Annotated in this window: 49 protein-coding genes (1 of these 49 only partly in view); 14 read left to right on the top strand and 35 right to left on the bottom strand. The window is 63.1% G+C overall.

The features are described from left to right. The first annotated feature begins 37 nt into the window (after positions 1–37). From KI811_RS10805 to KI811_RS10835, 7 genes are read left to right on the top strand one after another with little or no spacing between them, the layout of a single operon-like run. Entirely contained in the window at positions 38–2,047 is a 2,010-nt protein-coding gene (locus KI811_RS10805) for a proton-conducting transporter transmembrane domain-containing protein (RefSeq protein ID WP_214186480.1), read from the top strand. 16 nt (positions 2,048–2,063) lie between these two features. Then, positions 2,064–2,972, top strand: a complete 909-nt coding sequence (locus KI811_RS10810) for a respiratory chain complex I subunit 1 family protein (protein ID WP_214186481.1) — start codon at positions 2,064–2,066, stop codon at positions 2,970–2,972. A gap of 3 nt (positions 2,973–2,975) precedes the next feature. Next, positions 2,976–3,614: a hydrogenase gene (locus tag KI811_RS10815; RefSeq protein ID WP_214186482.1), complete on the top strand. Its 639-nt coding sequence runs from the start codon at positions 2,976–2,978 to the stop codon at positions 3,612–3,614. A gap of 3 nt (positions 3,615–3,617) precedes the next feature. Further along, the gene (locus KI811_RS10820) at positions 3,618–5,051 is read left to right on the top strand and encodes a proton-conducting transporter transmembrane domain-containing protein (protein WP_214186483.1); all 1,434 of its coding nucleotides are present in this window, start codon (positions 3,618–3,620) and stop codon (positions 5,049–5,051) included. Continuing rightward, complete coding sequence (locus KI811_RS10825) at positions 5,048–6,553, top strand: hydrogenase large subunit (RefSeq protein ID WP_214186484.1); 1,506 nt, start codon at positions 5,048–5,050, stop codon at positions 6,551–6,553. Before KI811_RS10820 ends, KI811_RS10825 begins: the two co-directional genes overlap by 4 nt. A 47-nt stretch (positions 6,554–6,600) precedes the next feature. Beyond that, entirely contained in the window at positions 6,601–7,398 is a 798-nt protein-coding gene (locus tag KI811_RS10830; RefSeq protein WP_214186485.1) for an IclR family transcriptional regulator, read from the top strand. A gap of 22 nt (positions 7,399–7,420) precedes the next feature. Continuing rightward, the gene (locus tag KI811_RS10835) at positions 7,421–8,209 is read left to right on the top strand and encodes an NADH-quinone oxidoreductase subunit B family protein (RefSeq protein WP_214186486.1); all 789 of its coding nucleotides are present in this window, start codon (positions 7,421–7,423) and stop codon (positions 8,207–8,209) included. Positions 8,210–8,299: 90 nt separating this feature from the next. Here the strand turns inward: KI811_RS10835 and KI811_RS10840 are convergent, their stop codons facing one another. From KI811_RS10840 to KI811_RS10865, 6 genes are read right to left on the bottom strand one after another with little or no spacing between them, the layout of a single operon-like run. Then, complete coding sequence (locus tag KI811_RS10840; protein ID WP_214186487.1) at positions 8,300–8,599, bottom strand: MATE family efflux transporter; 300 nt, start codon at positions 8,597–8,599, stop codon at positions 8,300–8,302. A gap of 6 nt (positions 8,600–8,605) precedes the next feature. Beyond that, a complete protein-coding gene (locus tag KI811_RS10845) occupies positions 8,606–10,888 on the bottom strand; it encodes a DNA translocase FtsK (RefSeq protein WP_214186488.1) in 2,283 nt (760 codons plus the stop codon). 2 nt (positions 10,889–10,890) lie between these two features. Next, entirely contained in the window at positions 10,891–12,567 is a 1,677-nt protein-coding gene (locus tag KI811_RS10850; RefSeq protein WP_214186489.1) for a ribonuclease J, read from the bottom strand. 5 nt (positions 12,568–12,572) lie between these two features. Continuing rightward, positions 12,573–12,989, bottom strand: a complete 417-nt coding sequence (locus KI811_RS10855; protein ID WP_214186490.1) for a tetratricopeptide repeat protein — start codon at positions 12,987–12,989, stop codon at positions 12,573–12,575. 6 nt (positions 12,990–12,995) lie between these two features. Continuing rightward, entirely contained in the window at positions 12,996–13,175 is a 180-nt protein-coding gene (locus tag KI811_RS10860; protein ID WP_214186491.1) for a hypothetical protein, read from the bottom strand. A gap of 1 nt (position 13,176) precedes the next feature. Further along, the gene (locus KI811_RS10865) at positions 13,177–13,881 is read right to left on the bottom strand and encodes a lysophospholipid acyltransferase family protein (RefSeq protein WP_214186492.1); all 705 of its coding nucleotides are present in this window, start codon (positions 13,879–13,881) and stop codon (positions 13,177–13,179) included. Between the two features lie 142 nt (positions 13,882–14,023). On the opposite strand from KI811_RS10865, the gene KI811_RS10870 reads away from it, so the two are divergent. Continuing rightward, complete coding sequence (locus KI811_RS10870) at positions 14,024–14,467, top strand: single-stranded DNA-binding protein (protein WP_214186493.1); 444 nt, start codon at positions 14,024–14,026, stop codon at positions 14,465–14,467. 98 nt (positions 14,468–14,565) lie between these two features. Here the strand turns inward: KI811_RS10870 and KI811_RS10875 are convergent, their stop codons facing one another. The 3 genes from KI811_RS10875 to KI811_RS10885 form a co-directional block, all read right to left on the bottom strand. Next, complete coding sequence (locus KI811_RS10875; RefSeq protein WP_214186494.1) at positions 14,566–15,300, bottom strand: SDR family oxidoreductase; 735 nt, start codon at positions 15,298–15,300, stop codon at positions 14,566–14,568. Positions 15,301–15,350: 50 nt separating this feature from the next. Next, positions 15,351–15,683: a DUF1904 family protein gene (locus KI811_RS10880; RefSeq protein ID WP_214186495.1), complete on the bottom strand. Its 333-nt coding sequence runs from the start codon at positions 15,681–15,683 to the stop codon at positions 15,351–15,353. A 67-nt stretch (positions 15,684–15,750) separates the two neighbouring features. Then, positions 15,751–16,215, bottom strand: a complete 465-nt coding sequence (locus KI811_RS10885) for a MarR family winged helix-turn-helix transcriptional regulator (protein WP_214186496.1) — start codon at positions 16,213–16,215, stop codon at positions 15,751–15,753. A 265-nt stretch (positions 16,216–16,480) separates the two neighbouring features. Here KI811_RS10885 and KI811_RS10890 point away from each other — a divergent pair, with 265 nt between their 5' ends. Continuing rightward, on the top strand, positions 16,481–17,839 hold the full coding sequence (locus KI811_RS10890; protein WP_214186497.1) for an MATE family efflux transporter: 1,359 nt from the start codon (positions 16,481–16,483) through the stop codon (positions 17,837–17,839). Between the two features lie 59 nt (positions 17,840–17,898). Here KI811_RS10890 and KI811_RS10895 read toward each other — a convergent pair whose 3' ends face one another. From KI811_RS10895 to KI811_RS10910, 4 genes are all read right to left on the bottom strand, one after another. Further along, positions 17,899–18,564, bottom strand: a complete 666-nt coding sequence (locus KI811_RS10895; protein WP_214186498.1) for a DUF1318 domain-containing protein — start codon at positions 18,562–18,564, stop codon at positions 17,899–17,901. A gap of 78 nt (positions 18,565–18,642) precedes the next feature. Further along, the gene (locus tag KI811_RS10900) at positions 18,643–22,194 is read right to left on the bottom strand and encodes an AsmA family protein (protein WP_214186499.1); all 3,552 of its coding nucleotides are present in this window, start codon (positions 22,192–22,194) and stop codon (positions 18,643–18,645) included. Positions 22,195–22,395: 201 nt separating this feature from the next. Beyond that, positions 22,396–22,680: an HU family DNA-binding protein gene (locus KI811_RS10905; RefSeq protein ID WP_004512326.1), complete on the bottom strand. Its 285-nt coding sequence runs from the start codon at positions 22,678–22,680 to the stop codon at positions 22,396–22,398. 122 nt (positions 22,681–22,802) lie between these two features. Further along, positions 22,803–25,328: a penicillin-binding protein 1A gene (locus tag KI811_RS10910; RefSeq protein WP_214186500.1), complete on the bottom strand. Its 2,526-nt coding sequence runs from the start codon at positions 25,326–25,328 to the stop codon at positions 22,803–22,805. A 145-nt stretch (positions 25,329–25,473) separates the two neighbouring features. On the opposite strand from KI811_RS10910, the gene KI811_RS10915 reads away from it, so the two are divergent. Then, on the top strand, positions 25,474–26,514 hold the full coding sequence (locus KI811_RS10915) for a DUF3187 family protein (protein WP_246551657.1): 1,041 nt from the start codon (positions 25,474–25,476) through the stop codon (positions 26,512–26,514). Here KI811_RS10915 and lspA read toward each other — a convergent pair. Beyond that, positions 26,511–26,999 (bottom strand): signal peptidase II, encoded by a 489-nt coding sequence (gene lspA / locus KI811_RS10920; protein WP_214186501.1) that lies wholly within the window; start codon positions 26,997–26,999, stop codon positions 26,511–26,513. The genes KI811_RS10915 and lspA overlap by 4 nt on opposite strands. Positions 27,000–27,003: 4 nt before the next feature. Continuing rightward, on the bottom strand, positions 27,004–29,775 hold the full coding sequence (gene ileS / locus KI811_RS10925) for an isoleucine--tRNA ligase (protein WP_214186502.1): 2,772 nt from the start codon (positions 29,773–29,775) through the stop codon (positions 27,004–27,006). 216 nt (positions 29,776–29,991) lie between these two features. Here ileS and KI811_RS10930 point away from each other — a divergent pair, with 216 nt between their 5' ends. Next, the gene (locus KI811_RS10930) at positions 29,992–31,440 is read left to right on the top strand and encodes an ATP-binding protein (RefSeq protein ID WP_214186503.1); all 1,449 of its coding nucleotides are present in this window, start codon (positions 29,992–29,994) and stop codon (positions 31,438–31,440) included. Positions 31,441–31,444: 4 nt separating this feature from the next. Here KI811_RS10930 and KI811_RS10935 read toward each other — a convergent pair whose 3' ends face one another. The 4 genes from KI811_RS10935 to aroF all read right to left on the bottom strand — a co-directional run bounded on the left by KI811_RS10935 (position 31,445) and on the right by aroF (position 36,023). Next, the gene (locus KI811_RS10935) at positions 31,445–32,293 is read right to left on the bottom strand and encodes a ChaN family lipoprotein (protein WP_214186504.1); all 849 of its coding nucleotides are present in this window, start codon (positions 32,291–32,293) and stop codon (positions 31,445–31,447) included. Positions 32,294–32,324: 31 nt separating this feature from the next. Further along, positions 32,325–34,397 carry a M1 family metallopeptidase gene (locus KI811_RS10940; RefSeq protein WP_214186505.1) on the bottom strand — a complete coding sequence of 691 codons (2,073 nt, stop codon included), beginning with the start codon at positions 34,395–34,397 and terminating at the stop codon, positions 32,325–32,327. A gap of 53 nt (positions 34,398–34,450) precedes the next feature. Then, complete coding sequence (locus KI811_RS10945) at positions 34,451–34,903, bottom strand: hypothetical protein (protein ID WP_214186506.1); 453 nt, start codon at positions 34,901–34,903, stop codon at positions 34,451–34,453. 100 nt (positions 34,904–35,003) lie between these two features. After that, positions 35,004–36,023, bottom strand: a complete 1,020-nt coding sequence (gene aroF / locus KI811_RS10950; RefSeq protein WP_214186507.1) for a 3-deoxy-7-phosphoheptulonate synthase — start codon at positions 36,021–36,023, stop codon at positions 35,004–35,006. A 350-nt stretch (positions 36,024–36,373) separates the two neighbouring features. Between aroF and KI811_RS10955 the strand changes: the two genes are divergently transcribed. From KI811_RS10955 to KI811_RS10965, 3 genes are read left to right on the top strand one after another with little or no spacing between them, the layout of a single operon-like run. Then, the gene (locus tag KI811_RS10955; RefSeq protein WP_214186508.1) at positions 36,374–36,817 is read left to right on the top strand and encodes a YqaA family protein; all 444 of its coding nucleotides are present in this window, start codon (positions 36,374–36,376) and stop codon (positions 36,815–36,817) included. Beyond that, on the top strand, positions 36,817–37,986 hold the full coding sequence (locus KI811_RS10960) for a vWA domain-containing protein (RefSeq protein WP_214186509.1): 1,170 nt from the start codon (positions 36,817–36,819) through the stop codon (positions 37,984–37,986). Before KI811_RS10955 ends, KI811_RS10960 begins: the two co-directional genes overlap by 1 nt. A 3-nt stretch (positions 37,987–37,989) precedes the next feature. Then, positions 37,990–38,394: a hypothetical protein gene (locus tag KI811_RS10965; protein ID WP_214186510.1), complete on the top strand. Its 405-nt coding sequence runs from the start codon at positions 37,990–37,992 to the stop codon at positions 38,392–38,394. Positions 38,395–38,491: 97 nt separating this feature from the next. Here the strand turns inward: KI811_RS10965 and KI811_RS10970 are convergent, their stop codons facing one another. From KI811_RS10970 to KI811_RS11045, 16 genes are all read right to left on the bottom strand, one after another. Beyond that, the gene (locus tag KI811_RS10970) at positions 38,492–39,835 is read right to left on the bottom strand and encodes an OmpA family protein (protein WP_214186511.1); all 1,344 of its coding nucleotides are present in this window, start codon (positions 39,833–39,835) and stop codon (positions 38,492–38,494) included. An 831-nt stretch (positions 39,836–40,666) separates the two neighbouring features. Further along, the gene (locus tag KI811_RS10975) at positions 40,667–40,867 is read right to left on the bottom strand and encodes a cold-shock protein (RefSeq protein ID WP_004512312.1); all 201 of its coding nucleotides are present in this window, start codon (positions 40,865–40,867) and stop codon (positions 40,667–40,669) included. A gap of 162 nt (positions 40,868–41,029) precedes the next feature. Then, complete coding sequence (locus tag KI811_RS10980) at positions 41,030–42,409, bottom strand: sigma-54 interaction domain-containing protein (protein WP_214186512.1); 1,380 nt, start codon at positions 42,407–42,409, stop codon at positions 41,030–41,032. Between the two features lie 70 nt (positions 42,410–42,479). Then, a complete protein-coding gene (locus tag KI811_RS10985; protein WP_214186513.1) occupies positions 42,480–43,382 on the bottom strand; it encodes a protoglobin domain-containing protein in 903 nt (300 codons plus the stop codon). 254 nt (positions 43,383–43,636) lie between these two features. Beyond that, complete coding sequence (moaA, locus tag KI811_RS10990; RefSeq protein WP_214186514.1) at positions 43,637–44,617, bottom strand: GTP 3',8-cyclase MoaA; 981 nt, start codon at positions 44,615–44,617, stop codon at positions 43,637–43,639. 1 nt (position 44,618) lies between these two features. After that, complete coding sequence (locus tag KI811_RS10995; protein ID WP_214186515.1) at positions 44,619–45,827, bottom strand: molybdopterin molybdotransferase MoeA; 1,209 nt, start codon at positions 45,825–45,827, stop codon at positions 44,619–44,621. 19 nt (positions 45,828–45,846) lie between these two features. Continuing rightward, positions 45,847–46,125: a cytochrome c7 gene (locus tag KI811_RS11000; protein WP_214186516.1), complete on the bottom strand. Its 279-nt coding sequence runs from the start codon at positions 46,123–46,125 to the stop codon at positions 45,847–45,849. Positions 46,126–46,168: 43 nt separating this feature from the next. Further along, positions 46,169–47,596: a NarK family nitrate/nitrite MFS transporter gene (locus tag KI811_RS11005; protein ID WP_281415162.1), complete on the bottom strand. Its 1,428-nt coding sequence runs from the start codon at positions 47,594–47,596 to the stop codon at positions 46,169–46,171. Between the two features lie 30 nt (positions 47,597–47,626). Next, entirely contained in the window at positions 47,627–48,946 is a 1,320-nt protein-coding gene (locus tag KI811_RS11010; protein WP_214186517.1) for an MFS transporter, read from the bottom strand. Between the two features lie 21 nt (positions 48,947–48,967). Then, complete coding sequence (gene narI / locus KI811_RS11015) at positions 48,968–49,663, bottom strand: respiratory nitrate reductase subunit gamma (protein WP_214186518.1); 696 nt, start codon at positions 49,661–49,663, stop codon at positions 48,968–48,970. Further along, the gene (gene narJ / locus KI811_RS11020) at positions 49,657–50,274 is read right to left on the bottom strand and encodes a nitrate reductase molybdenum cofactor assembly chaperone (protein WP_214186519.1); all 618 of its coding nucleotides are present in this window, start codon (positions 50,272–50,274) and stop codon (positions 49,657–49,659) included. Before narJ ends, narI begins: the two co-directional genes overlap by 7 nt. Continuing rightward, positions 50,271–51,725, bottom strand: coding sequence for a nitrate reductase subunit beta (gene narH, locus KI811_RS11025; RefSeq protein ID WP_214186520.1), 1,455 nt, complete (start codon positions 51,723–51,725; stop codon positions 50,271–50,273). Before narH ends, narJ begins: the two co-directional genes overlap by 4 nt. A gap of 4 nt (positions 51,726–51,729) precedes the next feature. Continuing rightward, positions 51,730–55,335, bottom strand: a complete 3,606-nt coding sequence (locus KI811_RS11030) for a nitrate reductase subunit alpha (RefSeq protein ID WP_214186521.1) — start codon at positions 55,333–55,335, stop codon at positions 51,730–51,732. After that, positions 55,336–56,127: a c-type cytochrome gene (locus KI811_RS11035; RefSeq protein WP_214186522.1), complete on the bottom strand. Its 792-nt coding sequence runs from the start codon at positions 56,125–56,127 to the stop codon at positions 55,336–55,338. 146 nt (positions 56,128–56,273) lie between these two features. Continuing rightward, positions 56,274–57,527, bottom strand: coding sequence for an NrfD/PsrC family molybdoenzyme membrane anchor subunit (gene nrfD / locus KI811_RS11040; RefSeq protein ID WP_214186523.1), 1,254 nt, complete (start codon positions 57,525–57,527; stop codon positions 56,274–56,276). 2 nt (positions 57,528–57,529) lie between these two features. After that, positions 57,530–57,671: the final stretch of a 4Fe-4S dicluster domain-containing protein gene (locus KI811_RS11045; RefSeq protein ID WP_214186524.1), read on the bottom strand. Its footprint extends 641 nt past the window's final position; 142 of the gene's 783 nt are visible here — the last part of the coding sequence; its start codon lies off the right edge, out of view — the gene reads right to left on this strand; the stop codon is at positions 57,530–57,532.

A 57,671-nucleotide genomic window follows, 5' to 3' on the forward strand; every position in this document is an offset into this window, starting at 1 on the left:
CCACACACAGCGCTTCCGCCTCTCCCGGAGACCATCCATGGAAGCATCAACGGCAGGGCCTGACAATCCTGTCAGCCTGGTCATAGCCGGCGCGCTCCTGATCGGCGCGTCGGGCATTCCGGGCCTTTTCCTCCCCAAGAAGCTGGACTGGGGGCAGAAATGTGCCTCCCTCACCGTCGTTCTCGGCTCCATCCTGGGAATCATCGGTGCCCTGGCAACACTCTTCACCGAACGGACCGCCTCCTACACCCTCGTAAGCTCGCTCCCCTTCGGGCCCCTTGAGGCCGGCATCGACCCGCTCTCCGCCTTCTTCCTTCTTCCGGTCTTCATTGTTAGCGCGTGCTGCGCCGTGTACGGCACAGGCTACTGGCCCGCCAGCCACCACCCCCGCACGGCACCGCGGCTCACCTTCTTTTTCGGCATGCTCGCCTCTTCGCTGACACTCATCCCCCTAGCCCGGAACGGAGTCCTTTTCCTCATCTTCTGGGAGATCATGGCCCTTTCCGCCTACTTTGCCCTCGCCACCGACGACCTGGAACAGGAGGTTCGCGACGCGTCCCTCATTTATCTCGTGGCAACCCACGCAAGCACCCTCACCCTCTTCGCCTGCTTCTCCCTGCTGAAAGCGACTGCCGGTTCCTTTTCATTTCCCGCAGCAACGGCACTGGACGGAACAACTCCCCTTGGGGCCGCCATTTTCGTGACCGCTCTCCTGGGCTTTGGCCTCAAGGCGGGGGTGATGCCGCTTCACGTCTGGCTCCCGGGCGCCCATGCCAGCGCACCGAGCCACGTGTCGGCCCTCATGTCGGGGGTCCTCATCAAGATGGGAATCTACGGCATAGTCCGCATCCTCTCCTTCTTCGGGATGGTCCCGCCCTGGTGGGGAATGGTTCTTCTTATGGCGGGGATTGTGTCGGGAATCCTCGGGGTTGCCTTTGCCGTGGGACAGCACGACCTGAAGCGGCTTCTTGCCTACCACAGCATCGAAAACATCGGCATCATCGTCATGGGGCTCGGCGTTGCCCTCATCGGCAGGGGAGCGGGACTGCCGCTCCTGGTGGTCCTCGGGTTCGGGGGGGCGCTCCTCCATGTCCTGAATCACGCCCTTTTCAAGTCCCTCCTCTTCCTCGGGGCCGGTGCCGTGATTCACGAGGCCGGGACCCGGGAGATCGACCGCCTCGGAGGGTTGGGCCGACGGATGCCCTGGACCGCAGCCCTCTTTCTCACCGGCGCCGTGGCCATTTGCGGACTTCCCCCCCTGAACGGCTTTGTGAGTGAGCTTCTCGTCTATCTCGGCTTCTTCTCCGGCCTCGTGCAGGAAAAAGGGGCCGCGGCCCCCCTGCTGGGGTTGGCGGCGCCGGCCCTGGCCATGGTGGGGGGGATGGCGGTCCTCTGCTTCGTGAAGGTATTCGGCACGGTCTTCCTGGGACAGCCCCGGTCGGCCGACGCGGCCGGATGCCACGAGCCGGGGTGGGCCATGCGGGGGCCCATGCTGCTCCTTGCCATACTCTGCGCAGCCATTGGCCTCCTCCCCGTGGCACTCCCGCGCCTTCTGGAGCCGGCTCTCTTTGCCTGGAGCCCCCAGCTTCCCTTTGCCGGCATCCGGCTGGCGGAAGCAGCGCCGTTCGGCTGGATCACCCTCATGGGGCTCGTCCTTCTTCTGGCGATTCTCGGCATCGGCGCCTGGCTCTGGAAGCGGGTAACGGATCAGCCTCGGGGGAGAGCCGGCACCTGGGACTGCGGCTTTGCCCGTCCCACTGCCCGGATGCAGTACACCGCCTCTTCCTTTGCCGAGATGTTCGTGAACCTCTTCGCCGCAGTGCTCCGTCCCCGGGTTCACCCGCCCCAGGTTCAGGGCCTCTTCCCGGGGAAGAGCGCCTTTTCGAGCCATGTTCCCGAAGCGGTGCTGGAACTGGTCATGGCGCCGCTCCTCGCCGCCATGGACCGACGGTTCTCCCTGGCCCGCAAGCTCCAGCACGGCCGGCTCCACCTCTACATCCTCTACATCTTCGTGACGCTGGCGCTCTTGCTGGCATGGGCCTATTAAAAGGAGCGGGAAGGGAATGGTCAACGCCGTTATCCATATCCTGATTACCCTGCTCATGCCGCCGCTGCTGCTCGGGGTGATCAACCGGACCAAGGCCATCTTCGCAGGCCGCACCGGTCCACCGCTTTTTCAAGCGTACTATGACCTGGCAAAGCTCGTGCGCAAGGGGTCGGTCTTCAGCGACACCACGAGCTGGGTCTTCCGGGCGGGACCAGTGGTGGGCCTGGCGGCAACGCTTGCAGCCTCGCTCCTGATCCCCCTCGGGGAGCACCGCCCCCCTCTCTCTTTCAGCGGCGACATGATACTCTTCGCCTACCTTTTCGGGCTGGCCCGCTTCTGCACCACGGCGGCGGCCCTGGATACCGGTTCCAGCTTCGAGGGGATGGGTGCGGCCCGGGAGGCCACCTTCGCCTGCCTGGCCGAGCCAGCCCTTTTCTTCTCCCTGGCGGTGCTGGCGCGGCTCTCCGGCTCCCTCTCCCTGACCCCCATGCTGACCGGGACTGCCGCCACCTCCTGGCTTTCGGCCGGCGCATCGCTCCTCCTCCTGGTGGGAAGCCTTTTCATCGTGCTCCTGGCCGAGAACTGCCGGGTCCCCTTCGACGATCCCAATACCCACCTGGAACTGACCATGATCCACGAGGTGATGGTGCTCGACCACAGTGGCCCCCTCTTCGGCGCCATCCTCTACGGGGCGGCCCTGAAGCTCTTCGTACTGGGTGCCCTGTTCACCGACATCGCCCTCCCCTACGCCACCGGCATCCCCCTGGTGGACTGGGTCCTCTTCGTGATCGCCATGCTGATGCTGGCCGTGGGGATCGGCATGGTGGAATCGGTCATGGCGCGGCTTCGGCTCCCCAAGGTCCCCCAGATGCTGGCGGCGGCCTGTATCCTGGCGGCGTTCTCGCTACTCCTGGTGCTGAGGTAGACCATGACTTCCCTGGTGGACCAGCTCATAGTCCTTGTGATGCTCATCAACTTCGCTGCCCTCGGCTCGGGGCGCCTGGCCGTGGCGATCCGCGCCGTGGCCCTCCAAGGGGTCATCCTCGGCATCCTCCCGGTCCTCATCCACTCGTTCTCCTGGCACCTGGTGGTCATTACCGGCGGCCTCATCCTGGCAAAGGGGATCATCATCCCGTGGCTTCTGACCGGCGCCATTGTCCGGGCACGGATATCCCGAGAGATGGAACCCTACCTGGGGTATGTGCCGACGCTCCTCATCGGCGCCATCACGACGGGGCTCTCCTTTGTCTTCGCCGCCCGCCTCCCCCTGGCTCCGGAGCACCAGGGACTCCTCTTCGTGCCGGCGGCCATAGCCACGCTCCTGACCGGCTTCATCGTGCTGGTGACCCGACGCAAGGCCATCTCCCAGGTGATCGGCTACCTGATGCTGGAAAACGGCATTTTCCTCTTCGGGCTGCTGCTGACCGAGGCGATGCCGGTCATGGTGGAGGCAGGGGTCCTGCTGGACCTCATCGTCGGCATCTTCGTCATGGGAATCATCATCAACCAGATCAGTCGCGAGTTCTCGTCCATCGACACGTCGCGGCTCACCACGCTCAGGGATTAGGACATGGTCGCCGGCCTGCTGCTCATACCGCTTCTGGGAGCCCTCACCGCATGGTTCATCCCCTCGGACAGGGGCCGCCCCTGGACCCTCCCCATCACCGGGGCGCTCCACCTGGCCCTGACCCTGGAGACAGTACTCTCCCCCGCGGCCCCCTCGCCGGGGGGATGGCTCCACCTGGACGCCATCGGGAAGCTCGTGCTCCTCTCCGTGAGCATCCTTTTTTTCGCGTCCGGCCTCTATGCCGTGGAGTATCTCGCCTACCGGCGGGAGCGGCCAAACCGCCTCCTCTGCGCCATGCTGCCGGTCTGCCTTTCAGCCATGACCCTGGTGGCCTTCGCCCACCACCTGGGGCTCCTCTGGGTGGCTATCGAGACGACCACCCTCACCATGACACCCCTCCTCTACTTCAACCGCAACGCCCGCTCCATCGAGGCCACCTGGAAGTACATGCTCATCTGCTCCGTGGGGATCGCCCTGGCGCTCCTGGGGCTCCTCTTCCTGGCCTATTCCACCGTGGTGGCCCGCATCGAGCCGACGCTCCTCCTGGAGCCCCTGGTGGCCAATGCGCGGCTTCTCTCCCCCGCCTGGCTCAAGGCGGCCTTCGTGTTTCTCCTCGTGGGCTACGGAACCAAGATGGGGCTCGCGCCGCTCCACACCTGGAAGCCCGATGCCTACGGCGAAGCGCCGGGACTCGTGGGGGGGCTCCTGGCCGGAGGGCTCGTGACCTGCTCCTTTGTGGGGCTCCTGCGGGCCTACCAGGTCTGCATGGCGGCCAACGGGACCACCTTCCACCGGGACGCCCTCGTTCTCATGGGCCTCCTCTCCATGGCCACGGCCGCCGTCTTCATGGCACGCCAGGCCGACTTCAAGCGGATGCTCGCCTACTCCAGCGTTGAGCACGTGGGAATCCTGGCCGTGGCCCTGGGGCTCGGCAAAGGGGCCCTGGCCGGGGCACTCCTCCATCTGGTGAACAACAGCCTCACGAAGGGAGTCCTCTTCCTGGCCGCCGCCAATATCCACCGTTCTTACAACAGCAAGCGGTGCGAGCAGGTGCGGGGGGCACTGCGGCGCCTCCCCTGGTCGGGAGGGCTCTTCCTGGCCGGGTTCTTCGCCGTCACCGGCTCTCCCCCCTTCGGCCTCTTCGTGAGCGAATTTTCCATCATCTCCAGCGCCATGACCCAAGGAGGAGAGTGGATTGGCGGCCTCATCCTCTTCTTTCTGGCCGCGATCTTCCTTGGCATGGCGCGCACGGTTCTGCCGGTGGTGATGGGGGAATCGAGCCGCATCGAACATACCGGTTACCGGGACCGCTTCCTCACGGTGGTGCCGCCGCTCATTCTCATGGGAGTCGTCCTCATGCTCGGCCTCTGGATACCGGAACCACTCAGCCGACTCATCACGGAAGGAGCGGCCCTTCTCGGAGGAAACGTGCCATGACCCGCACCTTCTCCCTCATCTGCCTGCGCAACGGAGAGGCGGTGCCGGTGGCCTCGGTGCCGCTCCTCCCCCTCGAACAGTTCCTCCAGGATATTATCGACGCCACCGACCGGGGATGGCGGGTCGCCTCCTGTTTCGGGGTCCCCACCGATGCCGGCGCCACCCTCTGGTGCCTCATGGCCGCCCCCAACGACGGGCTTCTGGGGCTCATGCGAACCGAGGCGGGAATGGCCTTTCCCTCCATCTGCCGTCTCGTCCCCCAACTCCACCTCTTCGAGCGGGAGATCGCCGAACAGTGCGGCATCACCCCCGAGGCCCACCCCTGGCCCAAACCGGTCCGGTTCCACCACCCCTTCATGCCGTCACGGAAAGGGAGAGAAAACGTGGTGGGTGACTCAGACTACTACCGCGTGGGGGGGGAGGAGATCCACGAGGTGGCGGTGGGGCCGGTCCACGCCGGGATCATCGAGCCGGGGCATTTCCGCTTCCAGTGTCACGGCGAAGAGGTCTTCAGCCTGGAGATTGCCCTCGGCTACCAGCACCGGGGGGTGGAGGAGGGTTTCCTGAAGGGCCCCCATCCGAAAACCCTCTTCCAGATGGAGACCATCGCCGGAGACACCACCATCGGCCACGCCCTGGCCTATGCCATGGTCATGGAAGCCCTCGGGGGAACGGTTCCGTCGGCCCGGGCCGAGATCATCAGGGCCATCGCCCTGGAACTGGAACGGCTCGCCAACCACGCCGGCGACCTGGGAGCCTTGGCCGGGGATGTGGCCTATCTTCCCACCGCCTCCTTCTGCGGCCGCATCAGGGGGGATTTCCTCAACATGACGGCTCACCTTTGCGGGAGCCGCTTCGGCAGGGGGATCGTGCGCCCCGGCGGCATCGGTTTCGACGTGAGCGAGCGGCAGGCGGGTGAAATCCTTGATCGGCTCACCGCCGCAAGCGACGATCTGGAAAATGCGGTGGGGCTCCTCTGGGATACCCAGTCGGTCATGGCCCGCTTCGAGGGAACGGGAAAGGTGAGTCAGGAGACGGCCCGGGAGATCGGCCTCGTGGGCCCGGCGGCCCGGGCATGCGGTATCGACCGGGATGTGCGGCGGGATACCCCCTTCGGCATCTACGGCGTGAGCCCGGTAACCGTGGCCGTCGAGGAAAGCGGCGATGTCTTTGCCCGGGCCCACGTCCGCTGGCGCGAGGCAGAGGCTTCCCTCCATTTCGTGGCGGAGCAGCTCCGCCAATTGCCGGGCGGTGCATCCGTAAAAAATACCGCCACCCCTGCGCCGGACAGTGTGGCCGTGGCCCTCACCGAGGGGTGGCGGGGTGAGATCTGCCACGTTGCCATCACCGACGGCACCGGCCGTTTTGCCCGCTACAAGGTGGTCGACCCGTCGTTCCACAACTGGACCGGACTCGCCCTGGCCCTGCGGAATCAGCAGATTTCCGACTTCCCCCTCTGCAACAAGAGTTTTAATCTCTCCTACTGCGGGTTTGATTTGTGATATAAGAGATGGGTTTGCTTTTTCACTCCACCCTACAGAGGCAACCCGTGCAGAAAAAAGACAAGTCCGACTACATGATCCTCGCCGTTTCACACGCACTCGATCTCCTGGAACAGTTCCACGGAGAAGGGGTGTCCGAGCTCGGCGTAACCGAACTGGCAAAGCGGCTCAGGCTCCACAAGAACAACGTCTTCCGGCTCCTGGCTACCCTGGAGGCCCGGGAGTACGTGGAACAGAATCGGGTCACCGGCAACTACCGGCTCGGACTCAAGACCCTCGAGATCCGCCAGACCATGATCCGCCAGATGGCGCTCCTTCCCTATGCAAAACCGGTTCTCGAGGAATTGGTCAGGGAGTGCGATGAAACCGCTTACGTTTCCATTCTTAAGGAAAACCTGAGCATCTATCTCTACGGGGTCGAAAGCCGCGCCACGGTCCGGGTCGTCTCCCGGCTCGGTTCCCGGCTTCCCGCTTACTGCACCGCCGCCGGGAAGGTGATGCTCGCCTCCCTCTCCGAACCGAAGCTTGAGCGCTACCTGGCCCGCAAGGAACTGGTCCCTTTCACTCCCAACACCATCACCGACGCCACCCGGCTCCGGGAGCACCTGAAAGAAATCGCCGCCGCCGGCTACGCCATCGACAACGAGGAGCTTGAAATCGGAGTCCGGGGGGTGGCTGCCCCCATCCGCGACTACCGGACTGAAACGGTCGGGGCGGTCATCATCTCAGGGCCGACCATGAGGTTCTCCGACGAACGCGTCGCCACGGAACTGGTCCCCCTGGCCCAGAAAGCCGCCGAAACCATCTCCGTCAAACTCGGCTACAGCGGGGCCGCAACGGAATAGGTCCCCACAGGGGAGGCGTACCATGCTCAAGGCATTATTCGCCAGACGTCACCAGGGACACCGAACCATCGCCTACCCCGCCGGGCCGGCGCAACTGCCGGAACTCTTCCGGGGGGCCCCCCTCCTGGATCCGGAAAAGTGTCCCGTCGGGTGCGCCGACTGCGCCAACGCCTGCCCCCACGGAGCCATAGAGGCCGGAACCGGGGATCAGGGACCGGGGGCCGGGACACGACTCTCCCTCGACATGGGGAAGTGCCTCTTCTGTCCTGAATGCGCCGGCGCCTGCCCCCACGGAGCCATTTCTTTCACGAACGACCATCGCCTGGCCGTGAACCGGCGGGAAGACCTCATCGTCCGGTCCGGAGAGATCCGCAGGCTCGCCGCCCCCCTGGACGAGGCGAGGCGTTCCCTTTTCGAGCGTTCCCTCAAGCTCCGGGAGGTCTCGGCAGGGGGGTGCAACGCCTGCGAGGCCGACACCAACGTCCTCTCCACCGTCGGCTTCGACCTGGGGCGCTTCGGCATCCAGTTCGTTGCCTCACCGCGCCATGCCGACGGCATCTTCATCACCGGACCGGTGACCGAGAACATGCGCCTCGCCCTCCTCAAAACCTGGGAAGCGATCCCCGAGCCGAAAATCGCCATCGCCGCCGGGGCCTGCGCCATCAACGGCGGCCCCTTCATCGACTCCCCCGATGTGCACAACGGCGCCGACGGTCTCATCCCCATTGACCTCTACATCCCCGGCTGTCCACCCCACCCCCTCACCATCCTCGACGGTCTCCTGCGGCTCCTGGGGAGGCTTGAGGAGTAGGAACATCCGGCTGCCTGCATAAAAAAACGCGGCGGGAAATCCCGTCGCGTTCAAAGTATTCAAGTCTTTCCCAGTAGTTTCGCCCCTACCCTACCCCTTCCCGATCCTCCGCCGCACCACCAACTGCGCCACCATATCCACCACCACGACGACAGTCACTACCACGACCATGACGCCGTTCTGCCGGAAGTAGCCGAGACAGTTGAAGAACATGTAGAGGGCCACCACCCCCCCGAGCATGGTCCGCATCCCCCGGACCGACAGCTCCGCCGTTTCCGGATCGGGAGTGAACCGTCGCATCAACGCCGGGGCCACGTGGTAGCCGATGGCGGCGTCGGCAAGGGTGAGGATGAGATTGAGGATGAAAAGGGGAAGAAGGTAGTCGTTCATGACGGCTCAGATCTTGTTGATGAAGACTTCCCGGGGCTTGCTGGTCCCGTCGGACGGCCCGACGATCCCCTCCTGCTCCATCCGCTCGATGATTCTCGCGGCGCGGTTGTAGCCGATCCGCAGGCGCCGCTGGACCATGGAGATGGAGGCCTGGCGCGTCTCGGCCACCAGGGCGACAGCATCGTCGTACCGCTCGTCCACCATGTCCTCGTCGTCGCCGCTGCCGGAGCCGCTCTCCTCCTTCATCTCCAGGATTGACTTGTCGTAGACCGGCTTCCCCTGCTTCTTGAGGAAGTCCACCACCCGTTGCACCTCGGCGTCGGAGACGAAGGCCCCGTGGACCCGCTGCATCTTGGCGGTGCCGGGGGGAAGAAAGAGCATGTCGCCGGCCCCCAGGAGGGACTCGGCGCCGTTGGTGTCGAGGATGGTCCGGGAGTCGATCTTGGAGGAGACCTGGAAGGAGATCCGGGCCGGGAAGTTGGCCTTGATGAGGCCGGTGATGACGTCCACCGACGGCCGCTGCGTGGCGAGGATCAGGTGGATGCCCGCGGCCCGGGCCATCTGGGCCAGACGCGCGATGGACTCCTCGATCTCCCGGCCGGCCACCATCATGAGGTCGGCCAGTTCGTCCACAATGACGACGATGTACGGCAGGTGGCCATGCTCAAGCTCCTCCTGCTTGGCCAGGAACTGCTGGATCGCCTCCTCGTCGTCCGCGGGCTCGTCCACCACCTCGTCCAGCACCACGGTCCCCTGGGCCTTGAGCTCTTCGGCCTCCTTCTCCTCCTTTTCGAGGCACTGGTTGTAGGAGCCGATGTTCCGCACCCCCTTGTCGGCCATGAGGCGGTAGCGGCGTCCCATCTCCTCCACGGCCCACTTGAGGGCCAGGGAAGCCTTCTTGGGATTGGTGACAACAGGAAGGAGGAGGTGGGGAATCCCCTCGTAGATGGAGAGCTCCAGCATCTTCGGGTCAACCATGATGACCCGCACGTCCCTGGGGGTGGCGGTGTAAAGGAGCGACAGGATCATGGTGTTGATGGAAACCGACTTGCCCGAGCCGGTGGCGCCGGCCACCAGGAGGTGGGGCATCTTGGCCAGATCGGTCACCACCGGGGCGCCGGCGATGTCTTTTCCCAGGGCCAGGGGGAGCTTCATCTTGCTGCCGTGGAACTCCTCGCCGTTGAAGATCTCCTTGAGGAAAACCGTCTCCCGCTCCCGATTCGGGATCTCGATGCCGACCACCCCCTTGCCGGGAATGGGGGCCACGATCCGGATCGACATGGACTGGAGCGCCATGGAGAGGTCGTCGGAGAGCGAAGCGATCCGGCTCACCTTGATGCCGGGGCCCGGGGCGAACTCGAACATGGTGATGACCGGGCCGGGACAGATCTCCACCACCTCGCCGTCGATGCCGAAATCCTTGAACTTCTTCTCCAGGAGCCGGGCGTTCATGGTGAGGATGTCGCGGTCGAGGCGCTTCTCTGTCTGGGGAGGGGTGTCGAGGAGCGACAGCGGCGGAGTGCGGTGGTCCCCTTCCGCCTTGATGAAGTCAAAGGCCTCCTGGAGTGGGGCGGTCTTGGCCTTTTCCTTCTTCTCCTCTTTCTTCTGGACCGGCGGCGAGGGGGGAACCGCCACGTGGACCGGCTTGATTTCCGGCGATTTTTTCTTCTCGGGCTTCTCCCCCGTATCGAGGAGCTGACGGTTCAGCTCCTGCCGCTCCCGACGTCGGGCCCAGCGCTCCTTCAGGTTCGCAAACCACCAGTCGGCGAAGAGGACAAAGGAGAAGCGCGACAGGACCATGGCCGACGCGGCCAGGAGGGGGAGAATGATGAGGATGGCCCCGGGGATGCCGAAGTAGGTCTTGAGGAACGATGCCGTCTTAGTACCTACGGCACCGCCGGTGAGGACTTTTTGACCAAGAAAGACCGTGTCGGGCTTAAAAAATCCGAACAATGCCGACAATGAGATCAACAGCGTAATAAAGGCAACCGCCTTATAATTTTTCCAACGCAATTCCTTAAAGCGCAGAAGCTTGTACGAAAGATAGAGCATACCCGTTGGGACGGCATAAGAAGCAAGCCCAACGATTTGGATGAGAAGGTCGGAAAGCTCCGCTCCCAATCTACCGCCGAAATTGTGAACCCCTGTTTCAGAATTGTACGTATTTGACGAGGGGTCGCCGGCATTGAACGACACAAGGGCAATGAGGATGAAGAGCCCCAGCGCGCCGAGGGCCATCCCCTGGATCTCCTTCTTCAGTTTTTCTTTCTTGTCGATCTGTTCGTCCATTCCTACATCTCTATAATCAGCGGCAGGATCACCGGCCGCCGCTCAATGGTCTTGTTGAAGAAACGTCTCAGGATGCGCCGCACTTCCTGCTTCACCTCGTTCCAGTCCCTGAGGACTTCCGGCGACATCCCGGCCAGGAGATCCAGAACTATCTTCTTCGTTTCGTCCAGGTACTCCTGGCTCTCGTCCTCGAAAACGAACCCGCGGGAGACAATGTCGGGACCGTAGAGAATCTCCCCCGTCTGGGGGTTGATGGAGATGATGACCACCACCATCCCGTCCTCGGAGAGGTGCTTGCGGTCCTTGAGGACCACCTCCCCCACGTCGCCGATCCCCTTGCCGTCGATGAAGACCCGGCCGTTCGCGACGCTGCCGGCCACCTCGGCCGCTCCGTCGGCGAAGCGGATCACCGCGCCGTTCTCAACCACGAGGCAGCGCTCCTCCGGGACCCCCACCCGCTGGGCCAGCCGGGCATGCTTCACCAGGTGCCGGTACTCGCCGTGGACCGGCACGAAGAATTTGGGCCGCACCAGGTTGATCATCAGCTTCAGCTCTTCCCGGGAGGCGTGGCCCGACACGTGCACCTCGGACACCTTCTCGTGAAAGACCTCGGCCCCCCGCCGGTACAGGTGGTTGATGAGGTCCGAGATGGTTTTTTCGTTACCCGGGATGAAGCGGGAGGAGAGGATAACCGTGTCCCCCGGCTCCAGCTTGATCTGCTTGTGGTCGTCCATGGCGATGCGGGTCAGGGCGCTCATGGGCTCCCCCTGGGAGCCGGTGGTGATCATGCAGACCTGCTCCGGCGGAAGGCGCGGCATCTCCCGGAGGTCGATCAGCACATCGTCGGGGATCCGCAGGTACCCCAGCTGCCGGGCAATGGCCACGTTGGCGATCATGGAGCGGCCGTTCAGGAGCACCTTGCGGCCGCAGCGGGCCGCGGACTCCACTGCCTGCTGCACCCGGTGGATGTTGCTGGAAAAGGCCGCCACGATGATCCGTCCCGGACAGCGGGGAAATATCTCGTCAAAGGCCTCCCCCACCAGCCGCTCCGACAGGGTGTACCCCTGCCGTTCCACGTTGGTGGAGTCGGAGAAGAGCGCCAGGACCCCCTCGGAGCCGTAGCGGGCAAAGGAGGCCAGGTCGGTCAGCTCGCCGTCAACGGGGGTCTGGTCGATCTTGAAGTCGCCGGTATGGATCACCACTCCCTCGGGGGTACGGATCGCCAGGGCGCAGCCGTCGACGATGGAGTGGGAGACCCGGATGAACTCCACCTTGAAGGGGCCGACGGTTACCGACTCGCGAGGCTTCACCACGCTCAGGTCCGCGGAACTGTCGAGGTCAAACTCCTTCAGTTTCTCCCGCACAAAGCCGAGAGTGAGGGCGGTGCCGAAAATGGGGACAGAAAGCTCGGGAAGGACGTAGGGAAGGGCTCCGATGTGGTCTTCATGGCCATGGGTCAGGAAGATCCCCCGCACCCGGTCGGCCCGCTCCCGCAGGTAGGTGATGTCGGGGATGACGATATCGATGCCGAGCATGTGGGGCTCGGGGAACATGAGGCCGCAGTCGGCCACGATGATGTCGTCGCCATACTCGTAGACCATCATGTTGAGGCCGATCTCACCCACCCCTCCCAAGGGGATGACGCGCAGACCGGTAGGCTGATTCTGCTCAGTTTCCATGGCACCTACCTCGGGGCGGGCGGGGGATACCCCTGCCGGCCGAGAATCTCCGCAATCTTTCGGTCGCACCCCTCGATCCACTCCCGGCCTGGCTGCGCAAGCCACTTGGCCGCGTAGAAGGAGCTCCGGAGGGACCGGTAGGCGATGAGGGCATGATCCAGGTCCCCGACCCGCTCGAATTCCCCACCCATATCCCAAAGACGCCGTGCCGACCGCTCCACGAGGGAGCTTCCCGGCGTGTACATGTGGATTGCCGCCTCGTAACCGGCGATGGCGGCCAGATAGTCCCGGCCGGCCAGGGCCGCCTCGCCCCGCTGGAACTGGGTACGCTGCCGCCACCAGGTATTCCCCCCGATGAGGATGAGGGAAATGACAGCGATTACCGTCACGTTGGCAATGATGTTCTTGGTCCGTTCGATCACAGGTCTCTATCCGAAAAATCCCGGCACAACGGCAAGGAGGGTGCCAAGCAGGAGGGCAACCAGACCGCAGAGCGCGGCAAAGGCGGTCAGAATATCCCACGGCGTTGCCAGCCGGTGAGCAGCCGGCATCCCCCAGGCCAGAGCCACAAACCCCACGGCGATGAGTGCAATGGAGAATAGTTGCATCCTAAAGCTCCAGCCCGTCCTGGATGGAGTCCCGCACCTGGTCCATAAGGGGCTGTCCCTTGAGGGCTCCGCTGCCGGAAGTCGGTATCGGTGCGCCGAACCGGACGGAGATCTCCGCGCCGCGGACAAGTTTACAGGTATTGCGGGGGTTTACCCGCATGCTGCCGTTGATGGTGAAGGGGACGATCGGGACGCCGGCCCGCTCGGCCAGGATGAAGCCCCCCTTCTTGAAGGGGAGGAGCGATCCGTCGACGGTCCGGGTCCCCTCGGGAAAGACGATGACGCTGGCCCCGGCCCTGATCCTCTTTGCCGCAGCATCGAGGCTCCGCAGGGCCTTCCGCCCGTCGCTCCGGTCGATGGGAATGTAGCCGGCCCGCCGCATGGCGGTCCCGAAAAGCGGGATGCGGAAGAGCTCCTCCTTGGCCAGCCACGAAAAACGGCGCGGGATGGCCCGGGAAAGGACGAGGATGTCGAAATTCCCCTGGTGGTTCCCCATAAAAATCACCGGCTCCCCGGCCGGCACCTGCTCCGCGCCGCTCACCCGAAGGCGGACCCCGGCCATCATAAGGCCGGCACGGCCCCAGGCAAGGGCGCACCGGTGGGCCAATCCCCCCTTGGAATCGACAAGCCCGCCGAGCATGGCGAGCACGCTGAAAAAGGCGGTGAGCGGCACAAAAAATGCCAAATAAATCAAACCGTTAAGCATCAACAACTCCAGAAGCAAATCCGGTTAACCTTACGACTTTTTCCCCACTTCGTCAAACCAAATATAACTTGCCAGAGCCCCCTCTATTCCTATACACTGCAGCGGTTTTCGGCATACATCAACGCCCCGAAGGAGGGCTCCTATGGCAAGTCTCAACAAGGTAATGCTCATCGGCAATCTCGGCAAGGATCCCGAGGTCCGCTACACCCCCGGTGGCACGGCAGTCGCCAGCTTCTCCATCGCCACCAGCGAGAAATTCAAGAACAGGAACGGCGAGTTCGAAGAGAAGACCGAATGGCACAACGTGGTCCTCTGGGGCCGCCAGGCGGAAATCGCCGGCGAGTACCTGGCCAAGGGGCGCACCGTTTTTATCGAGGGGCGCCTCCAGACCCGCAAGTGGCAGGACAAGGACGGCCGCGACCGCTGGAGCACGGAGGTGGTCGGTGAGCGGATGCAGATGCTCGGCGGCAAGGGGGAGGGGGGCGGCGGACGCTCCGGCGGACGCGGCGGCCAGGAAGGCGGCTTTGGCGGCGGTCCCGCCTACGACGAGCCGGCGTTCAACCCGGATGACGATATTCCTTTCTAGTCGGACCCTTTTAACTTAAGCTATACAGCACAAACGCAAGAAAGCCGCAGTTCCACGGAATTGCGGCTTTCTTGCGTTTAGATGGCATTTCAGAACTGTCAGCCGGCCATCGCCCCGAAATCCCTCTCCACCTGCCGGGAGTCCTTTTCAAGCATGGTATGGACATGCTGAGACATGGGGTCGGGGAAGATGTACTCATCCCCCTTCTCTATCCCTGCCAGGATCGCGGCGGCAACCTGGTCCGGCGTTGCCTTGGGCATCTCCTGCCCCGCCGTCATCTTCGTGTCCACCGGTCCGGGATAGACGCCGATCACCCGGATTGCTTCGGGTGCCAGTTCGGCACGGAGCCCCTGCAACAGGGAGTGCCCCGCGGCCTTGGATGCGCTGTAGGTCCCGTTGACGGGGAGATTGACCAGCCCGATGATGGAGCAAACGTTCACGATGGCCCCGCCGCCGCGGGAAGCCAACACCGGCGCGAAGGCCCGGCACATGGCCAGGGTGCCGAAGTAGTTGACCTCCATCTCCAACCGGGCGTCCTCAAGGGCGCTGGGGCCCATGAACCCCGTGCAGCGGTTGACGCCGGCGTTGTTGATGAGCAGGTCCACGTCCCGGCACTGCTCCGCCGTACCGGCCACGCTTGCTGCTTGGGTCACGTCAAGGCGGAGCGCGACAACCCTGTCGTCACCACCGTGGGCCAATTCAGCCACGGCGTCGGTACTCCGAGCGGCGGCGTAGACCTTGGCAACGCCCTTGTCCAGCAGTGCCCTGACAAGGGCTCCGCCGATGCCACCGTTGGCACCGGTAACCAAAACGGTTTTACCTTCGAGATTCATAATGACTCCTTTCGCGGTAAGCAGTGAAAAGCCTCCACGGCATGCGTTCATCAGGGAAGCCAGCTGACGTTATTGAGCGGGATCCCTTCCTTGTAGTAGAGGGACGGGGAGAGAAGGACAAAGAAGATATGCACATCGTCGTAGCCGTACCGGCCAAGGATGCCGGCGAGGGTTGCCGCGATGGCATCATGTTTTTTTTGTTCCCGCGGGAAGATGAATATCTCCAGCGAGCGGGGAGTGGCCGTTATCTGCACGATGTTCAGCAGCTCGATCTTGACCACTTCCTGCGGAACGGCCGCCACGCGGGAGAACTCCTCCACGACCAGGGGACCCAGCTTCCGGAGAAAGCCCTCGTCGAATCCCTTGAATCTCAGATAGGGCATGGGGCTCCCCTGGAGTCCCGCCACGGCGCGAGGCTCGGCCACAGGATCGGCAGGACTGCGCGGCGCATCATCTCTTTCCCCTCCGCCGGGCCCCGTTCACGGTGGATTCAAGCCGCTCGATGAATTCCGCCACCCGGGCAATCTCGTCGTCGCTGAAGGGGCTAAGGAGATCGTTTTCCAAAGCCGTCACCGTTTCCTGGATCCGAGCCACGATCACACGTCCCTCGGGAGTCAGGTTGAGCAGCTTCGCCCGGCGGTCCGTGACATCTTCCGAACGCTCTATCAGCCCTTTGGCGATGAGGGTATCGAGGAGACGGACGAGGGAGGGCCCCTCGATGCCGATCGACGCCGCCAAATCCTTCTGCCGAGTCCCATCCCCGAGGAGATGGAGGTGCAGGAGGGGGCGCCAGGTGGCGTCGGTCAGGCCGGCGAACTGGAACTCGGTATCCAGGACCTGGCGCCAGTGCCGTGTCAGGAGGCCGAGCCGATAAAAGAGGTTACTGCGACCGATGGTTTCGTCAGACAGGTTCATTCAATATAAATAGCATACTATTTATTTGTTCACAATTTATTTTCCTGCTGATACACTCTTGTTCCGCGTCAGCCTAGCCTGCGCGACACCATTTTGTTGGGGCAACCAGCCCGGGCCCCGCGCAAAAAGCGCTTGCAAATCGTAGGGGAGAACCGCATAGTCCCAGGCGAAGGCATGACGTTCACGGAAAGAGACGATGGTCTGATGATATGGGCCGCGAGACAAGAGCACCGTGACTGACAGAGGGGGGGGTAGGGAATACGGGATGAAGGGAAGAGGATTTACGGCACGACACTTCAGGGAGCGGAAAAAGCGGATCTCCATCCGCCGCAATGTCATGAACCTGTCGCTCCCGGTCCTCCTCTCGTCGCTTTTCCAGCGGCTGGTGGCCATCGTCGACATCTTCCTCGTGGGGGGGCTCGGGGCCGCGGCCATTGCGGCCACGGGGCTCGGCCAACTCCTCGTCTTCGTAACCATGACGGTCTTCTGGGGGCTTGCCACCGGCACCACGGTGGTGATCGCCCACCTCTGGGGAGCGGGACAGCGCCGGGAAGCCCGCCGGGCCGCCTTTGCCGCCTGCCTCGCCTGCGCCGCCATGACGGCGGTTGCCTCGACCCTGGGGTGGTTCTTCAGCGGCGATCTGGCCGCCTTTCTCGGCGCGAAGGATGACGTCCTCCACCTGGCCGCCGGCTACACCCGGCTGGTCTTCCTCTATCTGGCCTTTACCACGGGGCTCAACATCCTCTCGGCAGTCATGCACGGCACCGGCAACACCCGGACCCCCATGACCGCCATTCTCCTCGTGAATGTCCTCCACGTGCTCATGGCCTGGCCCCTCATCTACGGCAAGCTGGGTCTCCCCGCCATGGGGGTGACCGGCGCGGCCATCGCCATCAACGCCTCCGAGGCCATCGGCTTTTTCTACCTCCTGATCCAGGCCATGAGGCTCCGCTATATCCGGGTGGGACGCCCCGACACGGGGCTCTTCCAGCGCATCTGGCGGGTGGGGTGGCCCGTGGCCCTGGAGCGGGTCGCCCAGCAGGGAGGGCAGCTCTTTTACTCGAAATTCATCATCAGCTACGGCACCGCCGCCTACGCGGCCCACCAGATCGGGCTCTCCATCGAGTCCCTCTCCTTCATGCCCGGGGCCGGCATGGGGATCGCCGCGGCCACCCTCATGGGACAGGCCCTCGGGGCAAAAAAATACCGCCGGGCGCGGATCAGTCACCGTGAGGCGCTGCGCCTGGCGGTCATGGTCATGGGAGCCATGGCGGTCATGTTTCTGGCGGTGCCCGGGCCCCTTATCGGGCTCTTCACCCACGACCCGGCGGTCATCGAGAAGGGGGTCGTCTTCCTGCGGCTGGTGGCCTTCGCCCAGGTCCCCCTGGCCCTCTCCTTCGTCTACGCCGGGAGCCTGCGGGGAACCGGCGACACCTTCTACGTCTTCCTGGTGACCCTCGGCACCATGTGGGGAGTGCGGGTCTTCCTCTCATGGGTGGCAGCCGACTGGCTCCACCTCTCCCTCTACGCCGTCTGGGGGGTCTTCGTCATCGACTGGTACGCGAGGGCCGTCGCCTTCTGGTGGCGGTACCGGCAGCGCGACCTCCATACGGTTGTCATCTGACACAAAAAAGGCGGGGATATCTTCCCCGCCCTCCTCGTCCGACGCATATCGATCTCTTCCTATTTCTGGACCCATCTCCCGTTGGCAAGTTGAGTCCACCACCCCGGCTTTGCCGCCTCCCGCTTGGCATCGGCATAGGTGGCAGCCGCCTTGGGGAGCACCTGGCCGATGGCTGCCTTGGACTCGGGCTGCTTGTTGAGCTTCAGGATCGCCCGCGCCATGGCGGTGATGACCGTCTTGCGGTTCCCATTCTCCACCTTGACCAGGGCCTCGTCCTGGGGTGTGGCCTTCCCCTTGTCGCGGACCGTCACGAGCCCCTGGTTGGTCTCCCCAACCACGCCCCGGTCCCGCAGGAGGTCCAACTGCGGAAGCCGCGCCTTCATCTCGTCATAGGCCTTCAGCACCTCAGGCATGCCGGAAATCTCGATGGCCAGCTGATCCGCGTAGTTATCGGCGGCAAAGGCCTCCCCAACCAGGGCAAAGGAGGAGAACCCCTTCAGAAGTTTGCTCTGGGGCCCTGGCACTGGCGCCGGTTTTTCTTCGGCTGGCTTCTGCCCGTCTGGGGCAGGCTTCTCTTCCCCCGGCTTCAGGAGCATCTCGTCAAGGGATTTATAGGCCTCCTTCACCGCCTTTTCGGGAAAATAGACATTGACGGTGATGATGGCGCAGGCGGCAAGCATGCCGAAAAGTCCTGCCAGCAGAGCTTTCATGATGGTTCGTTTCATGGATTCCTCCTCGTTTCGCAAGGTACTGCCGGTACTATACCACATCTGCCCGGAGATGGGAGCGCAAGTGCGTGTTCCTCAGTCACGCCACTGGAAGTCGGTCTGGACGGGGGGTTCGGCCGCAGGGGCCTCGTCTCCCCGCGAGACCGCCTTCCCCCTGGTCGCCGCCTCTTTCAAGGCGCTGAAGAGGTGGTCAATGGCGATCCGGTTCTGAACCGGCGCCACGGTGACGCTCAGATCCCGCATTCCGAGCAGGTTCGTATGGGAAATGTCCAGAATCGTGAAGGTGAGATAGCCATCCTCCAGGTAGGCGCTCACTTCGCCGCGGTCGAACGGGCGGTCGTCCCGGAAGAAAAAGCCCTTCAGTTTCTTGCCGGCGAGCCGCTGGAGAAACTCCTTGGAGAGGAGCATCGTCTCTCCCTTCGTATTCCGTGCCCAGAGATCGGTAACGCCATCAAGTCCCGCCAGCTCTTTCCCCGCGCCCTGGAGACTCACGATTCCGTCCAGGCGGCCCGAGACATATCCCTTGATTTTCGGGATGGCATCGCAGAAACGTCGCAGGCTCAGGTCGTACACCAGGATATCGCAGCCGTAGGCAAGCCCCCCCTTCATGGCAACGAACCCCCTGCCGAGCACTTCCCCTCCCGAAAGGCCCGAACGCAGGGAGGTCAGCTCCACGACTCCATTGGCGCTCCGCAGGAATGCCGTCGTCTCTCCCAGTTCCAGGGGACCGAAACGGAGCTTGCCGATCGTCAGGGTCTGATCAGCCGTCGGTGTCTGACGGAACCGCTCCAGAAGTCGCGTAAAATTCTCCTTGGTGAATTTCACGTCGTCCCGGGCTCGCCGGTACGTGCCAGGGGAGGACTCAAGGGAGAAGGGGACGGTGCCGCGCACATCGCTCACCAGAAGCTTCTGGGACGGGACGTCGAGGCTCACCCCAGTGAGGGTGAGAGTACCGTCGACGCTTCCCTCCTTCCCTTTCAGCACGGCGGTCCCCTCGGCTGCCGCGTTCCCCGCGACGGTCGCCTCCTGGATGAAACGGGGAAGTGCGTTCACTACCGGATCGATGAGGCGGTCAACGGGAGTCGTGGGGAGGGAGAAGGCGAGACGCCCGGCCCGCTGGGGCGAGAGAACCCGCTCCATCTCCCCCCGCAGCCGGAGGGTGGCCCCCTCTCCGAAGGTGGCGGAACTCTCCTGCAATACGACCCGCTCCCCCTCCACCCGACCGGTGAGACGTGCTCCCCCGCCCGAGAGAAGGCGTTTCCCCCCCTCCCCCGCCAGGGCGACGCCGTCGGCGCTGAACTCGACCCGGGCCGACAGCCCGCCGGCGCGGGCAAATGAACCGGCGACGATTCCGGATACCAAACCATCGGCCAAGGCTACCGGCTGCTTTCCGGGAAGAAGCGTCCTCGCGAGCGCCAGCTTCCCATCCTTCAACCCCAGGGAAAAGGAGGCGCCCGTTGCAGGCGAGCGGGGATCGAAGGATGCCCGACCGCTCAGTGCTCCTTCCAGGAGTTTTCCAGCAAGTTCCACCTCCCCTGCGCTCCGCGACAGGGTGATCCGAAGCGACGGCGCCCCCACCGGGGCCCCCCGGAGGGCTAGCCGTTCGGCGGAAACGGCTCCTTCCCCCTCGAACCAGCGGCCCTTGGGATCGGCATGGAGACTGCCCCGAAGCGAGGCCGAAAGGCCCGTTGCCTCGACATCGCCCCGGCGGACTGCTCCGCCCGTCAACTGGAGGAAGAGGGGGCGAGGCTCCGGAGCAGCTCCCGCCTTCACGGCCGGAAGCGTCAGGGTCGCGCGGCCGGCGGAGATACTTGTTGCGGCGAGACTCCCCCTGACGTCTTCCAGGGTAAGGGCCCGGTCTGCAAAGGAGAAGGTGGTGCTGATTCGTCCTCCGTTCCCGTTGAATTCCGCCCCGTCGAACCGAGCCGTACCCGTGGCAGACAGATGCTCTCCGCTTCGTTTGAAGCGGGAGTGTACCTCCCCTGTGCCGAGGATGGCCCGCTTCCCCTGCACGTCAGCCGCCAGGGAATCGACCCGGATGGCGGCTTCACCATCGAAATCCGCCGCCCCCTTCCCCTGGAGGTCGAGAGTCAGAGAGGTTGTGCCGCTGGTGGGGTGAAGACCGTAGCGCGACAGATGGGGCGAAAGGAGCACGAGGGACGTGGATGGAACCCGGAGCGACGCAAGCAAGGGGCGCTGCGCAGCAGGCCTGAAACTGAGATGCCCGGTGAGCGGCACCCCCATGATGCGGGCCGCCAGTGACGGCACCTGGACATCCAGGGGCTTGAACCGGGGTGTCAGGAGCAGGGCGAAGGGAAGCTCAATCTTCTCGACGAGGGCATCTTCCGTATTTCGCGGGGTGGAGAACGTTCCCTTGGCAAGGATCCCCCCGGGGGCCGTCGCCAGGGAAGCTATCCCTTCCACCCCCTTGACAAGGAGGCGACCGCCAAGGGAAACCGCCGCGTCCCGGACAACGACGCCCCCCTCAATGGCAGTCATCCCCCGGGCACCGTCGCCGGCAATACGGAGATTCCGGCTTCCCACCTCCCCGGCCAGGGAAAGAGGGCGCCCTGTCATGGCGGCGACCATGGGGGAAAGGCGCTTCAGATCCATCTCGTCCAGGCTGACATCGGCGGAAAAAGCCCGCTCCTTCCGCACCCCGCTCACAATAGCGGCAACCCGGGCCGTTGCGAGATCAGCAAGGGTTATGGCGAGGCTTGCAACGTGGGCCTCGTCCCGCCGGAGATCATAGTCCCCCTGAAGGCCCACGCGACCGGCAAGGGGGAGAGTCCCTTTTCTACCCCTGACAGCGATCTTGACAAAGTCCATGGTCCCGTCCGCCCTGAGAACTCCCCCCTCAAGCGCCACCCTGAGCCGCAGGGCGCCGGTCCCCTGCTCAAGGGACAGTTCAGGGCGCTTGATCACATCAGCAAGGGGCGCAAGGGTCAGGGAAGGGGCCGTGAGCACCAGGTCGAAGGCGGACGTCGGACCGGGACGGGCGCTCCCCTCAATCCGGTAGCGGTTGCCGGCACCGTCTGCGAAGGCCAGATCCAGTCGTGAATCGGTCGCCCCCCGCGTGGCGAGATCCCTGATCCGGAATGCAATGCCCGCAACGCTCCGTCCCTCCACGGTCACCGACCAGGAGCTGAGTATCAGTTCGTCGATTCGCGTCTCCCCAGCGGGAGCTTTCTTTTTCGGCAACCGACGCTGCAGTTCCGCCACGTTCCAAACCCCGCCCCTGTTTTTTTCCGCGACAACCCTCGCTCCGCGGATTTCGATGCGCCTGAACCTGCGGTCACCCCAGAGGAGCCCAAACCAGCGGGGAGTAATGGCAAGGGTGTCGACGACAGCCAGAGGGGCGGCGGAGAAGCCAGGGGGATTGGCCACTGAAAGGCCCCGAATAACGACCGTACCGCCGCGGGTCTCCAGGGCGGCAACGGTGACTGGGGAGCGCAGGGAGTCCGTGAGAAGGCGGGAGAGATGGCTGGCCGCCTGGGGCGAGGTCAGATAGAGCTTGAAGGCGACGGGAACGAAGAGGATGAAGAGCGCAACGCCTGCCAGAATGCACGCAAGGGTACGGCGTCGTACCGGTTGAGGCATCGGTGGTGGCTCCAGGGCAGGGGTCATCGCGGCATCTTCCTCCTGAGACGAGACTGTAACCGGGATAGGGGCCGTTGACAAGGGCACCTGGTCGTTCGGCCTGAAATGAGAGACCCTCCGGAGCTTTCCCCCAAGGGTTCAAAAATGAAAAAACCCCGCACCGGCGGGGTTTCCTATCACATGTATGATTGTATCAGCAACGTCTCCCCTTGGGGGGACGCGCGGAAATTATTTTTTCTTGGCGGCAACGGCGTCCTTGAGAGCCTTGCCCGGGCGGAACTTGGGAACCTTGGCAGCAGCGATCTTGATCTCTTTGCCGGTCTGGGGGTTACGGCCGGTGCGGGCCTTGCGGGTGGACACCTCGAAGCTCCCGAATCCAACCAGGGTCACTTTGTCGCCCTTCTTGAGGGCATCGCTCACGGCACTGATTACGGCGCCCACCGCCTTGTCGGCGGCAGCCTTGGTGAGGTTGGCAGATTTCGCTACGGCATCCACAAGTTCAGCTTTGGTCATGATCAACCCTCCTTGTTAAGGTAATTCTGGCGAATACTATAGACAGAATTTTCCACATTGCAAGGGATTATTTGGAGAAAAATAATTTTTTCATGGACCGTAAACCGTTGCCCCGCAAGGGATTAGCGACTTTCGGACCGCCGCGGCAGACGCCCGGCGCGCACCCATTCCGGCAACCCATCGGAATCACTGGCATTTTCTTCGGCGGCGGGTATATCCTGCTCGCCATCGTACGCCGTGGGCTCGGTACCGGCGACAAAGCACTCCTGGATCGCCCCCGGGCTCCCCTCCCGGGCCAGGCGGCCGGTGCGAACATTAATGGTGGCAAACGTGATGTCCGCAGGTTGGGTAAAGTTCTTCACGGGGATACCCGCCAGGGCCCGCTGCATGAACTCGGTCCAGATGGGTGCAGCCGCCTGGCCACCTGACCCTCCGGCTCCGAGGGAGCGCTCCTGATCATACCCCACCCAGACCCCTGCCACCAGCTGCGGCACATAGCCCACGAACCAGGCGTCCTTCATGTCGTTGGTGGTGCCGGTCTTTCCGGCCACGGGGCGGCCCAGTGCCCGGGCCCGCTGGCCGGTACCGCTCGTGACGACGCTCTCCATGAGATTGGTGATGATGTAGGCGGTTTCAGGCGCAATGGCCGGCACCGCTCCCCCCCCGGGAACGGCACCCGTTGCGGGTGGGAGGTCGGCGTTGGTGAGGGTGGCCGTGCTCTGGTTGGTGAAGGTCGGAATGACCGGCGGCGCCGTCTCCTCCAAAATCTTGCCGTCGGCATCCTCCACTTTAGTGATGAAGTAAGGCGTCGTCCGGTACCCTCCCGAGGCGAATACGGCGTAGGCAGAGGTCAATTCAAGGGGAGTCACGCTGGACGAACCGAGGGCCAGGGTGAGGTTCGCGGCCAGGGGGGAGGTGATGCCGAGCTTTTTGGCGTAGTCGATGGCGGCGCCGACGCCGATCTGCTCCAGGATCTTGACGCTCACCACGTTGATGGAATTGGTGAGTGCTTCGCGCATGGTCACGATGCCCCGATAGATGTTGTCGTAGTTTTTCGGTTTCCAGGCCTTGTCCCCGCCCCCCTCGTATTCGACGGGAGAGTCGTCGAAGGTTGTTGCGGCCGTGAGCCCCTTGTCGAGGGCGGCGGCGTAGATGATCGGCTTGAAGGCGGAGCCGGGATTCCGCTTCGCCTGGACGGCCCGGTTGAACTGGCTCCTGCGGAAATCATACCCGCCGACCATGGCCTTCACGGCACCGGTCAGGGGATCGAGGGCCACCACCGCCGCCTGGGCCTCGGGCTCCTGGTCCAGGGCAAAGATGGCCCCCTGCTTGTTCACATCAGGGGTGAGCACCGAAACGAAAACTACGCTCCCGAGCGGCAGAGTTTTCCCTTTCCCTTCCTGCTTGCCCCAGGCATTCACGAGCTGCACCTTGCCGGCCCAGGCCATGTTCTTGCGGGAGATGGTGCCGGTACGGTCTCCGACCCGCACGGTCGCATCACCCTTTGCCGGGTCCACAGCGGTGACGACCCCCTGGTAGGTGCTCCCCTGCTTGAGGGAAGCGGTATCGATCCCGTCTTCCACTTTCTTGCTGAAGTTGTCCACCTCAGTTTCCCCGAGGTACTTGACCGCTCCCCGGAACCCCTGGCGCTTGTCCACGTTTTTCAGGCCGTTCACCACCGCGTCAAAGGCACCCTTCTGCATCTCGGCATTCATGGTGGTGTAGATCTTCAGCCCTTCCTTGTAGAGCCGGTCCATCCCATAGGTCTCCTCCAGTTTGATCCGGATGTGCTCAAGGAAATAGGCCGACTGCTCGCTGTTTACCTTCTTCATGGACCTGACCACGATGGGGGTCGCCCGGGCGTGGTCCGCCTCGGCCTGGGTCACGTACCCCTCCCTCACCATCCGCTCAAGGACGTAGGCCTGCCGTTCCCGGGCCCGGTCCAGGTGCTTGATGGGAGAGTAGGAGTTGGGGGCCTTCGGAAGCCCGGCGAGCATGGCCATCTCGGCCAGGCTCAGCTGCTCCACGTTCTTGCCGAAGTAGGTCTCGGCAGCCACCTGGACCCCGTAGGCGCCTCCCCCCAGATAGATCTGGTTCAGGTAGATGTAGAGGATGTCGTCCTTGGAGAGCATCTTCTCCATGCGGGTGGCGAGAATCGCCTCCTTGAACTTGCGGGCAAAACTCTTCTCGGAGGTGAGAAGCATCGACTTCGCCACCTGCTGGGTGATGGTGGACGCCCCCTCCTTCTTCCGCATAGAGAGGAGGTTTTTCACCGCGGCCCGGGCGATCCCCAGGTAATCGAGCCCCTTGTGCTGGTAGAAGTTGGAATCCTCGGCCGCCACGAAGGCCTGGATCAGCTTCCGGGGAATCTTCTCCACCGGCACGACGATGCGCCGCTCCAGGTAAAACTCCCCAACAAGGCTGCCATCATCGCCAAAGACCTGGGAAACGATGGGAGGCCGGTAGTCGGCAAGGCGGTCAACCTTCGGCAGGGAGGCGTAGAGATAGGTGACATAGCCGAACACGGCGAGAAGGGCCACAACACCGAGGGTAACGAGCGTTATGACGACAACTTTCCATGGATTTTTGTCTCTGCGCCGGTTTGCATTCCGGGGGTCAATGTTCTGTCTGCCGCTGGCAGGCGTCATGAGTGTCTCCAAATCTGGTATACTACGATGGCGATAACGTTTCACCTTAGCGCAGATGCGCATTCCAGTTCAAGATAGTTATTGAATCTCAGGGACGGGGCAGCCGTTGATATTACGTTGTTCCGCAGGGGGGCCAGGTATGGCAATGAACGGCAGATCGGAGAAACGGAAAGGAACGTGGCGGGCATGGGCAGGCGCGGCCATGGCAGGGCTGGCACTGCTGCTCACGGGTACGGTTGCCCGCGGCATGGAAGTCAGGCCCTTCCGGACAGGGAACATGGCGCCACTCGTACAGATCCACGGTCTGCCGGTGCCGGACAACGCCAGGATCCTGGCGTCGAGGGAAGGCGAGGTTTCCGCCGTGGCCGATCTGGCCAACAATTACGCCGTGGATGCAAAAGGAACTGAGCGAGTCGTCCTCGACGGTGAGACCTACCGGTTCGCCCTCGACCTCCGCTACGGCCTTGTTCCCGGCGTCGAGGCAGGCATCGAGATCCCCTTCATCGCCCACTCGGGAGGATTCCTCGACGGGTTCATCGAATGGTTTCACAAAGCCTTCGGGTTCACGAACGGCGGGAGGGAATACGCTCCCCGGGACCGGCTCATCTACCGGTACGAGACGAACGGTGCCGATCGGTTCAGGATCGACGACAGCAATGCAGGTATCGGCGATATCCGCCTGACAGGGGGAATCCAGCTCTACGATGACGGGGCTGCGGCCCCCCGCCGCGTTGCCCTGCGGGGAGCGCTGAAACTCCCCACCGGCGACAGCGGCAAACTGCGGGGGAGCGGGAGCGTCGACTTCGCCCTCTGGCTCGCCGCCAGCGACGATTATAGGCTCGGCGACTGGGGGCACCTGACCCTCTTCGCCAACGCCGGCGGGACGGTGATGGGGGATGGCGACGTGCTCGGCGACCAGCAGCGGAACCTGGCGGCCATGGGGACGTTCGGCTTCGGCTGGAGCCCCCTCGACTGGATGGCCCTGACGGTGCAGACCACCTGGCATTCCTCCCTCTACAAGGGGAGCGAGCTGAGGGAAATCAACAATGACTCGCTTCTCATGACGGGAGGGTTTTCCTTCGCCTTCACGGAGCGGACCTTCTTCGATATCGCCCTCTCCGAGGATCTGAACGTGAAAACCGCGCCGGACGTGACCTTCCACCTGGCACTGCGGCAGCGGTTCTAATTATCTTTGGACTGGCGCCGCTCGTCCCGGATCATGTCGAGGGCGAGGAGCGCCACGCCGACGCAGATGGCGGAGTCGGCCACGTTGAAGGCGGGCCAGTGGTGGGTTTTCCAGTAGACGTCGAGGAAGTCGATCACCTCGCCGAGCCGCACCCGGTCGATGAGGTTGCCGACGGCACCGGAAAAGATGAGGGAAAGGGAAACTGCTGCCAGGCGCTGCTCGTCCCGGAGCTTGCGGAAGGTGATGGCGATGGCCACCATGGCCACCAGCGTGACCACAATAAAGAAGGGGCGGCGATAGTCGAAATTCGAGAGAAAGCTGAACGCCGCCCCCTTGTTCCGCATGTAGGTGATACTGAAGAGCCCGGGGACCACCGGAATGGACTGGTAGAGCTCCATGGTCCGGTCCACGAGGATCTTGGTCGCCTGGTCGATCACGAGGGACGTTGCCGTGACAACCGAGAAGATGCGGTAGTTGGGCCTCATGGTTCTATCTGACCGCCGCAACGCACTTGGGGCAAAGGGTCGGATGCTCGGCATCGCCGCCGATCTCCTCGTCATAGTGCCAGCACCGCTCGCACTTCTCGCCCGGGGCGCCGGCAACGCCGATCTTCAGCCCCTTCACCCCGTCGGCCTCCACGAACCCGCCGGCAATCTCCTCCACCAGATTAACCCGCGAGACAATGAAGACCGTCGCCAATTCACCGGCATACTCCTTCAGGAACGCAAGGAGTTCGGGCTCGGCCGCCAGGGTCACGGCCGCGTCGAGGGAGTGGCCGATGGTCTTCTGCACCCGGGCCTGCTCCAAGGCCTTGGAGACCTCCCCCCGCACCGCCATGATCCTCGCCCAGCGCTCCACCAGAGCCTCGTCCTTGCGCTCGGGGCAGGGCTCCGGGAAGGATGTCAGGTGAATGCTCGCCTCGGCCCGCTTCGGCATGTACCCCCAGACCTCGTCGGCGGTAAAGGAGAGGACCGGTGCCATGAGCCGCACCAGGGATTCGAGCACGAGATACATGACCGTCTGGGCGCTGCGACGCTCCGGGGCATCCTTCCTGCTCGTGTAGCGCTCCTTGATGATATCGAGGTAGAAGGAGCTCATCTCCACGGTGCAGAAGCCGTTCACGGCGTGGTAGAGGATGTGGAACTCGTACTCGTTGTAGGCGGTGAAAACCTTCTCCTTCAGCACCTCCAGCTGGTGCAGGGCCCAGCGGTCCAGCTCGGTCATCTCCCCGAAGGGGACCATGTCGGTGGCCGGGTCGAAGTCGTAGAGGTTCCCCAAGAGATACCGGCAGGTGTTGCGGATCCGCCGGTAGGCCTCGGCCAGGCGGGTCAGGATCTCCTGGGAGATCCGGACGTCGTCCCGGTAATCCTGGGCCGCCACCCAGAGGCGGAGGATCTCGGCGCCGTACTTCTTGATGACCTCTTCTGGAGCCACCACATTCCCCACGGACTTGCTCATCTTGCGGCCGGAGCCGTCCACCACGAAGCCGTGGGTGAGGACCTCCTTGTACGGCGCGGTGCCGCGGGTGCCGACGGAGGCCAGGAGCGACGAGTGGAACCACCCCCGGTGCTGGTCGCTCCCCTCAAGGTACATGTTGGCCGGCGAGCCCAGCTCGGGGCGGTTTTCCAGGACCGCAGCGTGGGAAACCCCGGAATCGAACCAGACATCCAGGATATCCATCTCCTTCTCGAAGGCGCTCTTGCCGCACTGCGGGCAGACGGTCCCCGGCGGCAGAAGCTCGGCAGCATCCTTCTCGTACCAGAGGTCGGCTCCCCCTTCCATGAAGAGATCGGCCACGTGGTGCATGGTCTTGCCGTCGGCCAGGATCTCGCCGCACTCGGTGCAGTAGAAGGCGGTGATGGGGACCCCCCAGGAGCGCTGGCGAGAGATGCACCAGTCGGGGCGGTTCTCGATCATGCCGTGGATCCGCTCGCGCCCCCATTTCGGCACCCAGGAGACCCGATCGATCTCCTCCAGGGCCTTTTTCCGCAGGTCGTTCTTCTCCATGGAGATGAACCACTGCTCGGTAGCCCGGAAGATGATCGGCTTCTTGCAGCGCCAGCAGTGGGGATAGGAGTGTTCCACGCTCCCCTGCCCCACCAGGGCTCCCACCTCCTGGAGTTTCTCGATAACGCTGGCGTTGGCGTCAAAGACGAACTGGCCGCCGAAGAACTCCAGGCTCTGGATGTAGCGCCCCCGGTTGTCCACGGGATTATAGATGTCGAGCCCTTCCACGAGGGCCAGCTCGTAGTCTTCCTGGCCGTGGCCGGGCGCCGTGTGGACGCAGCCGGTACCGGCATCCAGGGTCACGTGCTCGCCCAGGAGGACGATGGAATCCCGGTCGTAGAAGGGGTGCCTGCACCGTTTCCTGTAGAGGATGTCGGCCCGGAAGGTGGCGACGACGCTCCCCTGCACGCCGGTGGCGGCCATGAAAGCGTCCTTGAGCCCTTCTGCCACCACGAGTACCTCGCCGCCGGTCTCCAGGGCCACGTACTCAAGCTCCGGGTGGAGGGCCACGGCCAGGTTGGCCGGGATGGTCCAGGGGGTGGTGGTCCAGATGACCAGCGACACCTTCTTCCCGGCCAGGACTGGCACCGAGGCGCTGATGTCATCCTGGAGGAGGAATTTCACGTAGATGGACGGGGAGGTCTTGTCGGCGTACTCCACTTCCGCCTCGGCCAGGGCGGTGACGCAGGAGGAGCACCAGTGAACCGGCTTCTTCCCCTTGTAGAGGCCGCCGTTGTCGGCGAAGCGGGCCAGCTCCCGGGCGGTGATCCCCTCGTAGTCATGGGTCATGGTGAGATAGGGGCGGTCCCAGTCGCCGAGGACCCCGAGACGCTCGAACTCATCCCGCTGGATCTTCACGAACTTCCCGGCGTACTCCCGGCACTGCTTGCGCATCTGGAGCTTGGTGGTTTCATGCTTCTTCGACCCCAGGTTCTTCTCCACCTGGAGCTCGATGGGGAGGCCATGGCAGTCCCACCCCGGCACATAGGGGGCGTCGAACCCCTGCATCCGCTTGCTCTTGAGGATGATGTCCTTGAGGATCTTGTTGAGGGCATGGCCGATATGGATGTGGCCGTTGGCGTAAGGGGGGCCATCGTGGAGGACGTAGCGGGGCTTCTCCTTCCCCGCCGCGGCGAGCTTGCCGTAGAGGTCGCTTTTTTGCCAGCCGGCGAGGATCTCAGGCTCCCGCTGGGGAAGATTGGCTTTCATGGGGAAATCGGTGACCGGGAGATTGAGGGTGTTCTTATATTCCATGGACGTCCTCCACAACGGGGTAATCGACCGAAAAATCAGCAGCGCAAAGGCCGAAAAAACGCTTAACGTTACCGGTATGCCGTTGAAAAGTCAAGGTTAAAGGGTCTGAACGCGCCCATTGACCCGAAGGGTGAGGGAGGTTAGAATTGACATGCAAAATGGAATAATCACCACACAACCATCGCCCCGGAGACCCTGCCGGGAACAGGACCCCCCATGGACCACCAGCTACGTATGCTGATACTGGAAGACTCCGAGGACGATCTGCTCCTTTTGCTTCGGGAGTTGCGCCGCGGCGGTGTTGATCCCATCTATGAGCGAACCGAAACGGCCGACGACATGCGCACCCTCTTGAACGATCGGCAGTGGGATGTGATCATCGCCGATTACAACATGCCCCGGTTCGGCGCCATGGTGGGCCTGGAGATCGTCAAGGAACAGGGGCTCGACATCCCGTTCATCATTGTTTCCGGCAAGATCGGCGAAGACCTGGCGGTGGCCGCCATGAAGGCCGGCGCCCACGATTACCTCATGAAGGACAACCTCTCGCGCCTGGTGCCTGCCATCGAGCGGGAGGTTCGGGAGGCCGACGAACGCCGGCGCCGGCGCCAGGCCGAAGAGGCCATGAGGACCCAGTTCAACCAGATCAGCACCATCTTCGACTCCCTCAATGCCTTGGTCTACGTTGTCGACATGGATACCTACCGGCTTCTCTACCTGAACAAGTTCGGCTCCCAGCTTTTCGGCGAGAAATGGGAGGGACGCCTCTGCTATGAGGTAATCCAGGGGGGGAAGACGCTGCCGTGCGACTTCTGCACCAACGACAAACTCCTGCTGGACGGCAAGCCGCTTCCCCCCTACATCTGGGAATACAAGAACATGATCACCGGGCGGTGGTACCAGTGTATCGACAAGGCGATCCGCTGGACCGACGGACGGCTCGTCCGGATGGAGATCGCCATCGACATCACCGAACGCAAAGAGATGGAACGGATGAAGGACGAGATGATCTCCGCCGTGAGCCACGAGATGCACACCCCTCTCACCGCCATGATAGGCTTCACCGAATTCCTGCTGGAGAACGAGGTGGACCGGGAGCAGCAGAAAAACTGCCTCCAGACCATTCACAAGGAAACCGAGCGGCTGAGCGAGCTGATCAACAACTTCCTCCAACTCCAGCGACTCAAGGCGAGCATGGTCAAGTTCCGGATCACGCCGGTGACGGTGGGGCTCCTGCTGAATGACGCCGCAGCCCTCTACGCCGCCGCATCCAAGAAACACACTATCGTTGTGGAGTGCCCCCCGGACCTCCCGCCAGTGCGCGGCAACGAGGAGCAGCTCTACCAGGTGGCCGGCAATCTCATCTCCAACGCCATCAAGTACTCGCCAGACGGGGGAACCATCACCCTCGGCGGGAGAGCCGACAGGGACATGGTCATCTTCTGGGTGAAGGATGAAGGGATCGGTATCGCTCCCGAATTCCAGGAACGGGTCTTCGAGCGGTTCTTCCGGGTCGACAACAGCGACCGGCGCAAGGTTGGAGGGGCAGGTCTGGGGCTCACCCTCGTGCGGGAGATCGTGGCGGCCCACGGCGGCAGGGTATGGGTGGAGAGCACCCCCGGTGCCGGGAGCACCTTTTTCGTCTCCCTGCCGATGATGAAGTAGTTCCTCAGTGGGAAAGCCAGAGATAATCGGCATCCTCCGCCGTGATCCGGCCATCGTGGATCACCGGGTCGGGCAGGACGACCCGGCTCGTGAGACCCGGCCTCTCCCGGTCCACCTGAACCGGCATCCCCCCCCTGATGGCATGGCCTCCCCCCGTGATGACCACCACGGTCCTCCCTGGATTCTTCCTGATATATTCCAGCAAGTGGTAGGCCATGGACTTGTTCCAGAGCATCTGGGCTTCGCAGAAGTTCCTGAAGGTGTTGGCGCTGGCGCCGTGGCTTGAGTAGGAGCGGCGGATCATGGCCATGTAGCTCTCATCCACGTCACAGGTGATGTTGGGGGGAAGTTCCCGCCGTTCATCCTCCGTAAGGGATGCGAACCCCTGCCGCGCCACCTTCTGAGACACGTCCCGGGGGACGTTGAGGCCTATCAGGGGAATCCGCTTGTCACGGGCAAAGAGAAGGATGTCGCCATAGAGGGACCACGGCAGGTTCCAGCTACTGCGGTAGATCCGCTGGAATGCGGCCCTGTCGGTTTTTCCCGCCACCCAGCGGTCAAGATCCTGCTGGCTCTCGGCGGCGAACATCTCCATGCCGATGGCCAGCGGAATTCCGGCCCGGTGCAACTCCCGGATGATCCGCAACTGCAGCACGTGGTGATCAGGATTGTCGTGAACCTCCCCCACATAGATGACCGCAACCCTCCTCAAATCTCCCATCATCTGCTCGAAGCTGACCTCCCGTAGGTCCGCGAGCCGCACGACGAGGTCGTGGCTGAAGCAGTTCCGAGCCGCCAGGGCGGCCGCTACCAGAACAAGGGCGATGCCGACGAACCTGCCGAAACGTTTCATGACTCCTCCGTGACTGCCAGCGCCGTGCCGTTCACTGATCGAATCTCACAATACTCTCACCGCCCGGGGGGCGCGGGGTCTCCTTGACCCGGTTCTCCCCTCCGGAAAAGACCAGGAACCCGTAGCGCCCGTAGTGGGTGATCTTGAGGGCCGCCGCCACGGCCCCGGCCGGCGAGTTTGAAAGGAGCAGCGCCGTCACCCGGCCAGGCACGCCGGGGCGGTTCAGCACCGTGAAGAGGAGGTCGTCGGCCCCGTTGTACTGCGTACCGTTCGCGGCAAATCCGCCGGCCGCCGTTGTTACCCCCGGCGGCAGCGGCGGCACGAGCCCGGGCCGCGCCGGTATCCCGCAGAGCAGGAGATTGCGGCCCGCCAGGTCGGGGACATCAGCGCTCTCCTCGCGGATCAGCGGGGCGTCTCCATGCCCCAGGGAGCGAAGCAGAAGCCGCAGCGTCTCGTCATCGGCGCCGCACGTACGGGTCACGACCGCGGCAAGGGGCTGGCTCCCCTTGATCCGGTTTACCGTGAGGGGGAGCTCGTCCTGCGGCAGAATCCGGAAGAGATCCACCTCCGGGTCGAGCACCACCCGCTCCGGGTTTGTCGGCACGGCCACCGCGAAGGTGGTCTTCTCACCCGTCAGCTCCACCGTCCGGTCATACTCCTTCCCCCCTGCCGCCACCCGCACCGTCACCCTGAGGTCATACACCCCGCCGTCACGGCGGATCGCTCCCGTCACGAGCCACCCGGCACCGCTTCGCCGTTTCGCCACCTCCGACAGGGCAAGCCGCGGCCCACCCGGCCGGTGGAGCAACGGCGCCACGAACGGCCCCAGATCCTCACCCGAGGAGCGGGAAAAGGCCCGCACAAAATCATCCCAGTCAGCCGTCGAGAAACACTTCTCCCGGAAGAGTCTCCGAAGCGCGCCAAAGAAGGCCTCGTCGCCGATCCGCTTCCGGATCATGTGAAAGAGCATCGCCCCCTTGCCATAGCCGATGGCCCGGGAAGCCGAATCCTTCCGGCCGAGGAACCGCTCCAGGGGAAAGTCATCCCCAGCCCCCACCAGGGAAGCGTAATCGGCCAGGATGCGGAAGCGGTAATCGCGCCCATCCCGAGCCGATTTCCGCTCCTCCAGGAGGTGGTCGGCCAGATAGGTCACGAGCCCCTCGGACCAGTTCCCCTGCCGGTAGTCGACGAGAACGCCGTTTCCCCACCAGCAGTGGGCGATCTCGTGGGGGAGGCTCGTGTGAACGATGAAGGGAAGGCGGATCACCGTACCGCCGATGAGGGTATAGGAGGGAAAGCCGTAGCCCGTGGGAAAGAAGTTCTCCACCACGGCAAATTTTTCGAAGGGGTAGGGGCCGAACTTTCCGGCATAGAAGCGGATATAGCCGGCGGACGCCTCCAGGTAGCGCGCCGCAAGACCCGCGTTCTCCGGATAGAAGTAGGAATAGAGGGGGATGCCGTCGACGCTCCGCTCGTCGATGACGTAGAGACCGGCAGAGAGGGAGAGCCCCTCCACGGGTCGGGCCTCCTCCCAGGTGGAAGAGGTGGTTCCCTTGTCCGTGAAGCGGGCAATACGCCGACCGGCGGTAATGGCCTCGATCCCGGCGGGGGCCGTGACCGTCACGCGCCGGCTCTTCGGCAGGGTCTCCGGAGCTGGGTACCAACCGGCGTCGCTGCCGAGATAGGTCCCCCTAGTGGTTATGGCGCCGCTGACGCCGTAAGAAGGGTCTTCGCTGTCAACGGGCCGCTCCGGCACCGGATCGTTGAAGGTGCATTGGTAGCGGATCAAGACCCGACGGGGCGAAGTCCCGCTCTTTTCGGGAAGTGTCAAACCAAGGGCCTCGCCGGTACGGCGGAAAACCGCTTTCCGCCCGTCGACGGTCACCCCATCCACCACTGCCCGCTGGTTAAGGGTGAAGGTGATCCGGCCGGAGTCCCCCGGGGCTAAATCCAGGGCGCTCGCGCCGAGAAGGAGATGGCGCTCCGGTTCCAGGCGGACCGTTATCTCCTGGCGAAGCGACCGGACCTCGCCCCGGGCCGAGCAGGCGGAGAAGAGCGACAGCGGCGAGACGAGAACTATCAGGAAGAAAACAAGCGTCTTCATGGGATACAACTATATCACCGAAACGCCCCACTGAAAGCTCCTCCCCCGTGGCGCTACCGTCTGCGCTTCTCGCCGGCAAGGGAGAGGAGATCTGCCCGGGACGCCTTCCACACTCCGTCCTCCCGCACGAGGCGAACCGATCTGGTTGCATATTCGGTCCCTCCCGGCCCCCCGTCCAGCCCGAAGCGGCCCCGAACCGTGACGGCATCGCCGCTGCGGGCCGACACCGTCACCTCCTGGAGCTTCTCCCAGCAACAGGCGGGGCGGCGGGAGGCTTTGACCAGCTTGCGGGCAAACCCCTCGCGGCTTTCCCGCCCGTTCACGCTCGTCCGGTCATAGAGAAGCGCGTAATTGCCGTCGCGCCAGATATCGAGGATCTCCTCCAGGCTTTGCCTTGCCTCGGCAGCCACCCCCGGATCGGCGGTCCGTGCCGTGCGGGCATGGACCGGACCGGCAACGGCAAGCATGACGACCGCAACCGCCACCATACGACGAATGATGTGCATGTACCCCTCCCTCAGCTTGAGCTGTCCATCATGGTTAAAAACAGCCAATCCTAGCGCAGCATCGGGAAGGGCGCAAGGGTTTTGCTCAGTACCTGACGTCCTATATCGCCCGGTCCACCGACTCGGCAACGAGCCTGAGTTTCGTCATAAGGGCATCGAACTTCTTGGGCTTGAGGGACTGGGGACCGTCCGACGAGGCCCGTTCCGGATCGGGATGCACCTCGATCATGAGTCCGTCGGCCCCCGCGGCAACGGCTGCCAGTGCCATGGGGGCCACGTAGTGGTAGTTGCCGGTGCCGTGGGAGGGGTCAGCAATGACCGGCAGATGCGTCATCCCCTTGAGGACCGGGATGGCGGAGAGGTCGAGGGTATTGCGGGTTGCCGTCTCGAAGGTGCGGATTCCCCGCTCGCAGAGGATCACCGACTGGTTCCCCTCGCTCATGACGTACTCGGCGCTCATGAGAAACTCCTGGATGGTCATGGACATGCCCCGCTTGAGGAGTACCGGCCGCCTGAGCTGCCCGACCTTCTTGAGCAGGGCGAAGTTCTGGGCATTGCGGGCGCCGATCTGGAGGATGTCCGAGTACTCGGCCACGAGATCCGCCGTCTCGGGATTCACCACCTCGGTAACGATGGGAAGACCGGTGATCTCCCGGGCCTTGGCCAGGAGCTTGAGCCCCTCTTCCTCAAGGCCCTGGAAGGAGTACGGAGAGGTGCGCGGCTTGAACGCCCCGCCCCGGAGCACCTGGGCGCCGGCAGCCTTCACCGCCTTGGCCGTCTCGATGATCTGCTCCTCCCCTTCCACCGAACAGGGGCCGGCCATGACGATGATCTCCTTGCCGCCGATGCTCACCGCATCGCTGATCCGAATGATGCTCGGCTCCACCTTCACCTCCTTGGAGGCGAGCTTGTAAGGCTTGAGGATCGGTACCACGCTCTCCACCCCGTGCATCGACTCGATCGATTGCAGCACCAGCTTCCCCCGCTCGTCCCCCACGGCCCCGATCACGTCCCGCGTGGTTCCGTGGATTACGTGGGGTTTGTACCCCAGTTCCTTGATCCGCTTGATTACCTCATCCCGGTCCTTCTTCGCTGCACCTGCCTTCATGACGATGATCATCCTTTCCTCCCCGTGGTCCCGGAACGACGAAAGGCCGGAGGATTCCCCCCGGCCTTTGACTTGTCTGCGCTATTGGTCTTAAAAACTGAAAAAGCCGGGGATGGTCTCTCTGTCCACCCTCGGCTTCCGGTTTAGTGTGTAGTGTCTTCAGCTCCCCCTACAACAAACCCCTACCCTGGGCGGACGGCCTAAAATAAAAGCCGCACCAAAAGTAAAAGTTAACGTAGGAAAAGAAGCCGAGATTGATCATGGGTTGTATAGTCGCCCAACCCATTAGAATATGTCAAGCCCAAATTTCAGCAGATGCAAACCCTTTGACATTTTCCGCCCCCTTCCGCTAGGGTTACACAATGGAGCAGCTCCTGACAACCCATAGCCTTCCGGCCCTCTTCGGCCTGAGTTTCCTTGCGTCTACCCTGGTTCCCATCGGTTCCGAGTGGCTTCTGGTCACGCTCCTCCTCAAGCATCACGACCCGGTGCTGGCGGTGAGTGTGGCAACCGTCGGCAACTGGCTCGGAGCCTGCACCACCTACGCCATCGGCATGTGGGGCGGCCCCTTTCTGGTGCGCAGGGTCCTCAGGATCGACGAGGCGACGGAGCGCCGGGCCGACCGGCTCTATGGCCGGTACGGCTCCTGGTCCCTTCTTTTTTCGTGGCTGCCGGTCATCGGCGATCCCCTCTGCCTCGTGGGAGGAATCCTCCGGGTGAGGTTCGTCCGGTTCTCGCTCCTTGTGGGGAGCGGAAAACTGGCCCGCTACGCCTTTATCGCCTGGATCACCGTGAAGGGGATGTGATGCCCAAGCGGAATATCGAAAACGCCATTGTTCGGATGCTGAAGCGAAAGCCCTTCTACGGCCGGTTCCTCCTGGGACTTCGCCGGGAGGGAGGGAACGGCGGCCACCCCCTCGGGGTGACGGTTCGGGACGGGGTGCCAACCCTGGCGGTGAGCACCCCCCTCTTCGGGGCCGAGCCCCCGCAAGTTCAGGAAGGGCTCCTGGAGCACGCCATCAAGCACCTGATCCACCTCCACATGTTTCGCCGCAAGGGAAGAAACAGCCACGACTGGGACCTGGCCTGCGACCTGGCCATTAACCCCTCCATCGAGCACCTCCCCGCCGATGCGCTCCTCCCCCGGGCCTTCAAGCTGGAGGAAGGGCTTGCGGCCGAAGAATACTACGCACTCCTCGCCGACCCCTTCGACACGGGAAGCCTCCAGGGGTACGGCACGGGAAACGCTTCCCGGGACGCCGGGGGAAAGAAGGAGTCTGGGGAGGAGGAGCAGTCCGTAACGACGGTGGACGACCATGTCATCTGGGACGATGCCGATGCCACGCCGGTGCGCCTTGCCGAGGAAGTGGTGCGGGGGATGGTGCGCGACGCCTACCGGGCCTGCGACGGGGAGGTGCCGGCCGACATCCGGCAGGTGGTGGAGGGGATGCTCGCCCCCTCGCCTATCCCGTGGCGCCAGGTGCTCCGGCAGTTCGTGGCGGCGGCGGGGAGAACGGGCCGGCAGGCCACCTGGATGAAGGAGCATCGCCGTTTTGTTCATATCACTCCCGGCGTCCGAAAAATGCGACGCCTGAACCTCCTGATCGGAATCGACGTGAGCGATTCCACCAATATCGTCGAACTGCGGGAGGCCTTCGCCCAGGAGTTGATCCGGATCTCTCGGGGACGGGAGTCAACCATCACCGTACTTTACGCCAACAGCCGGATCCAGAGGATCGACGCTTTCCGTGGAGTTGCGTCGGTAACCGAAATCTACGGAGGGGGAGGGTTCACCGACCTGCGGCCGGTTTTCAGTTTTGCGCGGACCATGAAGCCCCTCCCTGCCGCGGTTATCTACCTTACCGACGGCGTTGGTCCGGCGCCGGATCGGATGGAGTTCCCTACCCTCTGGGTGCTGACGCTGGATGGTGAAAAGCCGGCGCCGTGGGGGGCGGAGGTTAGACTGGAGGTATGACCTATGGAAGAATTCACGCCAATGACTGCCGAGTCGGTGCGGGAGCTCCTTGTGAGGGAAGGAGCGGAGGTATTTGCCCGCGAGGGGAGAAGTGACAGCTACGGAGCGCCGCGGGATTTCTCCTTCGAGGTGAAGGCCCTCTTTCCCAATGGCATGGGGCTCCATATCGTGGCGCGTCAGTTCAATTATCGGGACCCGTGGGAGGCCGCAGGCAGGGTGAATGACATGGTGGATGTGTCGCTTCTCCGTGACGGTTCCTACTCGCCCCTCCCCAAGGGGTACCCCTGGTTCCAAGGAACCGATCAAGAGGAAGGAATCGACGAGAAGGGACTGCGCGAGATCATTGCCTGCGTCAAGGGGCTGAATCCGAAGGTCTATCTGCTCCAGGAACTGACGGGGGACTTGTAGCCCATCCAGCCATCGTTCAGGACCACAGGCCACAAAAAAACGCACTGCCCGAAAGCAGTGCGTTTTTTTGTGATGACGTCAAGTGTTACTGTTACGGTTACTTGCGCTTCTTCAGCCCGCAGTCGATGTTGGCCACTACGCGGCGGTTCTTCTGGCGCCCTTCTTCGGTGGCGTTGTCAGCAATCGGCTTGGCCTCGCCATATCCCTTGGCAGAAAGACGCTTGGCGGAGATTCCATATGCGTCGACCAGGTTCTTCATGACGGCCTTGGCCCTGCGCTCGGAGAGCTTCTGGTTGTACTTCGCACTCCCTTTGCTGTCGGTATGCCCTTCGATCACCGCAGTGGCATCGGGATACTCTTTGAGGAAATCGGCCACTCTCTTGATCTCATCGCGGAACTCGGGCTTGATGTTGGCCTTATCGAAGTCAAACTCAACCTTCAGGGTGATGCAGACCTTCTCCGGGCAGCCGTTCTTGTCGACTGCGGCATTTTTCGGCGTGTCGGGACACTTGTCCAGGTAGTCGGGCACACCGTCACCGTCCGTATCCAGCGGGCAACCGACGCTGTCGACCTTCACGCCGGCCGGGGTGTCGGGGCACTTGTCCAGGTAGTCGGGTACGCCGTCACCGTCCGTGTCCAACGGACAGCCATTGCTGTCGACCTTCACGCCGGCCGGGGTGCCGGGGCACTTGTCCAGGTAGTCGGGTACGCCGTCACCGTCCGTGTCCAGCGGACAGCCGACGCTATCCACCTTCACGCCGGCCGGGGTACCGGGGCACTTGTCCAGATTGTCGGGTACGCCATCGCCGTCACTGTCGAGGGGCGCTGCAGCCACAACTTTTTTGGGCTCGGGCTTGGGCTCGGGCTTCGGTTCGGCCTTGACCGGTGCCGGCGCAGGCTTGCCGCCGCCGAACTGGAAATCGAGGCCGGCAGTGACTTCCTGGTGATTCAGTTCGTCATTGAAGGAAAAAATATTCCGGCCATCGGCACGGAGTGCAATACGGTCCGCGAGGAATAGTTTCAGGCCACCGCCAGCGGAGACCATTTCGTCGGAGCGGTCGGCATTGGGAACACCTTCACGGCCTTCATAGGTAACGCCGCCGAGACCCGCTGCAACAAAGGGCACCACCCGCGATTGGGGAAAGAAGTGATAGAGAAGCTCAGCACCGTAACGATAGACATTGGAGCTTCCATTCCCATTATCGTACTTGGTGTCGGTGTAGGCGCCCGAAGCCTCGACTGCCACGTTCTCGGTGAAGTTGTAGCCAAGCCTGAGTCCGCCGGTGGGCCTGCTCTTCAGATCTGAGTCACGATCAAAGAACGTGTACCCTCCGAAGGGGCTTACCGATACAGCACCTTCTTTGATGTTGCTCTCACTGTGGGCGGTAGCGGTGAATGCCAGACACGCCGCGGCAACGGTAATTGCTACTTGCTTCTTCATTCCATACCTCCTTGACGTTGAATTCATACCTCGCGGATGCAACACCTTTTTTCTCTCAATAGGCAAGCAAACTGGAGATCATTTAATTAGTTTGAACGACATGATAAAAGCTTTTATCGAAAAGTCAATTATTGAACTCAAATCTATGTGACATCTTTATTGAACAAAGCAGCACTAACCTTGAAATTTCAATTAGGTATGAGCCTGCAAATTCTCTTCAACTCTCTGCGTCATGCACGCCCCAACGCCTGAATACCGAATAGGACCCTGTGCTCGATGGCTTACCAAAGCGACTGCGAGAGATCACAAACGAAAACACCCCCCGGCTAGATACCGGCGGGGTCGCTCTGTACAAGGAAAGGTGGTCCCCTCCCTGGAACCCATTACACGATTATACAAAAATTAATGGGATACTCTTTACACTGGACAGGGAATCGAAGTCAAGGACAACCTCACGCCCGGACCATTTCCGGGATTATGCAAATCGCTCCGAAACAGAGAAAAACGGGGAGCGACAACAGCCCCGCAATAGTTGTGCACGAGCCTCAGGTGAAAGGCCTATTTACGCCGCGGCCCGAGAAACAGATAGACGATCAGCAGGAAGGGAGCGGAAGAGAAAGCTGCCTCGAAATTGCCGAGAAATAGCTGCCAAGTCCCGAATGAGACAAGGGATACGACGAAAGCGATAAGAAGGAGTGACACGAGCCTGTTCATGGAAGGAATGATACTTTCACGAGGAGATTTGGGGGAGGAGGAAACCTGTTGAAGCGAAAAAACAAAAAAGCCCCGGATTGCTCCGGGGCCTTCTTCGTTTCGCAGGGTTCGTATCAGTTACACCCTGGTTACGTTGGCCGCCTGCAGGCCTTTCGGGCCCTTGACGACGTCGAACGTTACCCTATCACCCTCAGTAAGGGATTTGAAACCGTCGCCGTTGATGGCCGAGAAGTGGACGAATACGTCCTCGCCGTTCTCCTGCTCAAGAAAACCAAACCCCTTGCTGTCGTTGAACCACTTTACCGTACCGTTTGCCATGTTCTTTCTTTCTCCTGCTGCTGTGTTAGTTCGTCCGGGTATATCCACGGACATAGGACACCCTACCAGCTTTTCCACCTAAAAGTCCACGAATAATTTTCACAAAGAAAAAATATTTCCCGATGCCATGGAAGCCTCCGGACCCCATACCATCCACTTCCGTTATGTAACCCCCAGTTGTTTCATTTTTTCCCACAGGGTTTTACGGGAGATGCCGAGGAGTCGAGCGGCATCTCCCTTCTTGTTGCCAGTGGAGCGCAAGGCCTCTTCGATAGCGTTTTTTTCCATGGAATGAACACTATCGGCCAGGGAAGCGGGACTGGCTGGCTGAGAAAGCGGTTGAGCGCCGGCTGGGCGCGGAGCGGTGAACTCCGACGGGAGATCCCCGAGGCGCAGATTGCTGCCAAGGGAGAGGGCAACGGCCCGCTCGACGGCATTTTCCAGCTCCCTGACATTGCCCGGATAGCTGTATTCAAGGAGGGCCTTCTGGGCCTCCGGGGCGATTTCCATGACCGGCTTGTGCATCTTCTCGGCGAACCGGTTGAGGAACTGCCGGGCCAGGGCGAGGATATCCTCGGTCCGCTCCCGCAGGGGGGGGATATGGATCGGGATGACGTTGAGGCGATAGAAGAGGTCTTCCCGAAACCGCCCCGCCGTCACCTCCCGGCGTAGGTCACGGTTGGTGGCGGCGATGATCCGCACGTCCACCCTTATCTCCCGGGTGCTTCCCAGGCGCTCCACGGTCCTCTCCTGCAGCACCCTGAGCAGCTTGGCCTGGGCCGCCAGGGGCATCTCCGCGATCTCGTCGAGGAAGATGGTCCCCCCGTGGGCCTGCTCGAATTTCCCCTTGCGCTCCTTGATGGCACCGGTAAACGCGCCCTTTTCATGGCCGAAGAGCTCCGATTCCAGGAGGGTATCGGGGAGGGCCGCGCAGTTGACCTTTATCATGGGGAGATCCTTGCGCGCGCTGTGCTGGTGGACGGCCCGCGCCACCAGTTCCTTGCCGGTGCCGCTCTCGCCGGTGATCAGGATGGTGGAGTCGACGGCAGCGGCGGCATTGATGATCTGGAAGATGGGGCGCATGACATCGCTGGAGCCCACCAGGTCGCAGCAACCGAACTCCGACAGCACCTGCTCGCGGAGGGTGAGGTTTTCCGCCTTGAGTCGCTCCTTTTCGGTGATATCGCGACTCATCATCAGGGTTCCGAGATAGTTGCCTCCCTTATCGCGGATGGGGTAATAGCTGTTCTCGAAAATCCTCCCCCTCGTCTCGATGACATGGACATGAAAGGGGAGCACGCCGCTCCTGAGCGCGGCCAGCAGCTTGCGCACCCGCTCGGACGTATGGTTGGAATGGGTGCCGAAGATGGAAAGGATATGGCGCCCAAGGTAGTTTTCCGCCCGGATGCCGCGGATCTTCTCTGCGGCCGCGTTGATGTAGGCGAAACAGTCCTCCGTATCCAGGAAGACGATCCCATCCCCCATACTTGCCAGAATCGCCCGGTACACAGCGGGATCAACAATTCCTTTTTCACTCCCCATGGCTCACCCTCACGTCATTGTATTTCAAAGAGTAGCATAAATATGGTTTCGCAGTCTTCCCGCTCCCCACTCAGCGTATGGGCGATATCTGCTGGCTTCGGGCGACCAGGTAGTACACGACTCCCAGGACCATCAGCGTCCCGGCCAGGAAGACCTGGGTCTCCAGGGGGTCGTGACGGAGCGTCGAAATCAGGATTTCCCGGATAATGGCTACGATGACCACGCCGATGAACACCTGGATGTTGAAGCGCCCCCCTTTCAGGGTCTTGATCTCGTTGTCCATGAGCTCGATCATCATCCAGAGGATGAGGAGCGTACCGAGGGCGCTCAGGATCCCTTTCTCGACGGAGCCCCTGAAGACATGAAATATCTCCCAGAAAAACAGACCAACGACCGAAAGGGACACGCCGACCAGGGCGAGCACCAGGATCAGGTTGAGGCCGTAGGTGAAACGCTCCGTTGCCCTGACCAGCAGCGATTCCAGCCGTTTGGAAATAAAGACCTTCTTCAGTTCCTCCTCGATGTAGGAGGCCGTCATGATGTCGAGGTTGATGTCGAGAATCTTTTCCACCGCCTCTGTTTTCTTCCGCCGCTCGTCCCGGTCGGGAAAGTTCTCCCTGATCATGCCGACCGCAAAACGCCGCACCTTCTGCATGGCCGCGTTCACGAAGTGGGCGTTGAGCCCGATCTTGACATGGACGTGGCCGACCCGTTGGAGATCGTGCAGGTACTGGTTGTCGTAAACGCCCCGGAAGAGGTTGACGAACCATCCGCCGTGGCTCAGCTTGAGCCGCTGGAGGACCGTGTCGTCCTGAAGAAACGTAGCCGTTTCCGGAATGCCGAGGAGATAGTCGTAAAAGTCCTCGATCATCAGCTCCCGGTTTGCCTGGGCTATGGGGAACAGCGACTTCAGCGTTTCGGCATCTTCGTCGCTGAACAGGTAATGCGCTTTGATTTCCTGCATGGAATACATAGAAATCGCTCCGGACAGTGGCGAGAAGCCCCCCTTATTCCCCTGAAAATCGTTATGGTTATTATACACGCCTTTAATACATTTTCCCGAATCATGAGCGCGATTGTGGGGGAGCGGGTTGGAAGATAGTGACCATGGCGAAGGCGCGGCCCAAAGGAAGAGCAGCGGCCGCCGCGGCGTCACAACGTACTGAAGGTGTACTCGAAAGGAACAGGTTCCAGGAGGGAGAGACGGAGCCGGGCCGCGGACGTACCCTACCCGCCCACCGCCGCCATGGCAAAGGCCTGGTGCTCGGCCCTCTCCATCGACATGCCGTGACACGCCGGCTTTGCGCAGGCAAGGTGCCGGAGAGCCTCGACCAGGGGCCTCGGACCTTCGCGCCCCAGAAAGGGCTTGAGGTCGATTCCGCCGTCGGAAAAGAGGCACGACTTTGCCATGCCGGTTGAGGTGACCCGAATCCGGTTGCAGTCGGCGCAGAAATGACCGGAGAGGGCCGTGATGATTCCGATGGTGCCGGCAGCCCCCCTCAGGCGGAAATCCCGGGATGGCCCCGCCAGGCTCCCCTTCTCCACCGGCTCCAGGGGGAACTGCGTCCCTATCCGTTCAAGGATTTCCTCCCCCGTGACGGTCAGATTCTGCCAGTTTTTCTCCCTCGTGGCCGGCATGGACTCGATGAAGCGGACCGCGTAGGGATGCTCGATGGTGAGCCGCGCGAAGTCAAGCACCTCGTCGTCATTCACCCCCCGCATCACCACCATGTTGATCTTGGGGGGCGGAAACCCGGCCGCCTCCGCGGCGGCGATCCCGGCAAGCACCTGCCACACATCGCCACCTCGTGTGATGGCCCGGAACGTGCCGGGGCGGAACGAATCGAGGCTAACGTTGAGCCGCTGTACCCCGGCCCGGCGCAGTTCCCCTGCCATCTCCGGCAGAAGGAAGCCGTTGGTGGTGAGGACCAGCTCCCGAAGCCCCGGGAGTTTTGCGAGCCGGGCAAGGAACGGGACGATCCCCTTCCGCACCAGGGGCTCCCCGCCCGTCACCCGGATCTTCTCGATCCCCACAGCAACGGCGGCCCGGGCGATCCGAAAGAGATCCTCGTAGCTCAGGATGTCGCCATGGCCGAGTTTCTCCACCCCCCCGGCCGGCATGCAATAGCGGCAGCGGAGGTTGCAGCGGTCGGTCACCGAGAGGCGCAGGTAGGTGATCCGCCGTCCATAGGTGTCGATCAGTTCCATCTTACGGGTGCCCCATCTCGAAGTGGCGGTCCAGAAGCTGCACCTCCACCTCGCTGCCGGCGACGATGGCGGCGTCGGGAGGAAGTTTCACAAGCCCGTTGCCGCTGGTGAGGGATGAAAGCCGCGCCGAGCCCTGGTCGCCGGTGGAGGCCAGCCGGTAGCGTCCCTCCTCGAGGCGAACCGACACCCGCACAAAGTGGGGCCTCCCTCCCCGGTTCCTGATGGCCTCCTCCAGGGTCCCCCGGACCACGGGCCGAAGGATGCGGGCGTGCCCCATCATCGTCAGGAGGGCTGGACGGACGAACTGCTCGAAGGCGACCATGGCCGCCACCGGGTTCCCCGGCAGGGCAAAGACCGGTTTCCCCCGGACCATGGCAAAGGCCACCGGTTTCCCCGGCTTCATGGCCACCTTCCAGAATTTGATCTCTCCCCCCAGGTCCAGGAGCGCCTCGCGGACAAAGTCCCTGTCCCCCACCGACACGCCGCCGGTGGTGACGAGGAGATCGGCCTGAAGCCCGTCGCTGATCTTGCGACGGGTAGTCTCCAGATCATCCCGGGCGATGCCGAGCATGAGCGGCTCGGCCCCCGCCTCCAGAAGCTGGGCGGCAATGCTGGTGCTGTTGCTGTTGATGATCTTGCCCGGCTCCGGGATGGAGCCGGGCTGCAGCAGCTCGTCGCCGGTGGAGAGGACCGCGACGCGGGCCTTGCGGAACACGGTGGCTGTCGTCTTCCCCAGAGAAGAGAGGATGCCGATCTCCGGGGGGCGCAAGAGGCTTCCGGAAACAACGACCAGATCACCGGCGTTCACCTCCTCGCCACGGCAGCGGATATGGTCGCCCCGCTTGACCATCCCCCGCAGGCGAATGGTTGTGCCTTCCTCCAGCACATCCTCCACGGGAACAACGGTATCGCAACCGGGGGGAATGGGGGCGCCGGTCATGATTTTCATGGCGCAGCCGGGGGAGACCGGCTCCGTCGGTGCCATGCCGGCGGGGAGGAAGCCGCAGACCTCGAGGCTTCCCCCCTGCACGTCATCGTAGGCAAAGGTGTAGCCATCCATGGCCGAATGGTCGGCGGCGGGAATATCCCACGGAGCGTGGACATCCTCCGCGATCACCCGGTGAAGCGCGTGCAACAGGGGGACCTCCTCGGTTCCCAGAAGCCCCGTATGGGAAAGGATGATCTGTTGCGCTTCTTCAATGGAGATCATGGCATCACCTCTTGAACTATTACTTCTTATGGCAGTCCGTGCAGCCGACCGGGCCTTTCTTCAATTCAGTATGGCACCCCTTGCAGGTCTTGTGGGCCCAGTCCTTGCCAAACCCCTTTATCTTGCCCGGTCCGTTTTCGTGACACTTCTTGCAGTCCTTAAGCATCTCCTGATGCTTTTTATGGGGGAATGTCACCTTACCCATGGATGCGGGGAATTCAAACACGTCGGCGGCGAAAGCATGTGCGGCAAAGGCGGAAGTGGCGACGAAGGCGATGGTGATAGCTGTTTTTTTCACAGTGTTCTCCTTTTGTTGGTTGGATGCCTGTTGCGAAACGACATTAGCAGGGGACTTCGGCGTTCTTACGCGAATAGTACCACCAGGTGAGAAGGATGCAGGTCGCGTAGAAGGCCACGAACCCGTAAAGGGCCGCCTGGGGGCCGCCGGTGGCGGCAATGGAGGTGCCGAAGCTCTTGGGGATGAAGAACCCGCCGTAGGCCGCGAACGCCGAGGTGAAACCGAGGACGGCGGCCGCTTCCTTGTTGGCGTCCTTCACCGCCTGCTCCTCGGCCGCCGCCCCCTTGCCTGCCGCGTCCCGCTGCCGCTCGGTCAGGAAGATCACCGGAATCATCCGGAAGGTGGAACCGTTGCCGACGCCGGTGGTGGCGAAAAGGAGGATGAACATGGCGAGGAATCCCCAGAAGTTGCCGCCGACTCCGCCATGGGGGAGGAAGGAGAGTACGCCGAACACGGCAGCCGCCATGATGATGAAGTTCCAGAAGGTGACCCGCGCTCCGCCGAGCTTGTCGGCCAGCCAACCTCCCACGGGGCGGATCAGAGCGCCCACGAGCGGTCCGAGGAAGGCATACTTGATCGGGTTGATGCCGGGGAACTGGGACTTGGTCAGGAGCGGCAGCCCCGCCGAGTAGCCGATGAACGAACCGAAGGTCCCGAGGTAGAGGATGCACATGAGCCAGTTATGCTTGCGCCTGAAGATGATCGCCTGATCCTTGAAGGATGCCTTGGCGCTGGCGATGTCGTTCATGCCGAACCAGGCGGCCAGGGCCGAGACGGCGATGAACGGCACCCAGATGAAGCCGGCATTCTGGAGCCACATGGGCTTGGTCACCCCGTTGATGACGCACTGTTGGGGATCGCCGCAGAGGGCGGCGAACATGCCGGTGGAGATGACCAGCGGCACGAGGAACTGCATGGCGCTCACCCCCAGGTTGCCGAGGCCGGCGTTGAGCCCCAGGGCGGTCCCCTTCAGGGCCTTGGGATAGAAGAAGCTGATGTTTGCCATGCTGGAGGCGAAGTTGCCGCCGCCGAAGCCGCACAGGACCGCCAGGATCAGCATGGTCGAATAGCTCGTGGAGGGGTCCCTCACGGCAAAGCCGATTCCGATGGCGGGAATCAGGAGCGATGCGGTGCTGATGGCGGTCCACCGGCGCCCCCCGAAGATGGGGACCATGAAGGAGTAAAAGATGCGGAGCGTCGCCCCCGCCAGCCCCGGCAGCGCCGTCAGCCAGAAGAGCTTGTTGGTGTCGTACTTGAAGCCGATGTTGGGGAGGTTCACGCAGACCACGCTCCAGACCATCCAGACCGCAAAGGCCAGGAAAAGGGCCGGGATCGAGATCCACAGGTTGCGGGTGGCGATGGCCTTTCCCTTGGTCTCCCAGAAGTGCTTGTCTTCCGGGTTCCATTCCGTCAATACGCGGGATGACCCATTCTTTTTCGTTTCCATCCTTGTCATTACGTCCGTTGGCATCGTTTTTCTCCTTCCATGGGAATTGGCTGGTTATTCAAGAATGTCTGCCGTCTTCAGTTTGTGATGAACTTTTTCCTTCTTCAGGGCCAGGTACATCCAGAACAGCGAGACGCACGTGGAGCCGTACAGGAGCATGAAGGCGGTGCTCCGGACACCGGTCAGGTCCACCAGGGCGCCGAACATGATGGGGAGGAGGAACCCGCCGAGTCCGCCGATGAGCCCTACGATGCCGGAGATCACGCCGATGTTGTGGGGGTATTCATCGGAGATGTGCTTGAACACCGATGCCTTGCCGAACCCCCAGGCGATGCCGACAACGAAGAGAAGGGAGGTGAAGACCCACACGTTGAGCCCCACGTGGCGCGACACGGGGCCGTTCACCGTGGTGACCACCACATCGAAGTGGGGGATCGAGAGGAGGAGGAGACATCCGCCGGAGATCCACATGACCCAGCAGGTGACGGTGTGGGCGCCGAACCGGTCCGACAGCCACCCCCCCAGGGCGCGGATCACGCCGGAGGGGAGGACGAAGATGGCGGCCACCAGGGCAGCGGTCCGGATGTCGAACCCGTACTCGTTGATGTAGTACTTGGTCATCCAGAGGGAGAGCCCCACGTAGCCGCCGAAGACGATGGCGTAGTACTGGCAGTAGCGCCAGACCTTCGGGTCCTTGAGGGCCGCCAGCTGGTCCCTGATGGTGACGGAGGTGCTGACCTTGTGGCTGTGCTCGGAGAAGGTGAATGCCCAGAACAGGATGGCCGTCACGAGCATGGCCGCGGCGTAGACCTTGGGGACCATCTGCCACCCGTAGGCCACGACCAGGGAGGGGGCCAGGAACTTGGTGACCGCGGCCCCCGCGTTGCCGGCGCCGAAGATTCCCATGGCGAACCCCTGCCGCTGCTTCGTGAACCAGCGGGCGGTGTAGCTGATCCCCACCGAGAAGGCGCCGCCCGCAAGGCCGATGAAGAGCCCCAGGAGGAGGAAGTGCCAGTAAGCCGTGGCGGCGCTCACCAGGTAGATGGGGACGATGGTGCAGAGCATCAGGATGAAGAAGACGATCCGCCCGCCGTACTTGTCGGTCCACATCCCGAGCGGCAGCCGGATCAGGGAGCCGGAAAGGATGGGGGTTGCGGCCAGGATGCCGAACTGGGTCTCGTTCAGCCCCAGGGCGGCCTTGATCGGAATGCCGATGATGGAGAACATCACCCACACCGCGAAGCAGACGGTGAAGGCAAAAGTGTTCATCGTCAGGACCGATAGCTGCTTGTGCCGGTGGGTCGCCATGGCGCGCGTCCTGACCTGGGTCCCCCACGTTGCCGCCGTTGCCGTCTCATGCTCATGCCTTTCCATGGCGTTCTCCTTGAAATGCCGTTACTCCACCTTCCCCTCGGGCCGGGAGCGCCAGCGGTAGAGGATGGGTGGATCCTTGAGAAAATCGAGGGGCCAGTAGAGGAGGTGGACCAGCTTGGTGAACGGCAGGAGCGCCACGATCAGGAATGCCCCTGCCGCGTGCAGCTTGAGGATAAGGGGGAAGTCGGCCAGGTACTCCACCTTGGGGTTGAAGTAGAGGAGCGAATAGAGGTAGGGAACCGCCGTGTGGAGGTACCACTGGGAGCCCCAGCGCATGAAGAGGCTGATGTAGACCCCGGTGGCCGTCTGGAAGGTCAGCAGGATGAGGAGCACCCAGTCGGCGGGATAGGTTACGCGCTTCAGCATGGGAGCGTTGACGCGGCGCAGCAGGAGCACCACGCAGCCGAAGAGCGCGAAGAGCCCCAGGCCGAGCCCCACGCTCTCCAGGAAGACCAGGACCTCCACGTTCCCCAACAGCGACTTCATGGCGCCGGGGGCCACAACGCCAAGGCCGTGGGCCAGGATAATGGGGATGATCCCGTAGTGCCAGGGGTTGGCCCCCCAGAAAAGGGTCTTCCGCTCCAGGAACTGGGTGGAGTAAGCCGACCAGGTGAGACGGTTCGAGTAATAGCGGTAGGGGGTGACGACGATGAGCATCGCCAGGGCCACATAGGGAAGGGCCACAAAGATAAAGGTATTCAGCACGGTGTTCAGCATGGGCTCACCTCCGGATGCGCAGCCGTTTTCAGGCGGTTTTTTTCAAGAACGCCATCGCCACAGTCCGCGGGGTGCTCTCCCCGGGCGGAGTCCTCGCCGCAGATGAGGCGGACGGCCTCGACCGCGGGCCGCCAGGGGGAATCCCGGCGGGATGCCGCAAAGCTGTCACAGAGTTTCTCGACCCCCGGCAGCACGTGCCGGTCGATGAACGATCTCCGTGCGTTGTCCTCCCCGCCCCGGACCAGATGGGCCAGGAACCAGAGGATGACGGGGAGATGATCGGGAAGCTCGTTGCCGAGGGGGGTGTAGCCGTGGCGGCCATACTCCCCCTTCAGGGTGATGAGATACGCCCCCTTCTTCTGGTTGTCGCCGAAGAGGTGGTGCCCCAGATAGGGGGCGACCGCCGGGTTGAAATCGAAGGTCGCCACGTATTCCTCCTGGAGCTCCGCCAGGGTCGATGCGGCCACGAACTCCCCGAAGGTGTCGAGGGGGCACTCCAGCCCCTCTCCGGCCAGATACCCCTGGACGGTGCCAATGGCCCACAGGAGGCTCTTTTTCTCCTGGGGATAGTCGAGCATCCGGGCCAGGGATGAATAGATATCCGCAGTCATCGTCTCCCCCTCCCCGTCTTCTTGAGAATGCCGAAGCCGCTGGCCCCCTTGCGGGTGTGGGAGTCGAGCTCTTCCCGCTGCTGGGGCGGAATGATGTTCCGCTCGTTGTAACCGCCGATGGTGAAGAGACGGTAGAGACGTTTCGCCCCTGCCTCGTCGAGCCCTGCCTTCCCGAGGCTCGCCTCGTCCGTGGGCTGGTCGAGGTTCTTGGCCCGCATGTGGATGCGAAGGGCGATGAGCTTCTCCAGGGCCGCCGCCACCACGTCCCGGTTGCCGCCGCCGAAGAGGCTCGCCAGGTACCCGATGGGGGCCCGCAGGGCCTCCCGGCTCGGGATGGTGCCGTGCTCCACCAGCTGGTGAAGCTCGCCCCCGGCGGAAAGAACCGGCGAGAGGGACGGGATGTAGTAGGCCATGGGCATGGTCCGGAACTCGGGGTGAAGCGGCAGGGCCAGGCCGAACTCCTTGACGAGGGCGTAGACCGGCGACTTCTCGGCGGCCTCCAGCCACTGCTCCGGGACGCCGTTCTTCCGGGCGCCTTCCCGGACCGCCTCGTCCCGGGGATCGAGGATCACGGCCCGGTGGGCCTCAACGAGCTGGTTGTCGGGCTTGAGGAGCGCCTGCTCCACCTTCTCGGCGTCATAAAGGAGGACCCCCACGTAGCGGATACGGCCGACGCAGCTGTGGGCGCAGGCGTTGCACTGGCCGGTCTCGGTCCGGGGAAAGCAGAAGATGCACTTCTCCGCCTTGCCGCTGTTCCAGTTGAAGTAGACCTTCTTGTAGGGGCAGGCGCTCGTGCAGAACCGCCACCCCTTGCAGACCTCCTGGTCCACCAGGACCACCCCGTCCTCACCCCGCTTGTAGATGGCCCGGGAGGGGCAGGAGGCGACACAGGCGGGGTTCGCGCAGTGGTTGCAGATGCGGGGGAGGTACTGCATGAACATCGTGCTGTACTGCTCGATGATCTTCTTGTCCTCCAGGTTCACGTCCGCCGCCGCGTAGACCTGGGAGCCGGAGAGGTCGTCGTCCCAGTTGGGGCCGGCCTTGATATGGGCCATCTTCTCCCCGGTGATCTGGGAAAAGGCCTCGGCCACCGGCTGGTCATCCCCCCCCTTGGCCCCGTAGAGGTTGCCGTAGTCGAAGTCGAAGGGCTCGTAGTAGTCCTCCAGCTTCGGCATGTTGGGCTGGAAGAACATGGAGAGGAGCGTCGGCCCCTTCCCCATGGCCTTGAGCCGCAGGTTATGCCCGTCGGCGACCCAGCCACCCTTGAACTCCTCCTGGTCTTCCCACTTCTTCGGGTAGCCGACGCCGGGTTTCGTCTCCACGTTGTTCCACCACATGTATTCGGCGCCCTTGCGGTCGGTCCAGATGTTCTTGCAGGAGAGGCTGCAGGCGTGGCAGCCGATGCATTTGTCCAGGTTGAACACCATTACCAGTTGTGCTCTGACATCCATTGTCTCACCCCCTCAGCTTTCTGACGACCACGTAGCTGTCCCGGTTCACGCCGGTCGGTCCCCAGTAGTTGAAGTAGTAGCTGAACTGGGCGTAGCCCCCGAGCATCAGGGTCGGCTTCAGGCGGATGCGGGAGAGGCTGTTGTGGACGCCCCCCCGCTTGCCGGTCTTCTTCGATTTCTGGATGTTGATGGTCCGCTCCGGCGCGTGGTACATGACCGCCGCCCCCTTGGGGATCCGGGAGGAGACACATGCCCGGGAGACCACCACGCCGTTGAAGTTGTAGACCTCGATCTCCTCGTTGTCCTCGATGCCGGCCCCGGCCGCGTCCTCGTGGTTGAGCCAGACCACCGGTCCCCCTCTCCCCAGGGTGAGCATCCGGAGGTTGTCGCTGTAGGTGGAGTGGATGCTCCACTTGCCGTGGGGGGTGAGGAAGTTGAGTACGAGCCCCGTTTCCCCTTCGGTCTCGTCCAGGACCGCCGGGTTGAGCCTCCCCTTGAAGGTGGGGAGCCCCTCGTGGAACTCGCCGTAGTAGGGGTGGTCCAGGTAGAGGGACTGGCGGCCCGACAGGGTGCGCCACGGCACGTCGTACTCCACGTTCAGGGTGTAGGGGGCGTAGGGGCGCCCGTTGTTCACCAGACCGCTCCAGACCGGGGTGCTGCAGTAGCGCTGGGGCTTCTGGGTCACGTGCTCCCACTTGATCCGCAGGTCCCGGCTCCCGGCGGCGATTTGGGCCAGGGGCTTGCCGACCCGCTTCTCCAGGTTCTGGTAGGCCCGGTAGGCCAGCTCGCCGTTGGACTCCGGCGCGAAGGAGAGGAGCACGTCGGCCACGGTCTTTTCGTCTTCGATGTCAAGGAACGCCTTGCCGTTCCAGCTCCGGGTCGGCATGGTTTCCAGGAGCTTCTCGTGGACGTCGTCCGCCTCCCAGCTTACCCCGTGGGCATGGAGGTGCCCGATATGGGGTCCCACCGACACGTAGCGGTTGTAGAGATTCACGTAGTCCCGCTCCACCACGGCCAGGTTCGGCATGGTCTTGCCGGGAATCGGCTCGCACTCGCCGAGCTTCCAGTCCTTCACGGTCCGCTGGGCGATCTCGCCCGGGGTGTCGTGGAGGAGCGGCGCGGCAATGATGTCCTTCACCGGCGTGGGGAGGTGCTTCACCGCCAGCTCGCTCACCTTCTTGGCGATGCGGGTGAAGATCTTCCAGTCGGATTTCGACTCCCAGGACGGCGGCACGGCGGCGTCCAGGCAGTTGATGAAGGAGTGCATGTCCGTCGTGTTCAGGTCCGACTTCTCGTACCAGGTGGCCGTGGGGAGGACGATGTCCGAGTAGAGGGTCGAGGTGTCCATCCGGAAGTTGAGGTCCACCACCAGGTCCATCTTCCCTTCGGGGGCCTTGTCGTGCCAGACCAGGTCCTTCACCTGCCCCTTGGCAACCTCCTTGGCGCTCACGCTGCTATTGGGGGCGCCGATGACGTGCTTCAGGAAGAACTCGTGCCCCTTGGCGCTGGAGGAGATGGCGTTGGCCCGCCAGATGAACCAGACCTTGGGGGAGTTCCCCTGGCCGTCCGGGTCCTCGATGGCGAAGCGGGTCTCGCCGCTCTTCAGGCGATTCACGAGCCAGGCGCGGATCTCGTCGTCGGTCTGGGCGCCGGCCGCCTTGGCCGACTCCACGAGCCGCAAGGGGCTCTCGTTGAAGTGGGGGGCGAAGGGGAGCCAGCCGAGCCGGGCCGCCTTGGCGTTCATGTCGGCGGCGTGGAGCGGCATCCGCTCGCCGGTCTCCGGCTTGAAGTAGTCCACGAAGGTCCGGTCGTAGCGCCACTGGTCCGAGTGGATGTACCAGAAGCTCGGGGTATTCTGGAGCCGCGACGGCTTCACCCAGTCCTGGGCCATGGCGATGGATGTCCAGGGGGCCAGGGGGACCACCTTCTCCTGACCCACGTAGTGGGCGAGCCCCGCGCCGTTGCGCCCCACGCTCCCGGTCAGGATCAGGGCGGTGATGGCGGCCCGGTAGATGAGGTCGTTGTGGTACCAGTGGTTCACCCCGGCGCCGATGATGATCATGTTGCGGCCGCCGCTCTGCTCCCCGTTTTCGGCCCACTCCCGGGCGATCTTGATGAGGGATTCGGCGGCGATGCCGGTGTACTTCTCCTGCCACTTGGGGGTGAAGGGCTTGTCGGAGTCGTAGCTCTTGGGGTAATCGCCCCCGAGGCCGCGGGAGACCCCGAACTGGGCCATGAGGAGGTCATACACGGTGGCCACGGTCACCGGGCCGTTCTTCGTCTCGATCCGCCTGACCGGCACCTCGCGGATGCTCTCCCCTTCAGCCTCGAACGTGAAGCGGACCTTCCCCGTCTCGCCGCCGATGAGGCTCAGGCGGCAGTCGATGGCGGAGCCGTCCACCAGGTCGGTCATGTCCAGGTTCCACTTTCCCTCCTGCTTGCTCCAGCGGGTGCCGAGGCTCCCGTGGGGAATCTTCACGGTGCCGGCGCCGTCGGCCACGCAGAGGGTCCAGTCGGCATGCTCAAGGGAGGCGCTCCGCTCCATCTCGGCGGCCCGGAGGAACTCACCCTGCCGCAGGATTCCCTCACCCTGGCCCTCTCCCTGAGGGAGAGGGGAAGCAGGGGTGAGCTTCACGAGGAACGGGAGGTCGGTGTACTTCAGGGCGTACTCCTGGAAGAAGGGAACCTGGCGGTCGGCGTAGAACTCCTTGAGTATCACGTGGTTCACCGCCATCCAGAAGGCGCCGTCGTGCCCCTGCTCCACCGGGAGCCAGTTGTCGGCGAACTTGGTGGCGATGTTGTAGTCCGGGGACATGACCACCACCTTGGTCCCCCGGTAGCGGGCCTCGGTGAGGAAGTGGGCGTCCGGAGTCCGGGTCATGGGGACGTTGGAGCCGCAGAGGACGATGTAGGAGGCGTTGTACCAGTCGGCCGACTCGTTCACGTCGGTCTGCTCACCCCAGATCTGGGGCGATGCGGGGGGGAGGTCGCAGTACCAGTCGTAGAAGCTCATGGCGACCCCGCCGAAGAGTTGGAGGAACCGGGTGCCGGCCGCGTAGCTGATCATGGACATGGCCGGGATCGGCGAGAAGCCGATGACCCGGTCCGGGCCGTATTTCTTGGCCGTGTAGATGGAGGAGGCGGCGATCAGCTCGGTCACCTCGTCCCAGTCAGCCCGGCGCATGCCGCCCGTGCCCCGCTTGCTCACGTAGGCTCGGCGGGATTCCGGGTTCTCCACGATGCTCTTCCAGGCCTCCACCGGGTCCTCGTGGCGGCTCCGGGCGTCGCGCCAGAGATCGATGAGGGCGCCGCGCATGTAGGGATACTTCACCCGCAGGGGGCTGTAGAGGTACCAGGAGTAGCTGATCCCCCGGGTACACCCCCGGGGCTCGTGGTTGGGGATGGTGCCGTCGAACTGGGGATAATCGTTGGCCTGGAGCTCCCAGCCCACGATGCCGTCCTTCACGTGGACCATCCAGCTGCAGCTACCGGTGCAGTTCACCCCATGGGTGCTCCGCACCACCTTGTCGTACTGCCAGCGGTTCCGGTAGAACTCCTCCCAGCCGCGGTCGCATCCGCAACGGTCGTCTTTGAGCCTTTCCTGTGTCATTTATCTGGTCCTCCTTTTGTAGAGAGTCAAGCCGACGAGGAACACCACGAAAGTCCCCGCGCCGTAGGCGGGGAAGAAGGACGCAGAGGGTGTGCTCTTAGTGAGGGCGGCATCCTTGTACAGGGCGATCAGGCTCGTTACTTCGTCATCGGTCAGGGGGCGGTTCTCGTAAATCTTCTTCATGGTCGGGAACTTGAGGGCCTTGAGCGCCCCCCGCATCCCCTTCTCCCCCATCTTCTGGTAGGAGGCGCTCAGGTTGGAGACGGCGAGGTTCCCTCCGGTGATCCCCGGGGTCGAGATTCGGTGGCAGGCGATGCACGGCGCTCCCCCATTGGCCAGCGGCTTTTGCCCGGTGAAGAGCGCTTTTCCCTTGGCAACCAGTGCCGGCGTCACCACGACTTCCGGATGCTCGTCCGCCGGCGGGGCGCCCGCCTGGGCGGCGCCGCCCCCCCCGCCCTTGAGCCAGGTGATGATTTTAATGGCGTCGTCATGGCTGATGCCGAGGGTCGGCATCTCGTAGCCGTATTTCTTGATCAGCTCCTTCCGGGCCGGATCGGTCGCAGCCATCGTATCCGGATGAATGATGATCGACTCGAGCCACTCCTCGGACCTCCTGTCGGTCACCCCCTTGAGGTCCGGCCCTCCCGAATCGCCGCCGCCGACGGTGTGACAGCCTGAACACTGCTTGTCGAACAGGTCCTTGCCTGGATCACCGTACGCGTGCGCCGCAATGGACAGCACCAGAACCAGACATGCGCGGCTGACTGCTGTTCGGAGAATTCCTCTCGCCATGACGTTCCTCCCGTTACGTGAATACGTGTGCAATATCTAATTAATTCAACACATTAGCCTGAGTGAAGTTTATCCGTAAAATAGCGTTTTGCAACTTTGTGGCCTTGACTTTAGTCAAGTAATCGAAATTGGCTCCAAACTTTTTTTCAGTGGGTATCCTCGCACTTGAAAACCGGGAAAATCTTGTTCAGCCCCCAGAAGAAGATGAACGGCAGCACCCCCACCAGCAGGGCGCCCAGAAGCCCCTCCTTGAAGGTCTCGATGTCGTGGGGGATGATGGGAAGCTCGTAGTGCATGTAGCCGGAAAAGGAGGCAGAGAAGGCCTGGCCGCCGATGACCAGGTTCCACCGCATCATGAAGACCCCCATGAGGACCAGGAGCGTGGCCACGACCGCCCGCCGCACGGTGAGCCGCGGCAGGAGGAAGAGGGCCAGGGGGACCAGGTTGCCGATGCCGTACTGGATCACGAAGACGTTGACGAAATCCTTGCCGTAGATGAGGCTCCGCACGATCTCCCACGAGCTGAACTTGGCGTAGTCCCGGAAGAGGAGGTCCAGGAGCTCCAGCCCCAGGGCCGCCAGGAGGGCCAGGACCAGGTATTTTGCGGTCATGGTGACCTCGAACATCTCCACGGTCCTGATCTCTTCCGGCGTGGGGAGGCTCGGGTCGCTCTTCCTCTTCCAGGCGACCATGAGCTTGCGGATCTCCATGGTCGCGATGTAGCAGAGGACGCAGAGGGCGATCCCCGACACCACGGCGGAGCAGATGAAGATGAAGGGCATGAGGGGGGTGGTCCAGAGGGCGTTGGCCTTCACGGAGCCGAAGATGAAGCCTGCATAGCCGTGGAGGAGGCAGGCCACCGGGATCCCCGCCGTCGCCATGACCTTCACCGCCTTCTCATCCCTGGCCAGGGCCTGCTCGCTGATGTCCCAGGCCCCGAGGGTGAGGAGGGAGAAGAGGAGCTGCTGCCCCCGCTCGGGGATGGTCTTGTCCCGCTTCGCGCCGAGGGCCTGGGCCGTCTCCACGAAGTGCTTCCGGTAGACGAACCAGAGCTCCGAGGCAACGATCATCCCGTAGGTGGAGAAGGCGATGCCGAAGGCGGCGATGGCCGAGGTGAAGTGGGGGGTCAGCATCACCTCGATCCCCCGCTCCGGGTGCTGGAGGTGGAGCTGGAGCGGTATCATGGCCACGGGGAGGAGGGCGAAGGAGAAAACCAGCGAGAAGCGGGCTATGTCCTTCAACTGCTTGATCCCGAAGACGTGATAGAGGGACGAGAGGACAAAGGCGCCGGCCACCAGGCCGGTCATGAACGGGTACATGACGATCTGGATGGTCCAGTAGATGTACTCGTTGGGGTAGACGAACAGCTCTTTCAGCGTCCATGCTTCACCGTGTACCATGGCTATTTCACCTCCCGGGAAAGGGCGAGATAGTAGACCTGCGGCTTGGTGCCGTACTGCTCCTTCAGGACGCCGACCCGTCCGGACATGATGGTTTTCGTCACGGGATCGTCGGGGTCCCGCAGGTTGCCGATCTTCCGGGCG

Origin of the sequence: Geobacter hydrogenophilus (genome assembly GCF_018501225.1) — a bacterium.
In the GTDB taxonomy this organism is placed as follows: domain Bacteria; phylum Desulfobacterota; class Desulfuromonadia; order Geobacterales; family Geobacteraceae; genus Geobacter; species Geobacter hydrogenophilus.

What these genes read in the sequence shown, in the direction of transcription:
- KI811_RS10805 (WP_214186480.1), top strand. Translation starts at nt 38, where the DNA reads ATGGAAGCATCAACGGCAGGGCCTGACAATCCTGTCAGCCTGGTCATA.
- KI811_RS10810 (WP_214186481.1), top strand. Translation starts at nt 2,064, where the DNA reads ATGGTCAACGCCGTTATCCATATCCTGATTACCCTGCTCATGCCGCCG.
- KI811_RS10815 (WP_214186482.1), top strand. Translation starts at nt 2,976, where the DNA reads ATGACTTCCCTGGTGGACCAGCTCATAGTCCTTGTGATGCTCATCAAC.
- KI811_RS10820 (WP_214186483.1), top strand. Translation starts at nt 3,618, where the DNA reads ATGGTCGCCGGCCTGCTGCTCATACCGCTTCTGGGAGCCCTCACCGCA.
- KI811_RS10825 (WP_214186484.1), top strand. Translation starts at nt 5,048, where the DNA reads ATGACCCGCACCTTCTCCCTCATCTGCCTGCGCAACGGAGAGGCGGTG.
- KI811_RS10835 (WP_214186486.1), top strand. Translation starts at nt 7,421, where the DNA reads ATGCTCAAGGCATTATTCGCCAGACGTCACCAGGGACACCGAACCATC.
- KI811_RS10840 (WP_214186487.1), bottom strand. Translation starts at nt 8,599, where the DNA reads ATGAACGACTACCTTCTTCCCCTTTTCATCCTCAATCTCATCCTCACC.
- KI811_RS10845 (WP_214186488.1), bottom strand. Translation starts at nt 10,888, where the DNA reads ATGGACGAACAGATCGACAAGAAAGAAAAACTGAAGAAGGAGATCCAG.
- KI811_RS10850 (WP_214186489.1), bottom strand. Translation starts at nt 12,567, where the DNA reads ATGGAAACTGAGCAGAATCAGCCTACCGGTCTGCGCGTCATCCCCTTG.
- KI811_RS10860 (WP_214186491.1), bottom strand. Translation starts at nt 13,175, where the DNA reads ATGCAACTATTCTCCATTGCACTCATCGCCGTGGGGTTTGTGGCTCTG.
- KI811_RS10865 (WP_214186492.1), bottom strand. Translation starts at nt 13,881, where the DNA reads ATGCTTAACGGTTTGATTTATTTGGCATTTTTTGTGCCGCTCACCGCC.
- KI811_RS10870 (WP_214186493.1), top strand. Translation starts at nt 14,024, where the DNA reads ATGGCAAGTCTCAACAAGGTAATGCTCATCGGCAATCTCGGCAAGGAT.
- KI811_RS10875 (WP_214186494.1), bottom strand. Translation starts at nt 15,300, where the DNA reads ATGAATCTCGAAGGTAAAACCGTTTTGGTTACCGGTGCCAACGGTGGC.
- KI811_RS10880 (WP_214186495.1), bottom strand. Translation starts at nt 15,683, where the DNA reads ATGCCCTATCTGAGATTCAAGGGATTCGACGAGGGCTTTCTCCGGAAG.
- KI811_RS10885 (WP_214186496.1), bottom strand. Translation starts at nt 16,215, where the DNA reads ATGAACCTGTCTGACGAAACCATCGGTCGCAGTAACCTCTTTTATCGG.
- KI811_RS10890 (WP_214186497.1), top strand. Translation starts at nt 16,481, where the DNA reads ATGAAGGGAAGAGGATTTACGGCACGACACTTCAGGGAGCGGAAAAAG.
- KI811_RS10895 (WP_214186498.1), bottom strand. Translation starts at nt 18,564, where the DNA reads ATGAAACGAACCATCATGAAAGCTCTGCTGGCAGGACTTTTCGGCATG.
- KI811_RS10900 (WP_214186499.1), bottom strand. Translation starts at nt 22,194, where the DNA reads ATGACCCCTGCCCTGGAGCCACCACCGATGCCTCAACCGGTACGACGC.
- KI811_RS10905 (WP_004512326.1), bottom strand. Translation starts at nt 22,680, where the DNA reads ATGACCAAAGCTGAACTTGTGGATGCCGTAGCGAAATCTGCCAACCTC.
- KI811_RS10910 (WP_214186500.1), bottom strand. Translation starts at nt 25,328, where the DNA reads ATGACGCCTGCCAGCGGCAGACAGAACATTGACCCCCGGAATGCAAAC.
- KI811_RS10915 (WP_246551657.1), top strand. Translation starts at nt 25,474, where the DNA reads ATGAACGGCAGATCGGAGAAACGGAAAGGAACGTGGCGGGCATGGGCA.
- lspA (WP_214186501.1), bottom strand. Translation starts at nt 26,999, where the DNA reads ATGAGGCCCAACTACCGCATCTTCTCGGTTGTCACGGCAACGTCCCTC.
- ileS (WP_214186502.1), bottom strand. Translation starts at nt 29,775, where the DNA reads ATGGAATATAAGAACACCCTCAATCTCCCGGTCACCGATTTCCCCATG.
- KI811_RS10930 (WP_214186503.1), top strand. Translation starts at nt 29,992, where the DNA reads ATGGACCACCAGCTACGTATGCTGATACTGGAAGACTCCGAGGACGAT.
- KI811_RS10935 (WP_214186504.1), bottom strand. Translation starts at nt 32,293, where the DNA reads ATGAAACGTTTCGGCAGGTTCGTCGGCATCGCCCTTGTTCTGGTAGCG.
- KI811_RS10940 (WP_214186505.1), bottom strand. Translation starts at nt 34,397, where the DNA reads ATGAAGACGCTTGTTTTCTTCCTGATAGTTCTCGTCTCGCCGCTGTCG.
- KI811_RS10945 (WP_214186506.1), bottom strand. Translation starts at nt 34,903, where the DNA reads ATGCACATCATTCGTCGTATGGTGGCGGTTGCGGTCGTCATGCTTGCC.
- aroF (WP_214186507.1), bottom strand. Translation starts at nt 36,023, where the DNA reads ATGATCATCGTCATGAAGGCAGGTGCAGCGAAGAAGGACCGGGATGAG.
- KI811_RS10955 (WP_214186508.1), top strand. Translation starts at nt 36,374, where the DNA reads ATGGAGCAGCTCCTGACAACCCATAGCCTTCCGGCCCTCTTCGGCCTG.
- KI811_RS10960 (WP_214186509.1), top strand. Translation starts at nt 36,817, where the DNA reads ATGCCCAAGCGGAATATCGAAAACGCCATTGTTCGGATGCTGAAGCGA.
- KI811_RS10965 (WP_214186510.1), top strand. Translation starts at nt 37,990, where the DNA reads ATGGAAGAATTCACGCCAATGACTGCCGAGTCGGTGCGGGAGCTCCTT.
- KI811_RS10970 (WP_214186511.1), bottom strand. Translation starts at nt 39,835, where the DNA reads ATGAAGAAGCAAGTAGCAATTACCGTTGCCGCGGCGTGTCTGGCATTC.
- KI811_RS10975 (WP_004512312.1), bottom strand. Translation starts at nt 40,867, where the DNA reads ATGGCAAACGGTACGGTAAAGTGGTTCAACGACAGCAAGGGGTTTGGT.
- KI811_RS10980 (WP_214186512.1), bottom strand. Translation starts at nt 42,409, where the DNA reads ATGGGGAGTGAAAAAGGAATTGTTGATCCCGCTGTGTACCGGGCGATT.
- KI811_RS10985 (WP_214186513.1), bottom strand. Translation starts at nt 43,382, where the DNA reads ATGTATTCCATGCAGGAAATCAAAGCGCATTACCTGTTCAGCGACGAA.
- moaA (WP_214186514.1), bottom strand. Translation starts at nt 44,617, where the DNA reads ATGGAACTGATCGACACCTATGGACGGCGGATCACCTACCTGCGCCTC.
- KI811_RS10995 (WP_214186515.1), bottom strand. Translation starts at nt 45,827, where the DNA reads ATGATCTCCATTGAAGAAGCGCAACAGATCATCCTTTCCCATACGGGG.
- KI811_RS11005 (WP_281415162.1), bottom strand. Translation starts at nt 47,596, where the DNA reads ATGCCAACGGACGTAATGACAAGGATGGAAACGAAAAAGAATGGGTCA.
- KI811_RS11010 (WP_214186517.1), bottom strand. Translation starts at nt 48,946, where the DNA reads ATGGAAAGGCATGAGCATGAGACGGCAACGGCGGCAACGTGGGGGACC.
- narI (WP_214186518.1), bottom strand. Translation starts at nt 49,663, where the DNA reads ATGCTGAACACCGTGCTGAATACCTTTATCTTTGTGGCCCTTCCCTAT.
- narJ (WP_214186519.1), bottom strand. Translation starts at nt 50,274, where the DNA reads ATGACTGCGGATATCTATTCATCCCTGGCCCGGATGCTCGACTATCCC.
- narH (WP_214186520.1), bottom strand. Translation starts at nt 51,725, where the DNA reads ATGGATGTCAGAGCACAACTGGTAATGGTGTTCAACCTGGACAAATGC.
- KI811_RS11030 (WP_214186521.1), bottom strand. Translation starts at nt 55,335, where the DNA reads ATGACACAGGAAAGGCTCAAAGACGACCGTTGCGGATGCGACCGCGGC.
- KI811_RS11035 (WP_214186522.1), bottom strand. Translation starts at nt 56,127, where the DNA reads ATGGCGAGAGGAATTCTCCGAACAGCAGTCAGCCGCGCATGTCTGGTT.
- nrfD (WP_214186523.1), bottom strand. Translation starts at nt 57,527, where the DNA reads ATGGTACACGGTGAAGCATGGACGCTGAAAGAGCTGTTCGTCTACCCC.